Consider the following 57671-nt stretch of genomic DNA (forward strand, 5'->3'; position numbering starts at 1 on the left):
GGGATCACCCGACACCTGTCCGTTTATTTTGGCGAATGAGAGCTTTATAGCATGGCAAAGGCGCGATTTCACTCGTCTCGGGGCGGGTGGCGTATTTGTCATCTGGGGGATAAGGGACTCGATGTCCGTTTTGCCCGGGTAAAGGGACAGGTGTCGGTATATCTCGCCCGGAATTTGGGTTAAAAGGCTGTTAACTTATTGATTTATTGGCTCTTATTCTTGAAAGTGCGCTAAAGTAAAACACCCTCCATGCGATATATCCCCGTTGCGTTTCCGTATCCCCACTATTCGTTAACTTCTTGTTTTCTTTACAAAAAGTGGTTCGGTTGGGGTAACACCCGGTTTTTCAGGGTACCCGTGTCGTTTTTGCTCTGGAGAAGCGTAACGCCCTCGGCGTTGCAAGAGCTACAGGCCGGGCGGCGACCGGCGCCCTGGTGGACTATGCGTCGGAATCTGGATATTCTCTCCCTCTGCTAACTACCGGACGCGCACTGGACTCCCCTTTACCCCCAGCGGGCATTCGTTTTGATCCCAACAACGCATAATAAGGTTGCAGACATGCACACACGTTTTTCTTCCCGATGTATTGAGCTGTTAAAAGCCCGTTTTTTGGGCCGGGCCCACAGTGGCTTGACCGGCCTGGTTCGCCTGACGGGCCTGAGCGCCCTGTTGATTCTGGTTGCTGCTTGTAGCTCGCCAGCGCCTTTGGAAGCCCCGCCGGCCGGTAGCCCGGACGATGGCTCGCAGATGAACAACCCATTCCGCATTAACTATGCTGGGTATTTGCCGCTGCAGGAGAAGGTGGCTGTTTATCTGAGCGAGTCCGATAACCCCATTACCTGGGAGCTGAGAAACGCCAATCACCGGGCTGTGGCCAGCGGCACCTCCGCCGAATACCGGCAAAATGACTATGCCTCGGGTGACAGCTTCTTTCTGATCGACTTTTCCCACTACACCACGCCCGGCGAGGGCTACTACTTGGTGGTAGATAACGAGCGCTCACATTCGTTCGATCTGACCAATGACCCTTACGGGGACCTGAAATACGAGTTTTTTGACTACTTCCGCGATCATCGGCGCGAGGGCGATCACTTCAACCGCGCGGTGCATGACTGGACTGATCACGAAGTAACCCTGAACTTTATAGCCGATGCTGGCGATCAGGGTTACTACCCCGTGAACGCCGCAGAAGCTAAGTGGAGCCTGATCAACCTGTTGGAAACCCACCCGGAGATCAACACTTATTACACGGCTCACCAGGGCGGAGACAACACCGTCTACGACGAGTTGGTGTTTTTCGCCAGCCCCATGTATGAGTTGATCTTCCCCGGTGAGAAGCTGGCCGTGGCCAAGCTGCACACCAACTCCGCAGACTGGGCGCCCTGCACCGGTGCTTCCGGTGAAGGGGCCTCCTGTATCTCCATGCCGGAAACCAAAGCCACCTACTCCGTCGCCCGCAGCCTGGCCGCTATGGCGCGCCTGCACGCTAAGTACGGCACCGAGGAAGAGGTTCAAGCAGCGTATGAGTATGCCCGCACCGCTCTGCACAACGCCGAAACCGAAGATTTTGTGTGCCTGGGGCCTGAATCCTTTGGTGGCGAGGGTGGCTACTACCCCAACAATGATAACTGGAGCCTATGGCGTGAACCGCGCGAGCACCGCGAGCCCTGCGCCTCCGGCCCGGAAGCCGATCCGACAGACGACAACGTCAACGATGACCACTACGCCGCCCTGGTAGAGGTGTATTTGGCCGCGCGCCAGCTAGGCCATGAGGCGGACGCCCGCGCTCTGGAGCCCAAAATCCTGGCGCACAACCATCACAACCGGGTCAACTTGTTTTTCTGGGGCGCAGTGTCCACCGAGGCAACCCTGTCACTGCTGACCCATCGCCCTGAAGGCCTGGACCTGAGCCAGGCTGAAGCCAATCTGTTTGCCTACTCCGATCAGGTTTTGGGCTACCAGCAGGTGGGCTACCCGGGCATTACCTTTGATGTGCAATCCGACCGCTGGAACAGCAACGACCGCGACGAAGTGGATAACAACTTCCGCTGGGGTTCAAACCGCATGCAGTTGAATGAAGCTCGCATTCTGATGGCTGCCGCCGATCTTCAGTTTGAGCGCGAAAACTATGCAGAAGCCGCCAAGTACACCAACGGCGTGTTGAGGGTATTGGATCAAATGTCTGGAACCAACGCGGTTGCCTTGGCCATGTACACTGCTGCCGATTACCCGCACATTCAGCACGCGGTAACGCGTACTCATGACCGGGCGGTGCCTGACACCAAAAGCGGGAAGTTTATTCTGGGGCCGAACAACTGGACCAACTCCAATGACCCCGATATGCCGGATTTTGGATCCAAACCTGGGATGAAAATGTTTGCTCTGACCGGCACTGGCTGGGCCTCCCGTGAGGTGGCCATTGATGCCAATGCGGCTATTCTACCGGTGGTGTACTTCGCTACTGAAGTCGCGCCCACGTATTTGGAGCGGGCACACCAGTAAACCCCTGGGCAACGGACTGGAGGCGCCCGCCTTCATTCCGTTGCCGGGTCTTCCAGCGGGGCACTGTGCTTTATGCGCCCCGCTGGCGGCCTCAGGTCAACCTTCCTTCGCTCAATCCATTGCATCCTTGCTTATTCATCCTTACCTTATAGTGCGGCCACTGCGGCGCTACAACATCCCTGCCCGCTAGTCCTCTAACGGCTGACAATCAAACTCCGCGCTGTTGTTCTCACTCTGATACTCGATCACCAGATCACTGATCAAAACGTCCCCTTCCCGGTCCACCCGCAATTGCAGGAACGACTTGCGCGTGCCCAAATGCTGAGCCACGCCGCTGACCACATCGTCGCCGATCAAGATATCGCCGGGTACATTTACCGTTAGCCGTTGGCCGGGAATCAGTAGGTCGGTATCCAACAGCATCAAACGCGAAGCGTGACTAAAAGGCCTATCAAACAATGCCTCACCGGCGTTGTTATCCGCCCAAACACCCAGGCGACCGTGAGCGCTGGCATCACGCACACAAAAACTCACCCGATAGGGTTCCGTCAAATCCAGTTCGCCCCAACTGGTCAGGTCCGAATGGCTGTGGTGGTAAAGAGTGGAATCCACCTTTGGATTGGGGTTGTTGCTGCTTCGGTACAAGTGTTGGGTTTGGCCCACGGTGAATTGCGCATCGTGAATACGTAGCCCCTGCTCTTCAATTGCCAAACGGCCCTCGTCGACAACGGGCTGGCCAAGGTTGTCGATATCGTCAAAGCAGCACAGCGGGTAATAGAAAGCGGGTAACGGATCGTCCAGTGAGGGTGCAAAGCGGGCGTAGCGAGTGCGCAGCGGCTTGTAAGCGGGGCTGAAAAACTCAGCAGCGTGTTCCGCCTCAAAGGTTTCCACAACGGGCAATGCGGTATTGACGATTTCGGAAAAATTGTTGACCCATAGATACGCAGGCGTAAAAGCACTAAACCCTTGCAGGCGGAAAGTACCGGCCTCTTCTACCGAGTCAATCTCGTACTCCACCTGGTAGCGTTCGTACAGCCCACCCGATGAGCGAGCCAAGCTATCAGCGTAGATACCATCGAGCGTCCGAGCATGCTCGGCGTCAATATCAAACACCTCTTGCGGGCGCGCGGCTCTGGGGTCACTGGTGCCGGTTGCTTCGCTGTTGATCCAGCGGCGGATAGCATCATCGCTAACGCTGGAGCCAAACAGTGCCACCGAGGCCTGGATCCCGAAATCTCTTGAGTCATTGGGAAAGCGAGCCACCAATACCGCGTTTTGCTGGGTAAAGTGGTAGAAATCAATCGTCGCTTGGTAACCGGGTCCATTAATGTCCGGCGTTCTGGATTCCCGCTGTACGCCCTCGCCAAAGCGATCCAGTTGGCGTGTTTCGTCGGAGGAACCACCTGAAGATGATGAGCCACTACAAGCACTGATCAGTAAACTGACCAGAATAACGCCCACAATTCGCATAATACTGCCTCTTTGCCATTTAACATTCGGATGCCGCAAAGATAACAGAAGCGCTAGATCACATCATCCTTAAGGTTCTCATTTCGTTTGTTATTTTTTCCAGTCGGTGCCTGGAAGATCAAACATGTGGTTGCTCCGTTTCGTCTTCTTTAGCTTAGCGCACCGAATAAACGGCACACACTCTGGCCTCCACATGCTGAGGTTGTAAATCGGCGGCCAGTGCAAACGGCTCCGCCGCCTCAGCTAAATTGCGGGCACGACTTTCCGGTGCGGGTGCACCTGCTGAAAATGCCGGAGCCATATCGAACTGAGTGCGTGAAGCGTAACCCGTTTCGGTAGAGGGAGCACCCAGGCAAGGGCCAGCACCTTCCTGAAGCACGAGCAGCGCCCCCAAAACCGAACCGCTGGCTTCGGCGATCAATTTGGCCCGCTCCGCCGCATCGTTCACGGCTTGGGCGTAGGCGGCGCGCTGGTTTTCGGTAGTCGGCTCAAGGAAAAAGCGCATTTGCGTGGAGTTTACCGGCCCGGCGGCTAAGGCTGCGCCCCTCGCTTTGGCCGCGCGCTCCGGGTCAAGTACGGTCACGTTGACGCTCACCGTGGCCACATACCCCAACAACGCATCCGGGTGAATGTTTTCCACCAATCGCTCATCGTGCTCGCCGTAGCGACGCTTCACCTGGCTGTAATAGGGACGCACAGACAAGTTGGAAGTGATTCGGACTTGGTTATCAGAGGCCAAACGAATGGCTTCAGTCGCCGTATTGGCCTGCTTTACGACGGCGGATGATGCCGCTTCACTTTGCTCCGCTTTGTGTTCAAAGTTCACTGTAAAAGCGGCCCGATTGGGTGCCATTTCCACATAAGCGCGCCCCTGAGCTTCAATCACCGATCCGCGCGCCCATATGGGCCTTTCATCCTGTTTTTCTTGTACTGTGCCGCAGCCCAGCAACAGCGTGGCTGCCACTGCTACCACTGAAAATACCCGCATGTGATCCCCCTGGAATTCTCTGGCTATGTGCCGACGCCCAAAGACGCACTCGAGCTGTTATAGCCCAGTTGGCGTGGGAAAGCCAGAGTACCAATCCACCGTTACCGGGAGATCGATTAGAAAAATAACCAATACACAGACAGCGCTAAACCGGCAACGCCCACCAGAGAGCCCAGCAACACGATCAAACCATCGTGGCCCGACAAACCCACCGCGAGCAAGGCGATGGCCAGGGCGGGAATGTAGCCAGCCATGGGAATGATTTCCAACGGTGGCATGGTCAAGGCCATGAGTATGCAGATGCAACCCACTACGCGCGCCGCCCAGGGGGTTACAAAAAAATTCAGGCGCGGTTTGATGAGCACATCCAGCTTTCGGGTTACAGGCTTGACCTTCTCCCTCGCCTTGTTGAATTTGTCGCGTTTGAAGCCTTTGGTGCGCAGCTTTTCGGGCATCCATGGTGTGCGCCGCCCTAGGACCAATTGGCTGGAAAAGAGGATGACAATGATGGCCACCAGTGTGGGCACACCGGGAATGCCCCCCGAGGGCAAGAGTTCAATGAGCGCTGCAGCCAACAGCAAAGGACCAAAGCCCCGGCTGCCGAAGGCGTCCATAATGGCGCCGAGGGTCAGCTTTTCCCCTTCGGCTTTTTCGTCCATGAGGTCCAACACGCCAGTCAGGTTAATGCGCTCCGCCATACGTTTCTCCCTGGTTTTGTCGAGCGCCTGCGAGTAATAAACGCACTCGATCTCGGCTCGCTCTTATTGGACGCATTAGTAAGGACGCAAGTTCTCCCAGAAACAGTATCCGTGGCACCGCACGGCACCTCAAAGGCGCGACGACAGAGAAGCCCGATAATTGAACGCCATAACGGCCAGGGTGAGCGCGGCCCCCGCGCAATCAGACCACAGTCCAGGGTGTAACATCATGGCAATGGCGCCAAGCAGCGCGACCGCTTCCATTGAATGCAGGCGCGTGAACAAACGATTCTCCAGAACAAAAGTAAACGCCATCATCACCAGCAACGCCATTGCCAGTGACAATGCATAAGCACCGGCGCTGGTGCCTTCAACCCAAATCAGATCGCCGTACACCATCAACAACGGCAGAATAAAAAGTCCTTTAGCCAACTTAAAGGCTTCAAAGGCCGCGCTCAGTGGGCGTGCGCCCGCAATACCGGCGGAGGCAAAAGCCGCCAGCGCCACCGGAGGCGTTACGTTTGAGCTTTGGGACAGCCAGAAAATCACCATGTGCGCCACCAGTACCGGTACGCCCAAATCGCCCAGTGCGGGTGCCGCCATAACCGCCAGCAAAATGTACGCCGCCGTTACCGGCAAACCCAAGCCGAGCACCAAAGCCGCCAACGCCACCAGAAGCAAAGCCAACCACAGATGCCCTCCGGCCAGAGAAACCACAAAACCGGTGAATTCCAATCCGATACCGGTTTGCCCCAAAGCGCCGACCACAATTCCGGCGGTGGCGCAGGCGGCGGAAATGGGCAGCATCATCAGCGCACCGTTTTTCAGGCCGGTGAATAAAACCCTTAAAGTTGGCCGCGTATGCGCTCGCAGCAGCGCCGCTACCAAGACCGCAATACAACCCACGACACCGACACGCGCCGGGCTGTAGTTCATCAGCAACAGAGCGGTAATCAGCACCAGTGGGACGATAAAGTGAAAACCAAATACCAAGGTGTCTCGCAGGGGCGGTGTTTTGTCCATGCCTTTGAGGCCCAGCTTGGCGGCCATTAGGTGCACCGACAACAGCACACCGATAAAGTACAAAGCGGCTGGAGCAATCGCCACCGCCACGATGGTGCTGTAGGGCGTGTTGGTGTATTCCGCCATGATAAAGGCACCGGCGCCCATAATCGGCGGCATGATCTGCCCGCCTGTGGAAGCGGCTGCCTCAATGCCGGCGGCTTGCTTGGGTTGGTAGCCCAGGCGTTTCATCATCGGGATGGTAAAAGCCCCTGAAGTGGCAGCGTTGGCAATAGCCGAGCCGGAAATGGACCCCATACCCGCGCTGGCCAGTACCGCCGCCTTGGCGGGCCCACCTCGGTATTTGCCGGCGGCGGCGTAGGCCAAGTCGATAAAAAACCGGCCCGCGCCGGTCACTTCCAAAAAAGCTCCAAACAACACAAACAAAAATACCGTACTGGCCGCAATGCCCAGGGGTGCGCCAAAAATTCCTTCAGTAGTGAAGACCTGGAATCGCAGCACTCTTTCAAAACTAAAACCGCGATTGGCGATCACCTCGGGCAGTAAGTGCCCTGCCAAGCTGTACACCAAAAACACTGTGCCGATCAGGGCCATCTCCCAACCCACGGCCCGGCGCGTGCATTCCAGCACCATAACCAGCAACAAAGCACCGGCAAACTGCTGGCTGGCATTCAAGCCATAGCGCAGATGATCAATGCTGGAATGATCAAACGTGGCCGTTACCCAGCCGGCCCAAAGAATGCCCAATGCCAAAAGCACATCCATTAGGCGCAGAGGTGTGTACAAAGAATGCCCGGCAGGCACAGAGGGGAAGCGCAAAAGAATCAGCACCAGCACCCAAACCAGATGAATCGGTCGTAACTGAGTAGCGGGCAGCGTGGTATCCAGTGCGTACCACAAATGGAACACCGCTAAACCCACGGCCAACCAAGCCATGACGGGCAAGGCGAATTTATCCGGCCAGGTACCTTTCACGGTACCGTTGCTATCACCGTTCATCATGCTCGTCATGGTGCTGGTCAAAGTAGCGTTTGGCTCCCGGGTGCAGATAGTCCCAGGCGTAAGTGCGGGTGTTTTCCTCCGTCGTGTAACGGGCCGGATAAGTAACTCTTTCCAGTTGCTCGCGATGCGTCAGGGCAAGCCGCGTCAATTCGAAGGCTAGGCTTTCGTCCATGTCCTGGCGCACTACGAGAAAATTCCACAGACTCACGGTTTGCACCGGTTGGTTTACACCTCGATACAAACCCACGGGCACATCAAAAGCCGTGTAGGCGGGATAGGCTTCGCTCAAGCGGGCCATGTCTTCGTCGCTAAAGGGAATCAACCGAATGTCGCGGGTAAGCGCCAGCTCCGTAACCACACCCACGCCAATACCGCCCACCACGAAACCGGCATCCAGCGTGCCGTCGCGCAGGCCGGTAGCGGTTTCCGTATAGGTGAGGTAATACGGGCGCAGCTCATTGAGTGGAAGTTCGAGAGTGGCGAGGATGTTTCTTGCCGTTACCAAATTGCCTGAGCCGGGGGCGCCCAAAGAAACTCGTTTACCGATCAGATCCTGAACGCTTTTTATATCCGATCCCGCAGGGACAAGTAGATGCACAAGATTTGGGTACAGTGCCAATAGAGCGCTTACGCGTAGCGGTTCTTTAAACCGCCCATCGCCTTGGCGCGCAGCGACAAAGGCATCCCCCTGGGAAATACCCACTTCACTCTCGCCGCGATGAACTTGCAAAAGATTGGCCACCGAGCCGGTGGTCACTTCCGCTTTCATATTGATCTGTTCGCCGTGCTCGGACCACAGCGATGCCAAGCCACCGCCAAACGGGTAGTAAATGCCACTGGGGCTGCCCGTGGCGATGGAATAGGTTTTACTGACGCTGGGCAAGGCGTTGGCCAAAACAGCCAGGCCAACGGCCGCCACAATGAGCGCGAAGCCCTTCATAACAAACTCTAATCGTTTTTTATCGTTAGGGTGCAACCTCTTCCGGGTCTACACGCATGCGCTCTAGCCGCTCGGCGACCTCCGGTGACATGGATTCCTGAAAGCGAATTCCGTCAATGTGCTCAGCCAGAAATCGCTCCGTCTCAGCCAGTGCGGCCATGTTGTTGTCCGAGACGGCAAAGCCATGACCTTCATCCGGCGCTACGAGATAGGCCACCGGCAAATTGTTTTCATGCAAAGCCGCCACAATTTGATCCGACTCGGCCTGTTTGACTCGCGGGTCATTGGCGCCGTGAATGACCAACAACGGCGCATTGATTTGATCAGCCGAATACAAAGGCGACTGACGTATCAATTGCTGGCGCCCTTCCTCCGTGGTGGGGTCTCCCACGCGCCGGTGTAAGGTGGTTCGGAATGCCTCCCAGTATGGGGGGACGGTTTCAATCAGTGTGATCAAGTTAGACGGCCCCACGAGGGATACGCCTGCGGCATAAACCTCCGGAGTAAAAGCCAGGCCCGCCAGAGTGGCATAGCCGCCGTAGGAGGCGCCCATTATGGCCACCCGATTTGGGTCGGCGATGCCCTGCTCCACCAGATATTTAACGCCCCAAGTGATGTCGTCCTGCATTTCGTCGCCCCAGGCCAGGTTGCCGGCGTCGAGAAACTCCTTGCCGAAACCGGCGGAGCCCCGGAAGTTCGGCTGCAGCACGGCGAAGCCCCGATTGGCAAAAAACTGAGCGTAACTGTTGTACCCCCAGTGATCACGTACCCAAGGGCCACCGTGCGGAACAACAATCAGCGGCAAGGAATCTTGATTGCGCCCCACAGGCAGGGTGAGATAGGCGGGAATGGTCAGGCCATCAGAGGATGCGTATTCAATGGGTTTCATGGACGCTAGCCATTCCCGAGGCAACTCCTCCCTAACCCGGTACTGGAACGCGAGGGTTCGGTCATCCCGATCAAAAAGGTAAATCTCTCCGGGCTCGGTATCGGCGCTGGCGCTCACCAACCAGCGACGCTCATCGCGGGTGCGGGAGTTGATACGGATTTCCCGATTGGGGAATTGCTCTTGCAGCCAGGTAAAGTCGGTCTCCCAACGATCGTTACGCCAGTAGACGCGCTGCTTGTCTTCCACGTAGAAAGTCGCCAGAAGTTCATCGGTCACTGAGGAAAACATTACTCTGGAGAGGTCGACGCTCTGCTCGGGATCTTCTTCTATTAGCGTTTCTTCACCAGACTGCAGATCAAGCAGCGTCAACCGTTGAAAGTTAGCATCGTCGCCACGGTTGGTGACCAGATACGCGTGCTCCCCGTCCGAGTGAAAGTATTGGACGCTACAGCTTTCAAAGATGCCGCACTGGTAAATCAGCGTTAGCTCGTCGCCGTCCACACGTAAGATCTCCGTACTGCCGTCCTGAGGGCTGCGGGTGGCAGTGCGCAGATTACCCTGCGGGTCGAAGCTGACGCCGGTAATACGATCGGTGTTTTCCAACACCAACTCTAGCTCACCGGTGGAGATGGTTAACCGGTAGACGTCGTGCCAGGAAGGGTCGCGATCGTTCAGGCCGATGTAGAGGGTGTCCGGCCGTTCTCTAGGGGCGCCGTAGATGAATGCACGCACACCGGATAGGCCGGTCAGATTGCGCGCTGGCGGTACGGTGGTGTCAGGTGCGGGAGGCTCACTGGGATCGACGGCATACACATTGAAATTTTCGTCACCGCCGTCGTCACGCACGTACAACAGGTAGCGGCCGTCCCAACTCCAAAAGTAACCGGCGATGGGCCGATCCGTTTCAGCGGTCACCGGCCGAGCTTGGTCGAATGAGTCTTCTGCACCCTTGACCCAGATATTGCGCATACCCAGGTATGGCCGAATGAAGGCGATGAACTCGCCATCGGGAGACACTTGAGTGTTGGCAATGTCCGGGTCATCAAACAGCAGCTCCCGGTCCATTAACGGTGGTGGTTCAGCGCCCTGTTCTGTGGTGGCGCAGCCCAGCATACCCAGAATCAACGCGCTGAGGACCGCACCCACTCCCCATCGAATACTCAAGAATGTACGCACTTTCATGCTCATCTCCCTGTAGAGGTCTTGCTGTTAGAATGCTGCGGTTGCAGCGCAGTTTCTGACTTTGTAAGCAGCAATCCGCCGCAAGTTTGGTTCTTTAATTGTTTGCCGCCAACCGGTAACTACCGTGCACCCGAGTCACGCCCTGGGGCTCATGCAATTCACTGATGGAAAACACCAGCCGCGAAGCACCATTCACCACCAGAGCTGACTCCCGGCCGCGCACCTTGACGCCGGCCATGTCCAGCCGACTATGGGCGGCCGAAATTCCCACCTCTCCGGCGAGGGTCCCATTGGTTATTTTGACCGCTGAGCCCGTAGCCTTTAAGGCGACATCCTCAGATTCAACCGTGACATTTAAGAATGTGGCTTCACTGCTGACCAATTCTATTTGTTGGGCGTGGATATCTTCAAGATGGATCCCCCGGCAATTGATCAGCCTAACAGTTCGGTAGTGGCCCCGGTAGCGTACGCCGTTCAAGCCCCGGCAAGTGAGATCCTCCAAAGGTCCCTCGAACGCGGCCGCTTCTTGCCTGGGCAGACGATTGCCCGTCAAAAAATCCATCACATCTTGATTAAATTTAACGCTGCGCGCCATAGGCACATGGCCAGTGCCGTCAAATATGAGCAGTTCCGAATCTGGAATTTGCGCCCTTAACAGCCGGCCGGTGCGCAGCGGTGCCACGGGATCTTCGCTTCCCCATACAATCAATGTCGGTACTGAAATCTGATTTAGGACGCCATTAAAATTTTCATCGATCAGAGCCAGTGCCGCATTGCTGTTGGGGCTATCCTTTAGCACGGCGTTCCAGACGGTGTCGCTCTGCAGCAGCTCACGCGGACCGGGCAACTGATTGGCCAAGTCCAAAACTTTACCGCTTAAACGCCGAAGCCGGTACTCGGCGTGTTGGCGCACGGAGTCCGGCAGAGGCTCGAGATTGAGCGAATTCTCGGATCGATGATGTAAAAAAGCCGAGCGCTCCAAAACCCCCGCCACGCTGACCAATACCAAGTTATCAAGCAGATCGGGAAAACTACTGGCGAAGCGCAGTGCCACAGCGCCGCCCATGGAGTGCCCAATCAAAGAGACTTGTTCACGCCCCGTTTGCTCATACAACCAATGCAGTAACCGCGCGTACTGGGTGGGCGAATAACGTCCGCTGGATTTATCGGAATAACCAAAGCCGGGCAGATCCATGGCAATGACATGGTAGCTCTGAGCCAACACAGGCATGACTTTTTTCCAGTCCTGATAGCCATTCTGCCCCAACCCATGAACCAGGATCACGGTCTGCGAGTGTTCGTGACCGGCCTCGACCACCAACATGCGGCCGTTGAAAACGGGCTCCTTAACATAGCCCGCTTGCCAACCGGAGGGTAGCTCGCCCGAAACAGGGCTGGCCTCCGCCAAAAACAAATCGCTTAATTTGGCCGCAGCAAACCCCGGAAAAACCAGGCTCACCAGAAGGCACAACCACGCTATGTATCTCACACCATTGCTCCACGCCTAACTTCAACCGCAATCGATACTACACCAACTGGCGGCAAAGTGAACGGTTAGGCATGGCTGTTTTGTTTTTTCTTGGCGGTAATCTCAAATCCGGCGTACAGGATAACGGCGATAAAAAGTGGCAAAAGATAGAACACGGCTCGGTACGCAATCAGCGCTGCAAACAGCATGGCGGGAGGAACTTGATCAGCCAGCAAAGCGATAAACACCGCCTCCAGGACGCCCAAGGCGCCAGGAATGTGCGCAATGATGCCGGCTATAGCGCTTACCAGTAGAACGCCCAAAAGCTCAAAGTAGCCAACCTCCGTATGCAAAAAACTGAACATGATGGCGCCCATCAACATCCAGTGCGCACTGGCCACTACTAGCTGTACCGTCGCCAGACGCACCGTCGGCAACACGATGTTCTGCCCCCGGATACTCCATGAACGGGTCTTAGCGAAGTGACAGAGGATAAAGTAGCCAAGGACTACCGCTAAAAATAAACCGCCAAGTAGCCGCAAGAACGCCGTACTGATCACCCAGTTGGCGGGCATAGAAAGGCTTCCGGACGCAAACACCAGGCCCGCCAAAAAGATATACCCCAACCAATTGGTGCTCAACGTAACACCAATAATGCGGGTCACGTCAGTCTTGCTCACGCCGCGCTGAGTGTACATACGATAGCGAAATCCCACGCTGCCGATTAATGCGCCCAGGTTTAAAGTGAACGCGCAGCTCACGAACGCAATCATCATCATGCGGATTTTCGATATCCGGCTTTTGATATAGAGACGACCAAAAAGATCGTATGAGGAGTAAACCAGATAAGTGCTTAAGGCACAGGTGATACCGAGGAATATGGTCCACAAGGAGTAGTTTCTGAGCGTTTCGAATACTTCGCGCCAGTCCACCTCACGTGCATGGTGCACCAACAACCACAAGACCAAGCCAAGAAACCCAATGGCAAACACGTGCTTGAGATACGGCCATACCTTTTTGTAGATCTTGCGCAATTTAGCCAGGGTCTGGTTCTGCATTACGCTGCTCTGTGCCTCCACGGACTAAACTCCATCACCGGTATCACTTTTTGAAGACTGCGCCCTTCTGATCGCTAAACCAACTTTTGATGAAAGTGGTGGAACCCACCCGGTCAGGCCAGGAAAGTGCCGCAGAAAATGATACACCAGGAAACTGGTAAAACCCTTGAGCATGGTCCGTCGGCGAATCCAGGATTGATCGATCTGCCGCACATAACTTTGGTCGATCAGGGCTTGAATTCGTGACTGTATAAGACTGTTAAACGCACGATCCCGTACAAAAACATTGGCTTCTAGGTTTAAGCACAAACTGAGCGGGTCGAGATTACTGGATCCAATGGTTGCCCACTCGTCGTCAAAGGCGGCAATCTTGGCGTGCAACTGCCGCTCCCAGTATTCGTAAACATTCACTTCGGATTCTACGAGAAAGTCGTACAACAGCCTGGCGCCAAACTTGGCCAAAGGCGAACCGGGTTTGCCCTGAATGAGCAGGCAGACCTTCACCCCTCTACGCGCGGCATCACGCAAGCCCTTTAATAACCGATAGCCCGGAAAGAAATAGGGATTTGCCATTATGATGGTGTGTTTGGAGGCCCGAACTCGCTTTAGGTATTCATTTTCGATATTCGTTTTACATTTATTATTGTCCCGGCCCAAAAATCGAATCTTTGCCTCGCCTTTGACTGCCGGTTTTAAATCGTTTCTTAGCTCGGGAAACTGCACGTAACTCTGGCTGTAATGCTGGATCGCCTCGTGGATATAGGCCCTTATAGGAGCGACGCCCGGCCCTATAATTTCGGCAGCATAATCCTGTTTGAAATCCGGCCCAAAATCGGACCTGTGGTTATGCGCGAGGTTTATTCCGCCGATAAACGCCACCGCACCATCGACCACCACCAGCTTTCGGTGCATTCGACGGAATATATTGGTACGAACCCGCAGCCATCGGGGTTGTGGGTGATAAATGTCGAATCGAATGCCCGCATCCCGAAGCTCATCGATAAAGGTTTGTGGCAAATAGTGAGACCCGTAGCCATCAACCAGTACCGACACCCAAACACCGCGCGCCGCGGCCCTCAACAGGGCTTTCTGAACCTCTCTCCCTACAGGATCATCCAGCAGAATAAACGTTTCTAAGAGTACTTCTTTCTGTGAGCTATCAATGGCCTCAATCATTCTCGGAAAGAATTCATCACCATTCTCTAGCAAAGAGATGGTATTCCCTGAAGTCCAACCCGACGTCATAGTATGATCTCCGCTGCCAATGGCGCGTGATCGGATAAGTGCGACCACGGCCTGTTGGGTAGCCGAACGGGGCTAAAGTCCTTTACTCCCCGAACGTAAATTCTATCGAGTCTCAATAGCGGAAACAGCGCAGGAAACGTTTTTGGTGGCGCGCCATAGACGGCAGAAAAAACATCCGTCAATCCGCATTCAGCCATAACTGACTGCGCCTTCCCGAGCCAATCGTTAAAGTCGCCAGCGACGATCACGGGCTCATTTTTCGGAAGCGCCTCGATCAGATTGCATAACAGCGCCAACTGATGCTTTCTATGACCACCTCTCAAGCCTAAATGCACACAAATTGCGTGTAAGGTGATGTCGCTGTCGACGGTATCTAGTTGACAATGCAATAGACCACGTTTTTCCGTGAACTCGACGGAAACATCCACGTTCTGGTGACACACAATGGGAAACTTGGAAATCAAGGCGTTGCCATGATGCCCTTCTGGATAGACGGCGTTACGCCCGTAAGCATAATTGTGCCACATATCGTCGGCGAGAAATTCGTAGTGGGGAGCCTCGGGCCATTTCTTTGAGTGGCGCAAGGCGAATACTTCATGGGCGCCTAGTACTTCCTGAAGAAAAACGACATCCGCACCCACAGTGCGCACAGCTTCACGTAACTCGGGAAGAACAAACTTACGGTTAAAATAGGTAAAACCCTTATGAGTGTTTACCGTTAGAACTCTGAGTTTTAAGGGATTCTCAATCATAAGCACTTCTGTCGGTGTCATCACCTGAATTCAGCATCCTAGCTACGTGCGCCGCCCTGAAAAATGGGGACCGAGAGAGGCCATACTAGCACGAATTATTTCGTCTCTCATAACACCGCGGCAGGGCTGCCTCTAACACGGGTTTCACGGAACGACAATTGCTTATTCAGTAAAGCATGGGTGGACTCATCACACGTTGAGCCTTTAGTATTTAAAAAGGCGCTCATGCGGTTTGCGCCAGACGACAGCCGAGTTCTTTCAAGAACACTGGGAATAGTCCTATGTGCCGACCTCTCTATATTTGGAGAAGTAGCCCATTTTTTGTAGTTTTCATTGTATTGCTATCAGCCTGCGCGCCGGAGGAAGACGCTGATGAGACCCCGGACGCCACACCGGTTCTCTTAGAGCGCGCCCGGCTCGACACAGTGGTAGAAACTGAACGTTCCATCGGTCGTAGCGAGGCCTTCTCCGCACCCATTGTCGCGGCTCAAGTCGATGGCCAAGTCGAAGAGATCTTTCACGACATTGGCGACCAAGTTGAAGCGGGCACTGTACTGGCGAAGCTTGACGAAACCGATCACCAATTAGAACTGGACGCCGCTCAGGCAGAAGCAGACGCCCTGAGTGCGCAACTCCAGCTCGCTGAACGCGAGTTAGAACGCTTGCAGCAGGTCGCCGAGGGAGAACATGTCAGTGAGTCTGAACTCGAAATGGCGCGCACGGAAGTCGCCGCTACGCGAGAACAACTAAAGTCGGCGCAAAGCCGCCGCGATGTGGCGCAAAGACGACTGCGTAAAACGGAAATTCTCGCGCCCATTGATGGACGCATCGACGAGCGTATGATTTCCGAAGGTAATTTTCTCGCAGCGGGGGCCGAAGCCTTTCGTATGGTTCCACAACGCAGCGGACGAGTCCCCCTACCCTTTCCCGAGCGCAACGCCAATCAACTTGAAGTGGGTTTTTCGGCTCGCTTGCGGCGCCTGCACGAGGACGATCGTTGGCTCGATGGGGAAGTGACGCGCCTTAGCCCCTCGGTGGGCGACGGAACTGGAGTCACTGCGGTGATTGAGTTCGATCCACCGGAGCATTGGCCAGCAGGAGCTCTGCTGGAAGGACTGGTAGAAGTTGATCGACGAGAGAACGCTGTTTTGGTGCCCAGCGAAAGCGTGGTGGCCAGGCCAGAGCGGCAAGTGATTTATGTATTTCCCGGCGAATCAGAAACCGGGCCTGTAGAGGAACGTGAAGTCGAGGTCGGTTACCGAACCCAAGAGCTGACCGAAATTTTAGAGGGAGTGAACGCGGATGAGCGCGTGGTCGTCGATGGCGCTCAGTACCTGAGTGATGGAACCGAGGTGCGCGTTCGGGAGGGCGATAGATGACCTTACCGGAGTTTTCCATCCGGCGGCATGTCATGGCCCTGATGATGAGCGCGATTCTGGTTCTGTTCGGCATCATCGGCTACAACGAGATCGGCAATGACCGCCTCCCAGATATAGACTTCCCCATTATTTCCATTCAAACCGCTCTGCCGGGAGCGGACCCCAATACCGTAGAAGCTAGCGTCACCCAGTTTATTGAACGGGCTGTGAACACTGTGCCGGGTATTGATAATGTCACGTCTAATTCATCCCCGGGAATTTCGGTAGTCAATGTCACTTTTGATCTGGATAAGGACATTGACGTCGCCTTTTCCGAAGTACAAACCCGCGTCAGCGAAGAAATTGCCAACCTGCCTGAAGACGCTGAAGCGCCGATTATCAATAAAGTTGAGGCAGACGCGCAGCCGGTAATGTGGCTGTCGGTCCAGGGTGATCGCGACGCCCAACAGCTGACCGATATTGCGCGCAATACCGTGCGACCATTGCTGGAGCAAATCCCCGGCGTCGGTGAAGTACAAGTGGGCGGTGGCCGCGAACGGCGCGTACGCATTGAGCTGGACGCGGACGCTATGAGCCGAGAGCAATTGACGGTTCAGGAGGTCATGGCAGCCGTCGAGAGCGAGCATGTCATTGCACCCGGCGGTTTTCTCGTGGGTGGTCGCCAGGAGCGCATGGTTGATCTGGATCTGGAATACCACGACACGGACGAGCTGAACAATCTGATTGTGCTCGAAATGGATGGTCGGTTGGTGCGCCTGGGGGACGTTAGTGACATTGTCGACGGCTTGGAAGACTTTCGACAGCTGGCGCGCTTTCGCGGTGAGCCGACCGTCGGCCTGGGTGTAGTCAAAATCGCCGGGGCTAACACCGTCGCCATAGTTGAAGAGGTGCGCAATCGGCTGGAGACAGAGATTCGGCCCATGCTACCGGCTGGCGTTGAAGTCAATGTGGCTTCCGATCAGTCGGTGTTCATCAATAACTTGATTGACAACCTTGAGAACACACTGCTGTTGGCCGTACTCCTGGCGGCATTGGTCATGTGGTTGTTCTTAAAAAGTTTGCGTTCCACGTTGATAATCTCCGCCGCCATACCGGTATCGCTCTTGTCCGTCATTGCGGTGATGTTTTTCGCTGGCTACACACTTAACGCCATGACCATGCTGGCCATTCTTCTGCTTATCGGCTTGGTGGTTGATGACGCCATTGTGGTGCTGGAGAACATATGGCGCTATCGGGAAAAAGGCGAAAGCGACCCCTTTCAAGCGGCAGGCGATGGCGCCAACGAAGTATACACGCCGGTAATCGCTTCCTCCCTGTCGCTGATCGCCATTTTTGGTTCAGTGCTGTTTATGGAAGGTATCATTGGCCGATTCTTTGAATCCTTTGCCGTGGTTGTCGTGTTTGGGGTCGCCACCTCAACCTTTGTCGCCCTCACACTCATACCCATGCTCTGCTCGCGCTTTTTGCAACTACCCAAAAAACAGGGCCGTGTATCGCGGTATATAGAAACCGCCTTTCAATGGCTCGACGACCACTACCGGGATCTACTCTCCTGGGTACTGACGCTGCGCGTCAAAGCGCTATTGGCCTGCGGCCTATTGTTTATCGCCAGCTTCTGGTTACTGGGGCAACTGGGCGGCGAATTTGCGCCTGAGGAAGATGAAGGCCAATTTGTCGTCAGCATGCGCGCCCCGCTGGGCGTATCCATTCACTACATGAACGAAAAACTGGCAGAAGTGGAACACATTCTTGGTGAGCAGGAGGAGATAGACACCTATTTTGCGGCCATCGGACTGGGTACAGGCGAGGTTAATGAGGCGATCGCCTTCGTGCGTCTCAAGCCTTGGGGGGATCGAGACGCAACGCAGCGGGAGATCATGACTCGCCTGAATCAAGCGTTCACCGACTTGACGGGCATACGCGTGTTCACCGCGTCTCCTGGACTCGTGGGAGGGCAACGGGGTGAACCACTGCAGTTTCATGTACGCGGCCCTGATCTGGATGAACTGTCGAATGTAGCCGATGAGTTCATGGAAAGGCTGTCCGCTGAAGAAGGTATGGGCGAAATCGATATGGAGCTGCGCTTAGAGCAACCGGATTTGCAATTGATCGTGGACCGGGAGCGAGCCCGACTGATGGGGCTAAACACCAACGATATTGTCCAAGCGGTCAGCGTCTTCATCGGAGGCCTGGATATAGCGCGCTACGACGACGACTTTGGAGACGGCGAACGGGTCAGAATTCGCCTAAAGGGGCGTGAAGACCAATTCAATACCCCAGAAGACATTCAGCGCATCTGGGCGCGCAACGCCGACGGTGAACGCTTGCGCTTGGATTCTGTCGCTCATTTCGAAGAGGGCCACTCGCCCGCCGTCATCACCCGATTTGATTTGCAGTATTCCGCGCCCTTTTTTATCACGCCAGAGATGTCCCTGGCCGATGCCGTGGATTTCGTGCGCGCGCAGGCAAATGAAGTTCTACCCGGCGGTTTTAGTATATCCTTAGTGGGCGAGGCCGAAGAGTTTGAGCGCACGGTGCAAGCGGTTATTTTTGTCTTTGTGGTTTCAACCTTGCTGGTGTACATGGTACTGGCTAGTCAATTCAACTCGTTTTTGCAGCCATTTATTATTATGCTAGCTATGCCGCTGGCGATCATGGGGGCGGTACTCGGCCTTTGGTTGACGGGCAATAACCTCAACATTTTTTCCATGATCGGCATGGTGCTACTGATTGGTGTGGTCACGAAAAATTCAATTTTGTTGATTGATCTGACGAACCAGTATCGACTAAAACAGAACCTGGGAATTAATGAAGCGCTCAAAGCAGCCTGCCCGATACGTTTGCGCCCGGTGTTAATGACGTCGCTTACGTTGATCCTGGCAATGGTGCCCGCCGCCTTGGACACTGGCCCCGGAGGACAGGGCAATACCGCCTTGGGTGTGACCATTATTTTTGGTATGACGATTTCTACGGCGCTGACTCTGTTAATTGTTCCCTGTGCTTATAGCTTGTTGGAGGGTGCAAAGAACAAAATAGCCGTCAAGAAGTCTCAACATCAGCGAGCCTAGGTCGCTTGCTTAGAACGGGCAGCCATCCAGGAGGATACGGCTGCCGTTCGTAAATCGGAACCGCTTTGCCGGCCGATGGAAACCTAATCGTGGCAACGCGGGAAGCCAAACAGGAGGGCTTTCTCATGCGCAGATCCCATGTAATGCTAGTCAGCGTTTGTTTCACTGTTGTGATCGCCTGCGGCGGTAGCACCTCGCAGCAACCCGATCAGCCGGTCAATGACGGCACAATACCAAGGCAGGTTGCCGTTACTGAAGTGACCAACCAATCGGTTACCCTGCGCTGGGACGCCGTTGAAGATGCCGAGGCGTACTACCTTTACTACGCCAGCGAGCCGATCTCAGATATCGAAAACATACACGCTTATCAAAACGGCGATTGGCTCGCCGATGTTAACTCTCCCTATACGGTCACCGGCCTGACCAACAACATCACCTACTACTTTCTGATCACCGCCGTGGTGGATGGCGAAGAATCGTCCCCCGGCTACAGCGTTAACGCCACACCAGTGGACGCACCCCCTACCCCGCAACCTTCAGCGGAAGAGGTGCGTGTCATTGAGCTGATCAATCGCGCCCGCCGGGACCCGGTCGCCGAAGTGGATCGACACCCTCAGGTAAACGATCTCAACAACGGGCTTGAACCAGACACCATTGTCGCCACTCAAAAAGAGCCCCTGGCGTTTAACCCACACTTAATGGTGGCCGCACGGGAACACAGCGAGTGGATGCTGGAAACCAACACCTTCAGTCACACTGGTGCCAATGGAAGTTCGCCGCAACAGCGCATTGCTCAAACCGAGTATGGAACCCCAGACGCCAGTGGCGAAAATATTACCGTTACCGGGCGCACGAACCTAGACACCATTCAGGTAATCGAAACGCATCACGCTCACCTGTTCGCCTCTCCCAGTCACCGCACTACCATGTTTGCCGAAGCCTTCAAAGAAGTGGGCATCGGGCGCGAGCTGGGTGATTACACCTTCGAGGAAGGCACCTTAACGTCGTCCATGTTGACTCAAAAGTACGCCCGGCAGAGGGACCGTCACTTCATTACCGGCGTAATCTTTACTGACGACAACGGCAACGATATTTATGATGTGGGCGAAGGCATGGAGAACGTGGTGATCACCGTAAACGGTACAGCACATCGAGCCTATCAAAGTGGTATCTATGCCGTGCAAGTACCTGGCAATGCCATACACCAAGTCACCATCTCAGGGGGCACTCTGCCAGAACCCGTAGACACAGAAGTCGAAGTAATGAACCGCAATGTAAAACTGGACGTCATTCTCGATGGTAACGACGTACGCCTAGACTCTTGGTAACAAATCAGAGGACCGTAACTGTAGAAACCAATAGTTTTTCCCGCTCCGTGACTTGTTTCACATCCCCGCCACATAGACGCGCGTCGCGCCAATTTGGGTACATTCGCTAAGCGCGCCATTGCGCGCGGCGCCGCTTCGAGATCGTCTTCAAACCCAACAGTACGAAGCACTCCTGCGTATTGCCTTAGCTGTTTGTTTGGCTATATGATGTCAGCCCATTTGCGTCAGCAACTAACCATGACTACTCAACGTTTTGTCGGTGAATCATCAGATCGCCACCTGCTCAAATAGGAACCAGATCAACAATTGCACTCGCCAGTGCCACTAGAATGACAACTGCGAATGACTGCGTAGAATTACTACACAGCAGTACAGAACAAATGGATGATAGACAGGGAGTTTCGTATGCCGTCTTTACACTCAACGCTAATGGCACTCCGTCGAGCAACTCTTATGTTTGTGCTCGGCCTTTGCGCCACAATTGCCAACGCCGACACAGAAACCCTTTCCCAAGGTGTTTACGTCAAAACCCCAGAAGGATTAATCCCGGTGCGGCCTATCGGGGGCATCAACGGCCTGAACTACGATTTTGGTCGTTTTTTAATGCATATGCCGCAAGTTGAGGCGAATAGAACCGTTGAGTTCATCGTCTATCAGTCGGATTTTTCTCCCTATTGGTCCGACGCTGAATTGCGCAGCATAAAGTCCCCGGCCGCTGGACAACGGCTGATGCCCGCCCACATCGACAAGCTGGCCGATGGAAAATACCTTCTACAATACGAAATCTCCAGCCATGCTCACACCTTTGTGGTGCTTGATACCGGCTGCTGCCGAAGCAATGTTTTTGGCGTATCCCTTACCGACACGAAAGCGTCCATTAAAGAGATCTATTCCGACGAATCGCTCAACCCTGTGTCGGCAGAACACACCCTTGCCAGCATTGTTCGCGGTGCGCCTGAAGATGCCGAGCTATCCAGCTTGCACGCTCAATGGCAGAAGCGCATTGTCATCCAAGAGGCCAGGGAGCACTTTGAGCATATCTCCTATCTTTGGCAGCAATACGAAGAAGCCGAGGACCCGGTAACGAAAGTGGAGTCCCTTCAGGCCGTGAAGCAATCGGCGCAACAATACGTCATCCAGTATCCCGACGGTGCAAACGCTGAGGAAGTTACGGAGTTCCTTTCTTCCGCACAGGTCCGGCTGGACATCTGACGTTTCACTCGGCTGCAGGCTCTTTTCAGAGAGCAGCCGAACTTTCAACGCTAACCGATTGAGATGCACCTCGTTTTTTAGAGGAGGCTTGGCTAACACGGGTCCATCCCAATCGTTCATCCGGGGAAGTAGACACTATGGCAACGAAACGCGCTCTTATTGTTGACGATTCGAAAACCGCACAATTCCGTTTAAAAAAGCTACTGCGCGAATACGATCTTACAATTGTCGCCGTGGACTCAGCGGAAGCCGCCTTGAGTTACTTGTCCAGCAACGTGCCTGATGTTGTGTTCTTAGACCATATGATGCCGGGCTTAGACGGATTTCGTGCCCTGCAAATCATTAAATCTCACCCGGTCACTGCCCGTATTCCGGTCATTATGTACACCTCAAAAACCGGCGACGTCTACGCAAGTGAGGCTCGATCGCTGGGCGCCTTGGATATTCTCAACAAAGACAGCATTAACGCTGATGAATTGCGTGCCGTCTTAGCTTCAATCCAGATTTTTCCAGACGAGCGGCCAGAGAGAGAATTGGCGCCAGCGCCGGTTCCCGAACAGGCGCCACCAACGGCTGCAACGCTGAGCAGCGGTGACGATCTACTTTCTGTTGAACTACGTCTGCGGGAACTTGAACGGGCAATCGAAGACAACCGCCGCATGGTTACCTCGCGCCTGGTTCGTGAAATTCAGGCCGTTCGGCATGGCTTGCGCAAGGTATTGGGAGAAGTCGCTGAACTGAAACATCAACGCGTCGCGGCCCCACCGGCGGCCCCTAACCCTCAACCCCGCGCCAAGAAAAGAGCCGGACGCTATTGGTCGGCGATGGCCACTGTTTTATTACTGTCCGCGGTGGGCGCATCCTTGTATTGGGCACCGGAAATTTACCAAAAAGTTGACCGAGTGGCCGCCATGGTTCAAGAAGAAATCAGGCAATATACCGATTCGAGAGACAGCGCTCGGAACGAGCATGCGCTGAGTAGTGAGGCAGGGTTCTCCGCTCGGCCAAGCTCTCAAGCTTTCGTGCAGATGCCCGCCATGGTCGAAGCGGATCGCAGTATGGATTTACTACCGGAGTTATCCTGGGCCTTTAATCAAAGCAGTATTCAGGACTTTCATGCCGAAGGTCTGGACCCGATGCTGACCAAACGACTGGACGAACTGGCATCCCGCTTGGCGCACAGGCACTTTCAGGGAACGATTGAATTGCAAGTCAGCGGTGGCGACTTTTGCGTGGTTACTAACTTAAGTGGTAAGCCTCGACTGCCGCACAGTGGAGCCCAAATGCGTGACTGCATGTTGATGAGTGAGCTGTACGGTGCCAAAGCCACCCAGAGTAAGGCCCAACGATTGCGCTCTGCACTGTCGGAATTGACGGCGGTGGATGAGCGGCGCATTACCGTCACCATTTTGCCCGTGAGTGAAACGTTTGAGGCATACCCCGTAATGGATGCTCGCACACCCGCCAGAGACTGGAACGAAGCGGCCCGCCAGAATAACCGCGTGCTAGTGCATTTAAAGCCGGACACAACCACCCAAACTGCATTGAGACAATAAACCTCAGGTGCAGGGGTGGATGACGGTGTTTGAACTTTACACCGTCATAGATCACACTCATTAGGATGATCAACTCAGCCTCTGCCACGGCGGTAGCCGAAAACCACACAAGCAATACCCGCTGTTACTGGCGGGCATTGCTTGTTGGCGCCAGCCTGGGAATCACGGCCTGTGCTGGCCCAGTGGTTCAAACCCCACCCATTTCCGAACACAACACACCGCTCGCGGCCTGCGAAAGCTTTTACCGACACTTGGATAACGCCGCCCAGGAGGCGCAAGTCATTGACGCCAGGGCGCAACGGGTTTCCGGTGCGCCCTACTTGCGAGTGTCACGCTTTTTGGCCAGCTTTGAACCGGACACATTAAGTCCGGAAGCCTACGCGAGCTGGCTAGGCCACCTCAATGTTTTGGCCAACCAGGGATTAACCAAAGAATGGCACCGGTTGCCAACATCACAACAGGAGGCGCTGCGTGATTATTGGCCAAATCGAAACGACGACATCACGCAAACGCTGACCGACTGTGGCCAACATTTGGTGCAACACCTTACCGAAAGTCCGCGTATCTCAGCGTTGGAAGCACAGGATCATTATCAGACGTGGAAACGTTTTCTGGGGCTCTACCCCGTAGTGGCCTTACCCTTTCGCTGGGGCGTGGTGCGCGAGCACCGGGACATAGCGAACAGCCAAGAGCGCCATCAACAGTTGCTGCAAGACGAAGAAGCCCTGGAAAACTGGCAGCGCTTTGCAGCCCCGGGTGCGGCAAATAACATCCCTCGTGCGCTGGAAGCGCTGCGCAGAAGCGAGTCTGATGCTTTGGGAATCCCTGAGCTCGACGGACCAACCCGCCGGCTGCTACTGGAAGCCTTCGCACCCTCTTTGGCCATTGAGGAGGCGGGACCGGACGGCTTGGCGAGCAACGATCGACCGCTTTTACTCACTGCGTCAACTGAAGGGCAGATCAGCGGCGATCATTCCCGTCCGACTCTTTATACCGAGATCAATCATGGCCGCTATCAAAATGGCGTAACCACCCTTCTGAGCTACAGCGTGTGGTTCTCCGAACGCCGTCCGACACACCGCCTGGATTTACTGGCAGGCCAATTTAACGGCGTGACTTGGCGCGTACATTTGACCGACCAGGGTGAGGTGCTGGGCTACGACAAGATGCATTTGTGCGGTTGCTGGTACCAGTTCTACCCCGCGGCGGGCTTCCAGGCCCTGCCAGATCTGCCTTTTCTCCAAGAGCCTTTTTACCTGGGCACCAGCCTTGAGCCGCACTCGGCACACACCCTGTGGCTTGAGGCGAATACCCATAGCCTGTTGGGAGTCAGTGAACGGTCACCCCAGAGCCGTAGCCGCGCGCTGGCATTGAGGGAGTATAACGAGCTGCGCGCGCTGCCCGACAGCCGTGGCGGCTATCACAGCCCTTTTGATGCGGAGGGGCTGATTCCAGAATCCAGCCGCCCGGAGCGGTACCTGTACTGGCCAATGGGCGTGGCCAATACCGGTGCTCTGCGCATACACGGCACCCACGCCATTGCGTTTGTGGGGCGGCGCCACTTTGACGACCCTTGGTTGCTGGATGAACTGAATCTCACGCGCACAGCTCCAAACGCTGACGAGTGAAAACAATGACAGCGGTTCAATACCCAGGAAGGGGAGGCCTTAAAACGAGTTTGGAAACGCTAGGCATCTTTTCTTCCGATTTACGGGCAAATACCCTATAGTCCTTCGCGTCGACCAGCTCTGCTGAGCTGGGTCCTGAATGCTCACTGTTGGATGTTATGTCTTACGCCGATCTTACTACCCGCGATCAAAACGCCTTTAAACGCTGGCTTCAACGACGCCGCTTTGCCGATGCCCTTAAGGTGTTTCGTAAGCACTCCGAGGCAGCAGCACCCTTAAAGGTTATGGATTATGGCGCGGGCAACGGCGAGCTTATTCGGCAGTTGTCCGAATTGCAGCCGCTTGAGGCGACGGTGTTCGAACCCACCCCGGCGCTAATGAAAGAAGCCAAGAGCCATCTTGCCGATCTAGAAACGGTGAGTTTCGCCCGCTCTTTGAAGAAAGTGCCCACGGATCACTTCGACTACGTATTCTGCCTGGAGGTGTTTGAGCACCTTCCGCCCGAGCAAACTGAGCACGCCATTGCTGAAATACATCGCCTACTCAAACCCGAAGGACTTGCCGTAATCGGCGTCCCTCACGAGCTGTTTCTCCCAGCGCTGCTCAAAGGTGTGTTTCGCATGGGGCGCCGCTACGGCGCTTTCGACGCCCGGCCCGGCAATATACTGTCGGCTTGTCGCGGTAGAGCGCCTAGCGAACGGCCCACCACGGAAATAGCACCGGGCAAACCCTACCACCCGCACCATCTCGGGTTTGATTATCGACGGCTCGAACAACTCCTACAGCAGCGCTTTCAACTCAAGGCGCGCTGGTTCAGCCCCTTCCCGCTACTGGGCGCCAGCCTGAACTCAGAAGTGTACTTCCTCCTGCAAAAAGTGCGACTATAGACCTCTGTCAAAGCGATAGACGCGAAGAGGGAACAATGAACAGTCGACGAGCGTTTTCTTGCGCCCTACTAGTCTCAGCGGCCCCCGCACTGACGCAGGCCGAGCCATTTACCGATCAATTTAGCCTGGAAATAGAGACGGGGCCGGCTTGGTTTAGCCGCAACGACGTGCGCATCCCCAATGAGGGAGGCACTCGCTTTGATCTGCTGGATTTGACTGGTAGTGGGCCCGAGCCTTACGTTCGTTTATATGCACACTACCAGTTTGACGAAAACCACTCCGTGCGCCTTAATCTGGCGCCACTGGAAATCAGCGGTTCCGGCCGTTTTGACCAGGATGTGGTTTTTCAGGACTCCAACTTTTCGGCGGACGCCCACACCGACGGCCTCTACCGTTTCAACACCTACCGCCTGACCTACCGCTGGATGTTTCGTCGTGAGGGCCGGTGGGATTTGGGGCTGGGCGCTGCGCTTCTGGTTCGCGACGCCAAGATCGAACTGCGTCAAGCCGGCTTGAGAGAGCAGGACGATGACCTTGGCTTGGTCCCGCTTTTGCATTTCTATGGCGCCTATCACGTCAACGAACGGACTCAATGGATTATCGATATTGAAGGCGCCGCGGCCTCGCAAGGCCGGGCAATTGATGCCTCGCTTAAAATTCAGTACACCTTACCGGATGACAGCTGGTACCTTTCTGCCGGCTATCGAACCCTCGAAGGTGGGGCGGACAATGATGAACTTTATACTTTCGCTTGGGTGCATTACGCCTCGTTTGGCATCGGATACAATTTCTAAAAAATCCGCCATTCCGGGGCACTTCGAGTGGCCTATGGCATCATAAACAAACGCTTAACGTCGCTCACCACTCCAGGAACCTGCCTTGTGAAGGCCACAAGCCGCGCATAGAATACCGGAATCACAACGTATCGAAGCGGAAGGAAAGAGGACTTTAGCAAGGCATTCTTTCCAGGCTACTCGGTAGCATCACAACAACTGACTCTACGGGGAAAAACATGGCAACTGCATCCACTCTAAAACAAGGACCCGTCAAGCTGGCTGGCATCTGGGTCGCCATAGCCTGCCTGACATTGGTGGCTTGTGGGCAGCAACCGGCTCAGCCTGACGCCCCCGAAGACCCCAAATGGCCTCAATTCGAGGACGAGGATGCGCAAGCGTACATTGATCAGTGCCAAGCGAACTTAGAAGCGGCGCAGTTGCAATTTGCCTCTCTGGAAACGTCCCCCACGCCGATGACCGACGCTGTGCTGCTGGAGCAGATCAATAAGCTGGATATCATGACCAACCGCATTGCCGGCAGCGCGAGCCTGTACCGCAATGTTCACCCCAACCCTCAAGTCCGCGCCGCCGCTGATACCTGCCAGCAAAATCTTGTGCCACTGGGTACGGATATTGGTTTGTCCCGGCCGCTGTACCAACGTGTGAACGAAGTGGATCTGGATGCCCTGGACGCACTAGATCAGCGTTTCGTTGAAGATATGTTGCTCGGTTTCCAACGCGCCGGTGTCGACCGCCCGGAAGTGACCCGGCAGCGCATTCGAGAGTTAAACGGTGAAATCAATAAACTTGGCCAGCAATTTAATGCCCATATCCGCGAGGATGTCCGTAAACTGGAAGTAGAGTCAGCCGACCGGCTCGCCGGCCTCCCTCAGGACTACATTGACGCTCGCGTCCAAGAAGATGGCACCGTAGTAATTACCACCGATTACCCCGACTATTTCCCAGTGATGCAGTACGCGGAAGACGACCAGCTACGTTACGAGCTATACAAGCTGTTTCGCCAGCGGGGCTACCCACAAAACGACAAAGTGTTGCATGAGCTGCTCACCGCCCGCCACGAACTGGCCACCCTGCTCGGCTACCGCCACTACGCTCATTTTGTTACCGAAGATAAAATGATCGAGACGCCGGAACATGCGCAGGTGTTTATCGACCGTATTAGCGCCATCGCCGATTCCAGAGCCCGTTACGATTACGAAATCCTGCTCGCACGTCAGCAGGAGATTGACCCCACCGCGCAGGTCGTGGGTGACTGGCAAAAAACCCACCTGGAAGAGTTAATCAAGCAGGAACTGTTCGATATCGACTCCCGGGAAATCCGCTCTTACTTTCAATACGACCGTGTTCGCCAGGGCATTTTTGACCTGACCGAAACCTTATTCAACGTACGCATCGTTCCCTGGGACACAGAGACCTGGCACGAATCGGTACACGCCTACGAGATGCTGGATGGGGACGAAGTCATCGGCCGTTTTTACCTGGATATGCACCCGCGCGAAGGCAAGTTTAATCACGCCGCCGCTTTCACCATGCAAAGTGGCGTCAAGGGTCACCAGCTGCCCATCGTATCTTTGGTGTGCAACTTTCCGGGCGGTGAAGGCAGCTCCGGCTACATGGAGCATTCGGATGTCAAAACCTTCCTGCATGAGTTCGGCCATTTGCTGCACGCCATTTTTGGTGGTCACCAGCGTTGGTTGAGCATGTCCGGCGTGCGCACCGAGTGGGATTTTGTGGAAGCGCCCGCACAGATGCTTGAGGAGTGGGTGTGGGACGCGGAGACACTCTCCAAGTTTGCGCGCAACGCGCGCGGCGAAACCATCCCCGTGGAATTGGTGGAGAGAATGAACGCCGGGCGCGATTTTGGCCGGGGTCTGTTCGTTCAACACCAAATGTTCTATGCCGCGTTGTCGCTCAACCTCTACAACCGTGACCCGGAAGGCCTGGACTTGACCGAAACCGTTCGTGAGCTGCAGGAACAATACTCGCCCTTCCCCTACGTGGAGGACACCTATTTCCACACCGCTTTCGGTCACCTCTACGGTTACTCGGCGATTTACTACACTTATATGTGGTCCCTGGTGATCGCTCAGGACATGTTCAGTGAGTTTGAAGAGCACGGCATGCTTAACACCGAAGTGGCCCAACGCTATCGGGACAAAGTCCTGGCCCCCGGCGGCAGCCGCGATGCCGCCGATTTGGTGGAAGATTTCCTGGGGCGCCCCTACAGTTTTGACGCCTTCGCTCGAAGACTTGAGGACAAGTAATACATGACATTGCAACGCTACTCCCGCTTTATTCTCGCTCTCGCTGGCGCCTTATTGCTCAGCGCCTGCTCTGACGGCCAGAGAACCGCCGTGGAAATCGGCAACGAGCAGCAGATCCTCCATATGGGCAACGGTGATGAACCTTCCGATGTGGACCCCCACACCACTGTGGGTATTCCCGAACGCCAAATCCAACTGGCACTGTTTGAAGGCCTGGTGAGCAAAAGCTCCGAAACCCTGGAGATTGAGCCGGGCGTAGCCCACTCCTGGGACATTTCCGAAGACGGGTTGGTGTATACGTTTTACTTGAACGAAGAAGCGCGCTGGTCTAATGGTGACCCCATCACCGCCGAACACTTTGTCTGGTCGTGGCGACGCGCGCTCTTGCCCGGCCTAGGCAATCAATACGCCTATTCTCTGTACAGCATCAAAAACGCCGAAGACTTTCATCGGGAACGCATTAGCGATTTCGACGAAGTGGGCGTAACCGCTGTGGACGAGCGCACCCTGCGCATCGAATTGGAAAGCCCCGTGCCCTACTTTTTGGAGCTGCTGGAGCATCACAGCTTCTACCCCGTGCATCCGCCTACCATTGAACAATTCGGGCGACCGGACCAACGGGGCACACGCTGGACCCGGCCGGAAAACTTCGTGGGTAACGGTGCCTTTACTCTGAAATCCTGGGAGCCCAACCGTGTGCTGGTGGTGGAAAAAAACCCTCACTACTGGGATGCGGACCGGGTATTACTCAATGAGATCCACTTCTACCCGGTGCAACAACCCGCCACTGAAGAGCGCATGTTTCGCGCCGGGCAATTGCATATCATCAACCTCCTGGCAGAGGAGCGCGTGCCCCGTTATAAGAGCGAGGAGCACCCCGCCTTGCGCAGCTTCGCCAACTACGCCACCTATTACTACGAATTCAATACCCGGGTAGAACCACTGGGCGATCCGCGTGTGCGCCGAGCCCTGAGTCTGTCCATCAATCGGGAACAGATTACCGATCAAATGTTGCGCGGTGGCCAGCGGCCCGCTGAACACTTCACGCCCCCAGGAGCCGGCTACGAAGCGCGCGCGCGCGTCCCCTACAATCCCGAAAAAGCGCGTGAATTGCTGGCCGAAGCTGGTTACCCAAATGGCCAGGGCTTTCCAACTCTAACCATTTTGTATAACACCCTGGACGTTCACGAGCGCATAGCGGTGGTCATTCAACAAATGTGGCGCCAGGAGTTGAACGTCAACGTCACCCTGCGCAATCAGGACTGGCGCGTCTATCTGGCGAGCAAGCGCGGCGGTGACTATCACATCGCCCGTTCCGGATGGGTAGCCGATTATTATGACCCGAACACCTTTCTGGATATGTTTCTCTCCGACGGCGGCAACAACGATACCGGCTGGTCGAACGAGCGTTACGATGAGTTAATTGGTCGAGCGGCGCGCGCCGAGGATACCGAGCAACGTATGGAATACTTCCAGCAGGCCGAAGCCATACTGCTTGAAGAAGCGCCCATCGCACCCATTTACTTCTATCAGTACAATCACTTGGTATCGCCCTCCGTCCGCGGCTGGCACAGCAATGTTATGAAGCACGTCAACTACAAAGGGGTCTACCTGGAGTCTCAGCCATAAGCCATGTTGCGTTTTTTGTGTAAGCGACTTGCTCTGGCCATACCGGTCATGTTGGTGGTCATCACGATCACCTTTTTCCTGATCCGGCTCGCCCCTGGGGGGCCGTTTGATCAGGAGCGAAACGTGCCGCCGGAAGTCATGGCCAACCTGCACGCCCAGTACAATCTGGACGCGCCAGTGGTACGCCAGTACTTTGACTACCTGGGGGATTTGCTTAGGGGTGACCTCGGTCCCTCTTTCCGCTACACCACCCGCAGCGTGAACGAAATGATCGCCAGGGGCTTTCCGGTCACCATGGAGCTGGGCCTCTACGCCATTTTGTTTGCCTTGCTAGTGGGGATGCCGGCGGGGATTATCGCGGCCATGAGACCGAACAGCCTTCAAGACTATGTGCCCATGTCGGCGGCCATGGTGGGGATCTGCCTGCCCTCTTTTGTTCTGGGGCCGATCCTCATGCTGATCTTTGGGATCTGGTTGGGCTGGTTACCGGTGTCCGGTTGGGGCTCGACGCCCGGAGACAAGATTCTACCCGCCATTACCCTCGGCTCCACCTACGCCGCTTATATCGCCCGAATTACCCGTGGCGGCATGTTGGAAGTGCTATCCCAGGACTATATTCGCACCGCGCGGGCAAAGGGTCTTTCCACCTGGCGAGTCGTGATGGTGCACGCCCTGCGCGGCGGCGTCACACCGGTGGTCTCTTATCTGGGGCCAGCCCTGGCCGGTTTGCTGGCCGGCTCTTTCGTGGTGGAAACCATCTTTCAGATTCCCGGCCTGGGGCGCTTTTATATTCAAGCGGCCTTTAATCGCGATTACACCATGATCATGGGTACCACGGTGTTCCTGGCCGGGTTGATCATTCTGTTTAACCTGATCGCCGACGTTATTTTGGTGTGGCTCAATCCACGGTTGCGTCAGGAGGCGGGTCACTAGCCATGCAGAGAATCACTGAGCAAACCGCGACCGAACCCGTCCTGGAAGAAGGTTCATCCCTGACCCGGGACGCCATGCACCGGCTGTTCAAAAACCGTCTCGCTCTGGTCAGCGCCGGATTTCTGTTGCTGTTAATTCTGGTGGCGCTGCTGACCCCCTGGATCGCCCCTTACGCGTATCAGGATCAGAACCTTTTGCTGGGCGCCAGCTCGCCCTCAGCGCAGCACTGGCTCGGTACCGACACCCTGGGCCGGGATCAGCTCACCCGCATCCTCTACGGCACGCGCGTCTCTTTGATGGTTGGCTTCGTCGCCACCGCGGTGGCCCTGGGCATCGGCGTGCTTTGGGGCGCAACCGCTGGCTATTTGGGCGGGCGCGTCGACAACGCCATGATGCGCATTGTGGATGTGCTCTACGCCCTACCCTTTGCCATTTTCATCATCCTGCTTACGGTCATTTTTGGCTCCAGTATGCTGCTGCTGTTTTTAGCCATCGGTGCAGTGGAATGGCTGACCATGGCGCGCATCGTGCGCGGCCAGGTGCTGACCATCAAACGCCAGGAGTACATTGAAGCGGCCATCGCCATGGGCCTGTCCCGCTGGCGAATCATTCGCCGGCATGTGATCCCCAATGCGGTTGGCCCCATCATCGTGTACACCACCCTGACCATTCCCAGCGTTATTTTGCTGGAATCCTTTTTGAGCTTTTTAGGCCTGGGCATACAGCCGCCGCAAAGTTCTTGGGGATCTCTCATCTCTGACGGCGTGGAGAATATGGAAAACTACCCCTGGATGCTGATCTTTCCAGCTCTGACCCTGTCGGTCACTCTGTTCGCGTTGAACTTCCTGGGCGATGGCTTGCGCGATGCCCTCGATCCACGAGCCTCGAAGGATTAAGCCATGAATGAGGAGCGCAGTCAGGACTTGCTGGCGGTAGACAATCTGCGCGTGTGCTTCCACACCCGCAATGGCACCACCGTGGCGGTGGACGATATGAGCTTCCGCCTCCAGCCCGGTCAAGTTTTGGGTATCGTGGGTGAATCCGGCTCAGGTAAGTCGGTGGCGTGCCACAGCCTGCTGGGCCTGATTCCGTCGCCACCCGGTAAGGTCGAGGCGGGCAGCGCACGCCTGAAAGGAGAAGACTTGCTGCGTATGAGCGAAAAGCAATTGCGCAATGTGCGCGGCAATCGCATCGGCATGATTTTTCAAGACCCCATGACGTCGCTCAATCCCTACATGAAAGTGGGTGCGCAGTTGGTGGAGCCGCTGCGCCGTCACCGGGCCGCTTCAGCGAAAGAAGCGCGCGCCAAGGCCATCGCTGCGCTGGGGGAAGTGGGTATAAAAAATCCGGAACAACGCATCGACGATTACCCGCATCAATTTTCCGGCGGCATGCGCCAGCGCGTGATGATTGCCATGGCGTTAATGACCGAGCCCGAGATTTTAATCGCCGACGAGCCCACCACTGCACTGGACGTTACGGTGCAGGCGCAGATACTGCAATTGATTAAAAAAATTCAGGCCAGCCACGGCATGGCGGTGATTTTTATTACCCATGACTTGGCCGTAGCCGCGGATATGGCAGACCACATGCTGGTAATGGAAAAAGGCGTGGTGGTGGAACAGGGGCCGCCTGAACAAATCTTCAAAGGCCACCAGCACCCGTACACTAAGAAGTTGATTGATGCCATTCCTACCAGTAGCAAGCCCCCCTCGGGCGCACCGCGAAAGCTGGAACAGTTGGTACAAGTAAACCACTTGCGCACGTCCTTTTCTGTTGATCGCCACACCCAAGTGCACGCGGTAAACGATATCACTCTGGACGTACGGCGCGGAGAAATTCTGGGGCTGGTGGGTGAATCCGGCTCGGGGAAATCCACCCTCGGGCGCAGCATTATTCGGCTGATTGAAAGCCAATCCGGGGAAGTGCTGATTGACGGCGTTGATCTGTATCAACTGGGCACCAACAAACTAAAACGGGCCCGCCGAGACTTTCAGATGATTTTTCAAGATCCCTACGCTTCTCTCAATCCGCGTATGACGGTATTCGACACATTGGCCGAGCCGCTGCTGATTCACGGCATCGCCAAGCGCGATACGCTCACCGAACAAATCAATCAACTGATGGACGATGTGGGGCTGGATCGCACCTCAGCGCGCAAATACCCACACGAATTCTCCGGCGGCCAACGCCAACGCATTGCCATTGCCCGTGCTCTGGCGCCGCGACCAAAACTGATTATCGCCGATGAGCCAGTGTCCGCTTTGGACGTCACCATCCAAGCGCAAATTCTCAAGTTGCTGCTGAAACTCACCGAGAAACACGACCTCACCATGCTGTTTATCTCCCACGACCTATCCGTGGTACGTTATATCGCCGATCGGGTCGCGGTAATGCAGCAGGGACAACTGGTAGAGCTGGCCAGCACCGAAACGCTGTTTCAGCAACCTCAACACCCGTACACCCAGGCATTGTTAAGCGCCATCCCGCGCGTCGAACTCTAATTAGACGCGTTCGTTATCATGGAGGAAGCGAATGAAAACCAACTATCCAGGCCCGCCGCCAGCGTGCGCCTACCGAGTGGTGGCCGGTCTCGCCGCTCTGCTGATATTAGCCGCTGCCGCTGTGCCGCCCATTCAACAACCTGCCGATTACAACATCTGGGCCGATCAACGCCAGTTTTTGGGCATCCCCCATATAGGCGACGTTCTCACCAATCTGGCGTTTTTATGGGTAGGCATAGTCGGGCTACGGGCCCTGTGGGAAGGACAATGTCAATGCGCTATTCGGGGCGAACGTCTAGCTTGGCTGCTGTTTTTTACTGGCATCATCCTAACCGGTTTTGGCTCCGCCTATTACCACTGGGAGCCCAATAACTTTCGCCTAGTCTGGGATCGAGTGCCCATGGCACTCGCCTTTATGGCCTTATTCAGTGCCGTGCTGATTGAACGAATTAACCACACACTGGGCTTGCGCTTGCTGCCGGTGTTAATCGCCCTGGCATGGGCAAGCGTCGGTTATTGGTATTGGACTTACCTGCAAGGCCAAGACAACTTGGCACCTTACCTTTTGGTTCAATTGGGGCCAATGATACTCATCCCGATCATCCTACTGCTGTTCCCCGCTCGTTATGACCGAGGTGGCGACTACGTCATCGCCCTGGCAATCTACCTCAGCGCCGTCGCCGCCGAACACTTGGACGAGCCGATTTTCCAACTCACCGGACAATTCATCAGTGGCCACAATCTAAAACATTTACTCGCGGCCTTTGCCGCCTACTGGTTAATGCGCATGCTGCAAAAACGCAAGCCGATAGAGTCAGAAAGCCCCATGCCCGAAAGCGTCGCAACTTCCTGAACTCGCCCTAGCTCGCACTGCCTAATTCCGAACAGGATTCATTCGGAGGAGAAAGGCACATGAAGATTTTGATGGTACTGACATCCCACGATCAGCTCGGCGACACCGGCCGGAAGACCGGCTTCTGGTTGGAGGAATTCGCGGCCCCCTATTACCGATTTATCGACGCCGGCGCCACCGTCACGCTCGCCTCCCCTAAAGGCGGGCAACCACCCCTGGACCCCATGAGCGACAACCCGGAAACTCAAAGTGAAGACACCTCCCGTTTCCGTAAGGACCAACAGGCTCAATCACTGCTGGGCGCCACACGTAAACTCCGGGACCTTGACCCGGATGACTTTGACGCAATCTTCTACCCCGGCGGTCACGGTCCTTTGTGGGATCTGGCGGAAGATCCGGTATCCATAGAAATGATCGAGCACTTCTACCACGAAAACAAACCCATCGGCGCGGTGTGCCACGCCCCTGGCGCCTTGCGCCATGCCAAACAGCCAGACGGCCGCCCCCTGGTCAGCGGCAAGCATGTGACCGGGTTCAGTAACGCCGAGGAAGAGGCCGTGGGATTGACGGAGGTCGTGCCGTTCCTGGTGGAAGAGGAGCTCAAACACCACGGCGGGCAGTACACCAAAGCGGAGGAGTGGGAAGAGCACGTCATCGTCGACAACAAGCTGGTGACCGGTCAAAACCCCGCCTCTTCAGCGGGCGCAGCCGTTGCTCTGCTCGACCTGTTGCGAGGAGCCAGCCCCGGCGCTCGGCCCGGCTCGCTTCGCCCGAGAGAGTCTCCGGGCCTCAGACCCGGCTAAGGGCCATCAGCGCCTGCGCGTCCCGCCGGTAGCGATCCAGAAGATTGTACCTGGCCCGCAGCAGGGTTTTGGTAACGGTGGGGCGACTTTTGTTGAGCCGCTGAGCGATGGCTTTATGCCCATCCGGTTTGAGCAGATGCTCGAAATAGGCCTCTGCCTCGCTGGGTGTCCAATGGCTGAGAATATCGTCGGCGAAGGCCGTCGCCAAAGAGACCGCCAACCGTAAAGGCTCGGGATTGGCATAAAAGGTTAGGTGGCCGCGCTCCAGAGCTTCCAGGCCGTGACTGGCGACGCGGTAAGCGTCTTCCGTCCCCCGACCCGGCTCCGACTCTCCCAAAGCCATGGAGATGCGCGCATCCCAGCGCTCCTTGCGGCTGGGACTCACTGCCAGCAATCCAGCACGGATAAACAGCGCACACTCCAAAGTGGCACGTGGCTGACTCAACGCCACCTGAAAGGCGTCGTCGTCGGAAATTCTCGCTTGCGCACCGTAGCGATTGCCGAGCTCGCCCAGCAACCACTCTAGGCGCTGATGCCGGGCAGCCGCATTGGCCTCAAAATGATCCAATCCGCCATTCAATACCGCAATCTCGGTCATACGCATCCCCAGACAGGAACGACGATGGTTAGCAGGCTATCAGGTAAGACGTTAGCCCATTGGATGGCCCTATACAACAGGGTTTTCGTGCAACAAAGGGTTAAGCGCAAGTGCGTTAAGACTCACGCGCCCGACGCTCTTGTGCAAGCATTAAGCGAGTATGTTAAAGTCCGACCGGCTAATGCAGTACGAAGTCCTTTTCCCTTTAGATTGAGGAAATATCTATGAAACGCCGTGATTTTTTGCGTCTCTCTGCCGTCACCGCTGGCGCCTCTCTGATTCCGGTCAAAACTCTCTCTGCAGAAGAAGAAGTACGACTTGATCCTAGCAACCCTCAGGCTCAAGCGCTTCAATACACCGAGGAAACGCCCATCGAAGATGAGCGTTGCGATAATTGCATCCACGCCACAGGCGATCTGGACGCCGAATGGGTAGGCTGCAACCTGTTCCCCGGCAAAAAGGTCAAAGGGGCTGGTTGGTGTAACGTCTGGGCAGCGCGCCCCTAAACGTCTCTGAGGGCGCCGGGTAACTTTCTGCTCGGCGTCCAGCAGCACAATATTCTCCTGCCCCCCTGTCGTGCCAACACAGTATCTGCGTTAACATAGCGCTCTTTTGCTCATCGATAACAAGAGAAACGCTATGCTCACTCAAGATCCCAATCTTTCCTATCAAGCCAACGCTGACCGCTACACCCGCATGACGTATCCCCGCTGCGGCGCCAGCGGCATACGCCTGCCCGCTCTGTCCTTGGGGTTGTGGCAAAACTTTGGCGGCACGGATTCTTTAGCCAACGCTCGCGCCATGGTTCAATGCGCTTTTGATTTAGGCATCACCCAATTTGATTTGGCCAACAACTATGGCCCTCCTTACGGCTCTGCGGAAACGACGTTTGGAGAAATTTTTAAGCGCGATCTTGCGCCCTACCGCGATGAATTGATAATCACCAGCAAAGCCGGTTACGACATGTGGCCCGGTCCTTATGGTATCGGCGGTTCACGCAAATATCTGGTGGCCAGCTGCGATCAAAGTTTGAAACGCACCGGGCTCGACTACTTCGATATTTTTTATTCTCACTGCATGGATCCGGACACACCTTTGGAAGAAACCATGCAGGCGCTGGATTATATTGTTCGCTCAGGACGTGCGCTTTACGCAGGCATTTCGAACTACGGAGCGGAACAAACCCGTGAAGCCATCGCTATTCTCAAATCACTCGGCACACCGCTGCTGATTCACCAGCCTCGCTACAACATGCTCGACCGCTGGATTGAAGACGGACTCACGGATGTACTCAAAGAGGAAGGCGTGGGCGCAATTGTATTTTCTCCGCTCTCCCAAGGGCTGCTTACGGACAAATACTTGCGCGGTGTACCGGCTAACTCTCGCGCGGCACGGCAAGAACAAATTTACTTCAACGAGAAGGACATCAGGGAAGAGTTGCTGACCAAGGTCAAGGCGCTGCACGACCTGGCCGAAGCCCGGGGGCAGTCCCTGGCCCAGATGGCGCTCGCCTGGGTACTGAATAACGAAGTGGTGTCCAGCGCACTGATCGGCGCTAGCCGGCCAGCGCAGATTGAGGATTCGGTGGCAGCGCTGGACAATCTCGACTTCTCTGCGGAAGAGCTGGCCCGTATAGATGCGATTTTAAAATAATCCTCCGCAACAGGGCTTACGGATGAGACGCAGCGATTATTCGTAAGCCCGCGTCAGGCACTCCCCCAACCAACGGCTAATCACCGGTATTTGTTGCGGGCATACGCCGTGTTCCACTGGGTAGCGCTGATACTGCACGGGGTATTGCCAGGCCCGTAACTGATCGGCCGCTTGCTGCCCCAAAATTTCCGGAACGACGGGATCCTGAACACCGTGTTGAATAAGCACGGGCAATGACTGATTGACCGGATCACGCTCCATCGTATCCGCCGTAGCCAAATAGCTGGACAGCACCAACAGCCCGCCCAAAGGCCGCGTTTGAGTGAGTGCGGCGTGATAAACCACCGCCCCGCCTTGAGAGAAACCAGCCAGTACAATGCGCCGACTATCAATACCGCGCTCAATTTCCCGCTCGATCAGTTTTCCTACCTCATGCGCCGACTGACGCAGTCGATCCGTATCCACCTCTCGCAATGTTGTCATGGCGTAGATGTCGTACCAAGCGGGCATGACGTAGCCACCGTTAACTGTGACCGGTATGCTGGGCGCATGGGGGAGGACAAAGCGCACCGCGAGCTCGGAAGGCAGAGTCAACTGTGGCACCAGGGGCGCGAAATCGTGGCCACTGGCCCCCAGACCGTGCAACCAAATAACAGCGGCATTGGCACTTTCAGAAGGTTCGATTTCGACACAGGGCAAGTAGGACATAATGAAACTCAAGTAGACTGAAGCGGATGGAAAGAAGCGGCCCATTATACCCGCTACCCAAGGCGATAAAAGTCCGTTCGTTTTCGGGCCATAACCGCTACACTTATACTACTGAACAATCGGAAACTGATACCACTGAATAATCGGGAACTGATACCACTGAACGATCAGGAAAGGATCCCCTGCGTTTTGAGACCCTCGGAGGCAGGAAGCCGACGCGGAGCGTACAAGGAGGTATTTAAAGCGTGTCTCAAACCGCAGGGTATCCTTTCCTTTCGCACCGACAAGTATAAACGTGAAAGGTCCATGATTTATGAAGCAAGATTCGTCTCAGGTACCCTCGCAGGTAGCCTCACTGGATAAAGACGCTTACGCCACCACCGACGCCATCATTTCGCCCGTAGGCCAGCTCAAAGTCCTGTCCAAACTCGAAGTGGCGAAACTGCTCGACGCCAGTCAGAGTGGCCTCTACACCCTCTTTCGCAGTTGTGCCCTGGCGGTATTGAATTGCGGCAACTACCTGGATGACGGTAAGGAGCTGCTGGAGCGCTACCAAGATTTTTCCATCAGCATTTTACAGCAGGAAAGAGGCATAAAGCTGGACGTTCGCGGCGCTCCGGCGAGCGCCTTTGTGGACGGAAAGATGATTCGCGGGATCAGTGAACATCTGTTCACCGTACTGCGCGACGTGCTCTACGCGAGTTCCGAAATACAGGGCAACCCGCAGTTCGACATGAATACCACGGAGGGCATCACTGACGCCGTATTCCACATGCTGCGCAACGCGGACCTGTTACGCTCGGGCGTGGAGCCACGCGTCGTAGTGTGCTGGGGTGGTCACTCCATCAGCCGGGAAGAGTACGACTACACCAAAGTGGTGGGCTACCATATGGGCCTGCGTGGCCTGGACATTTGTACCGGCTGCGGCCCTGGCGCCATGAAAGGGCCCATGAAAGGCGCCACCATCGGCCATGCCAAGCAACGCATACCCAACGGCTGGTATCTGGGCATCAGTGAGCCGGGCATTATCGCCGCTGAGGCTCCTAACCCGATCGTGAATCAATTGATCATTATGCCCGACATTGAAAAGCGCCTGGAGGCGTTTGTGCGCACCGGTCACGGCATTGTTGTGTTCCCGGGCGGTGCGGGCACGGCGGAAGAAATTCTGTACATTCTGGGCATATTGCTGCACCCGGACAACCGGGACATCCCCTTCCCCTTGGTTTTCACCGGTCCTGCGAGCAGCGCCGAGTATTTTAACCGCATCAACGAATTTATCGGTCAAACCCTGGGGCTAGAAGCTCAAAGCCGCTATAAGATTATTATTGACGATCCAGCACAGGTCGCGCGAACCATGCTGGACGGCGTCACGCGAGTGCGGGAATTTCGGAAAAACACCAATGATGCCTTCCATTTTAACTGGCAGTTGAAGATCAGCCCGGACTTTCAGCAGCCGTTTATCCCCAGCCACGAGAATATGAGCGCCTTGGAGCTGCATCAGAATCAAGAGCCCCATGTGCTCGCCGCCAACCTGCGACGCGCCTTCTCCGGCATTGTTGCGGGCAACGTGAAAGACGAGGGTATACGCGCCATTGAAGAGCACGGCAACTTTGAAATCCATGGCGACAGGATCATTATGGAGCCCATGGACGAACTGCTGGCGTCCTTTGTCGCCCAACATCGGATGAAATTGCCGGGGCGTGCCTACGTGCCCTGCTACAAAATCGTCCGCTAGCCTAGGGCGCAAGGAGTTGTTCAGAGGTGCCCTGCGACGGTTTTTGTAGTCAATGTCTCACAAAAAGAATGGACAGTCGCCACTAGGCGACTCCCTGGTAGTGGGGGAAAATACTTACCACATGGAGGTGACACAGTGAGTACACTGGCCAGGACGGCCAATGGATGCGCCCTCTCCCGTCGGGTCAGGAAGAGCCATGGATGTGAAGACTGGGGAGCGGTAGTGGTCATGGAGCGGGCAGGACGCCCATGGGACTGCACAAGATTTAATGGATAGATATCTGGGGGCCGGGAAACCGGCTCCCACCCTTCTTTTTTAGCACTTTCCCTTATCGAAACAACTTAACCTCTCCAAAGCACTCACTTTCTCGTGAGCTCTAGAAAGCGCCCTGAAAGGTTAGAAGTTTTCCTGCAAGTACCGTCTTGCTAAGCGGGAGGCATCACTGCCATCGCCAGCCACTTCCTGTAGCAACTCTTGCGCGCGACTGTTATTGCCCATGCGGTGGTAGACGGTGCCCAGCTTGAACTTGGTGTCAGACACTTTGCGATCACGGGGGAAGTCTTTCAACAGCCGACTGAACCACTCCTGAGACTTTTCCAGATCATCCTTCAACAGGAAGATCTCGCCCAGCCAATAGTAACTGTTACCCGCGAAATTGCCTTTGGGGTACCGCTCCAAATAGGCATTGAAAGCCTCAATGGCTTCATCAACGTTGCGGTCCCGCAACAGCTGATAGGCCGCACGATAGGCTTCGGTTTCCGCGTTGCTGCCCGCCGTCGAACCTTGTGAAGGTGCGGAGGAGCCGCTGCGCTGTGCAGAGCCGTTGGCATCGCCCCGGGAGCTGCTTCTGGCACCCTCGGTCAACAGACTTAACCGGCGATCCAAATCCAGATAGTCGTCCATCCGCTGCTGCTGGAGACGATTAATTTCGTGGGACTGTTCTTCCACCATGCCACGCAGCATCTGCACTTCTTCCTGCAGAGCCTGCAGCTGGAAAAACAGCTCCATCTGAATATTTTGCGCGTCGTCAGAAGGGGCGTTGGTATTCGCCACCCCAGTACGGACAAGGGGCCGAGATTCCTCGACCCTGACTTGCGCTTCCAGAACTGGAGCCGCTGCGATTACCGCAGCGGCCAACATGAGTTTATACATAGGGATCAGTACTTAATCTCAACACGACGGTTTTGAGCCCAAGCTGAATCGTTGCTACCACGGGCAGCTGGGCGCTCCTCTCCATAGCTAATCACTTCCAGAATATCCCGGCTCACACCTTGCAGTACCAGGAAATCCCGCACAGCATTGGCGCGACGCTCACCCAAAGCCATGTTGTATTCGCGCGAGCCGCGCTCATCGGTGTGGCCTTCCAGACGTACGCTAACGTTGTTGCCTGGGTTTCTAAGACGCTCAGCATGAGCCAGCAGCAAAGCGCGTGATTCGGGCTGCAGGGTAGCTTGGTCAAAGCCGAAGTAAATCACGTTGTCGAGTGCCTCAGCATCGTCCTCTTCGGAAGCTCTGAGACGGTCCCGATCGGCAGTGCCAGTGGTCACGCCGCGCTCATCGGCGCGATCGGCGGCTGCATCATCGGCATCATCCATAGTGTCAGTTGCGGTACAGCCAGCCAGGAAGGCCAGAACAAAGGCCAGGAAAAAACCCTGCTTAAATACGTTGCTTATCATGTGTTGCTCCAATCAGTAGAGTGATCTGTGCAGATCTGTTTATTAATACGAAATACGGCAAATAGGTCCGAATAGTACTTGAGTTTAGTCGAAAAATGGCGACCAGGCTGGCTCCCGAACATCACCCCTTTCGGAAGGCAAATAATAACGCGTCCCGGCGTCCAGAGATACCACCGCCAAAACTCCGCGTCCGCGGTGACGGGTTGAGTAAATCAGCATTGCGCCATTAGGCGCCACACTGGGCGATTCATCCAACTGGGTTTCGGTAAGTAGACGTAAAGTCCCAGTGTCCAGTTCCTGTAGAGCGATATTAAATGTACCTTCTCGCTGGTGCACCATAACCATGCTCTTGCCATCTGGGGACAACCGACCACGGGCATTGTAGTTACCCTGGAAGGTTAAGCGCTCCACCCGGCCACTGGCAAGGTCCACCTGGTATATCTGCGGGCGACCACCACGGTTGGACGTAAAGATAATGCCCTTTCCATCGTGGGTCCAGCTCGGCTCCGTATCAATGGCAAAGTGGTTGGTAACGCGGGTCAACCGCTTGTTGGCCAACTCCAATGTGTAAATTTCCGGATTGCCATCTTTGGACAACACTACGGCCAACTTGCGACCGTCCGGCGACCAGGCTGGCGCGCCATTCAAGCCCACAAAGTCCGTCACCTGCTCACGCTCACCGGTAGCCAAATTCTGTACAAACACGGCCGGCCGGTTGGTTTCGAAGGACACATAGGCCACTCGGCGGCCATCGGGAGACCAGACCGGAGAGAGAATGGGCTCGCTGGATTCGAGCAACAATACTGGACGCGCGCCATCGGCGTCGGCCCGCATCAAGCGGAAAGTATCGGTTCCGTCGTCATGACGCACCACTTCCACGTAAATAATCTGCGTGTCGAAGGCGCCGCGAATACCGGTAATGGTTTCATAGATGCGGTCGCTGATGTTGTGCGCAATACTGCGCAGCTGACCTTCCGAACCTTCCACCACTTGCCGACGCATAATCCGGCGCTCGCCCAGCACATCGAACAGCTCATAGCTAACACGGTAAATACCAGCGTTTTCCGTCACCTGTCCGATCAACAGATACTCTGTGCCCAACACTCGCCAGTCGCGGAAGTGAATTTCATTCTCCGCACGTGGGAAAGACAACATGTTGTCCCGCGGAATCGCATCAAACAGGCCGCTGCGCTCCAGGTTTGCCATGACGATGCGACTAATATCCTCTGGCAGCGCAACGCCATCGGTGCGCTGTATCGGAACCACGGCAATCTTTGTGGGATCGTCGACCCCTTGAGTGATTTCGATGGTGAGCTGCGCCTGAGCGGTAAAGCTCAGCGCCAAAAGAGCAACAAATACAAAAATGTGTTTCACAATCTCAAATCCCGTGGAATAAAGACCAGACGTAGCTGGCGAAAATGACGTTCAAACACTTCTGGCGGCATATCCTGGACTTCGGTAAAACGTCCAACCCGTTTCACCGCCTGCTCGGCGGAGCGGTCGAAAGCGGCATTACCGCTGCTCTCAACCACGGACACATCAACCACCTGACCGGTGGGAACCAACTGAATCATTAAAACCACCTGCATACCCACGCGGGCTGACGGTGGACGACTCCAGTTTTGCTCAATACGTTGTGCGATCAGAGCGACATAACTTTGCGCTGTGCTTTGAGACTGTGTCTCAGCGATAAACTCTTCTTCCCTGGCCAACGCATCATCCAGGCGCTGCTGACGAACCCGTTCCTGACGCTCTTGTTCACGTCGCTCAGCTTCCCGACGTTCCCGCTCGCGCTGCTGCTCCCGCTCACGTTCCCTCTCTCGCTCTGCCTGAGCCTGCCGTTCGGCCTCCTGACGCTCGCGCTCCCGAGCCTGCCGCTGACGCTCTGCTTCCTGCTGACGCCGCTGCTCGGCCTCACGGCGCGCCCGCTCCTGTTCGCGCTGGCGCATATCAATGACTCGTTGCTCCTCGGCCCGAGCCTCCTCCGCAGCACGAGGATTAAAGTCCACAATCTCTGCCTGAACATGCCTAGGCGTCCGCACTTCCATCGGCGCAGGTGCCGACTGCCAGTTTTGCAGGACCAAGCCCAGCACCAGCCCGTGCAGTAACAGGCTGATAATAAAAGGCAGTGTGTATGAGTTCAGCTTCATCGTGACCTAAATGTTAGCGCGGCGGTTCGGTTACCAGGCCCACCGAAGGCGCTCCGGCACTTTGCAATTCAGTCATCAGGCTGACCACCACCCCATAGCCGACATTGTGATCACCCCAGACCAACACTGAAGTCGAAGGCTTCTCTCGCAGCACTCTGGCAACGGTATCCTGAATCTCGCTCAGGGGCCGGCTCTGCTCAGGGTTGGCGCCCAGATTAATGTAGTAAGTGCCGTCGCGTTTTACGGACACGATCAGGGGCTCAGAATCCTGATCCTCAACAGGCTCGGACGGAGCCTGGGGCAAGTCCACAGCGACGCCCTGCATCAACATAGGTGCCGTCACCATAAAGACCACCAGCAACACCAACATAACGTCGATGTACGGGACCACATTGATCTCGGCCATGGGCTTCTTTTTGATCTTGCGCGGAAATCCGGACATAAATAGTTACCTCTCGCTAAACGCTCTGGACACCGGGTTTACGCAGCGGCCTGCTGTTTGCCGTGGACCTGACGATGCAAAATAGCGGAGAACTCTTCAGCGAAGGTCTGATAGTTGCTCATCATTACCTCAGCTCGAGCGGAGAATCGGTTGTAGGCCAGAACCGCTGGAATAGCGGCGAACAGCCCCATGGCAGTAGCGACCAGGGCTTCCGCAATACCGGGCGCAACCACTGCCAGAGTGGCCTGATGAACATTGGCCAGGCCCCGGAATGAGTTCATGATCCCCCACACGGTACCAAACAGACCGATGTAGGGGCTTACCGATGCAACACTGGCCAGGAAGGGCAAATGGGTTTCCAGCTTTTCCTCTTCCCGAGCGAGCGCGACGCGCATGGCCCGTTGAGAGGCCTCCATGACGGCATCGGGTTCGGCTCCGCTCTGCTGGCGCAGACGCGTGAATTCTTTAAAGCCCGCCCGGAAGATGTTCTCAACCCCTTCGGCGACGCGGCCATTGCCCTGCCTATAAAGGTGATTCAAGTCTATACCCGACCAAAATTGCCGCTCAAACGCGGTCATTGCGGCGTACGCTTTGCGCTGATAAAAGCCGCGCTGAAAAATCATGACCCAGGAAATGATGGAAGCTAATAACAAGATCAGCATCACCGCCTGTACCAGCAAGCTGGCCTCGGCAATCAGACTCCAGATCGACATGGTGTTTTGAGTCGGGGGCATAGTCGAATCAGCTCTCTGTCAGTGTTGAAAGTTTTGAATGAATATCTGCGGGGATTGGCCGAGGTTTAAGTGTGTCGCCTGTTACACACGCGACACGGATTAGACCTTGGCACAGCAATTCGTTCCCACGCCAGACGTTTTGCTTAAAGCGCACTGAAGTGCGCGCCAATGAGGCAATACTGGTGGTAATCGTCAATTTGTCATCCAGGCGGGCGGCACGGCGGTAATTGACTTCGGCAGAGTGCACAACCAATAGGAGTCCGTCATCCAGAACGGCGGGCTTATCATAGCCGAACGAGCGCAAGAATTCTGTTCGGCTTCGCTCCATAAACTTTAAGTAGTTCACATAGTAGACAATACCACCGGCGTCGGTGTCTTCTATATAGACTCGAACGGTAATGCTGAACTCCGGTTGTGTCGACGTACTGGGGTCAAAACCCTCGGGCATAATCTACTCTCAAGCCATTACAGTTCGGTTTCGTCGCGCAGCCGCCCGGGGATATCCACCCCAAAGTGCAGGTAAGCATTGGCGGTTAATACCCGTCCGCGCGGAGTGCGGGCTATAAGACCCTGCTGAATCAAATAAGGTTCGATAACATCTTCAATCGTGCCACGTTCTTCACTGATGGCGGCCGCCAGGCTTTCCACCCCTACGGGTCCGCCACCAAACTTATCCATTAACGCCAACAATAGGCGTCGGTCCATGTGATCAAAGCCGCGCTCGTCCACGTTGAGCATATTCAAGGCCTGATCTGCCACTTCACCGGTCACCACGCCATTGCTGCGCATTTCCGCAAAGTCGCGTACCCGACGCAGTAAGCGGTTGGCGATCCGCGGCGTACCTCGTGCGCGCTTGGCCACCTCTTGAGCGCCGTCGGCCTCGATTTCCACCCCCAGCAACTGCGCGGAACGCTGAACAATGTGCCCCAGATCGGCCACACTGTAAAATTCCAGCCGCTGTACTATACCGAACCGATCGCGCAGTGGCGAGGTCAGCAAACCGGCGCGAGTCGTGGCGCCCACCAGGGTGAAGGGGGGCAAATCCAGTTTAATGGAGCGCGCTGCCGGACCTTCGCCAATCATGATATCCAACTGGAAGTCTTCCATGGCTGGGTAAAGAATCTCTTCTACTACCGGGCTCAGGCGGTGGATCTCGTCGATGAACAGGACATCGCCGGGTTCCAGGTTGGTCATCATGGCCGCCAGATCGCCCGCTTTTTCCAACACTGGGCCAGAGGTGCTTTTTAGCGACACCCCCATTTCTTCGGCAATAATGTTGGCCAAGGTGGTTTTGCCCAGACCAGGAGGGCCAAACACTAGGGTGTGATCCAGGGCTTCAGAACGCTTGCGGGCCGCGCCGATAAAAATTTCCATTTGCTCGCGCACCACCGGCTGACCTCTGTACTCCGCCAGCGTCTTGGGGCGCACGGCACGGTCCAGCACGTCTTCACGCTCGGTGGCGGCAGGGGCAATTAGGCGGTCAGTTTCGATCATGGCGTTATCTCGGGTGGAGGCCTCTATGATGTTGGCCCCGGTTTTCGCGCAGAAAAACGAGTTTATCAGACCTGGCTGATGCTTCTCAGTGCCAACCTGATCAATTCTTGGCTGCTAGCACCGGGGCCCTGACGTGCCGCGCTGGAAACCATGCGCGCCGCTTCGGTGGGTTTGTAGCCCAGGGCAATTAAGGCGCTTTCCGCTTCTTCCTGAGCACCGCCTGTTACGGCGGGAATGGGTGACGCAGGAGTTTCCTCTGGACCCAGGTCCTGCCTGGGCAGCTCCCACGCCTTGAGGCGGTCGCGCAGTTCGATCACCAGCCGCTCGGCGGTTTTCTTGCCGACACCAGGTACTTTGACCAGCGCTGACACTTTGTCTTCGCGCACGCAGCGGGCGATATCATCAGCCTCCATCCCAGACAGAATGGCCACGGCCATTTTCGGCCCCACGCCACTGACTTTGATCAGGGTCCTAAATAGCGTTCGATCGCGCTGGTCGGCAAAGCCAAACAGTTGTTGGGCCGTTTCGCTAACGCTCAGGTGGGTGTAAAGAAGCACTTCCGCGCCCAGCTCCGGCAGCCGATAGAAGGTGGTCATGGGCGCCTGAACTTCGTAGCCAACGCCTTGAACGTCTATTAATAAATGAGGGGGCTGTTTTTCGACTAATACGCCCCGCAGTCGTCCGATCATAAGCTGTTCATCCTAAATGTTTAGACTACCCTGCCCCGGCGAAAACTGCGCGCGCCAGCCATTTTCACCAGTTGTGCTTGGGTGTTGGCATGGCACAGTGCCACGGCAAGCGCATCGGCGGCGTCTTCTTGGGGGGTGGCAGGCAGGCGCAGCAGGACTTTGACCATATGCTGCACTTGTATTTTGTCGGCGCCACCCTGGCCCACGACCGACTGTTTGACTTTGCGCGCTTCGTATTCAAATACCGGCAAACCGGCCACTACGGCGGCGGTTATCGCTGCTCCCCGCGCCTGCCCCAGTTTAAGGGCTGAGCTGGCGTTTTTGGCCATAAAAACCTGTTCGATGGCCAGTTGGTCCGGGGCGTATTGACCGGCCAATTGGGTAATGGAGTCAAAAATGACTTTGAGGCGTTCCGGCAGGGAAACTTCGGGCACCCGAATCACCCCGCTGGTGACGTAGACGGCCCGACTACCTGATATATCAATGAGGCCAAAGCCGGTTTTGCGGGAGCCCGGGTCGATGCCGAGAATTAGGGCCATACTGTGACTCGTCAATGGGGTGGACGCATGACCAGTAGTGTTACATGCCAGCCCAGTAGCCGCAAGCAGCGACTACCGAGCGGGAGAGAGCAGTGTTATTCCATTTGCGCCAGAACGTCGTCGGGAATGTCGCCATTGGTGTAGACGTTTTGCACGTCGTCCAGGTCTTCCAGCATGTCCACCAGAGCGAGCAGTTTCTCGGCGCCTTCTTTATCCACTTCGATGGTGGTGGAAGGCAGCATGACGATGCCACTGTTGGTGGGTTCAAAGCCGGCTTCGATGAGCGCTTCTTTGACGGCGAAGTAGTCTTCAAACTGGGTCATGACGTCTTTGGTGCCGTCGCTGTTGGTGACCACGTCTTCGGCGCCCGCTTCCAGGGCGGCTTCCATCAGGGCGTCTTCGCTCACCTCGGCGTCGTACGTCAGTTGGCCGGTGCGAGTGAACAGGTAGGCGACGGAGCCGTCGGTGCCGAGGTTGCCACCGCGCTTGCTGAAGGCGTGGCGCACTTCGGCAACAGTGCGGTTTTTGTTGTCGGTCATGCACTCGACGAGTACGGCGATGCCGTTGGCGCCGTAACCTTCGTAGGTGACTTCTTCGTAACTATCACCTTCGGCATTGCCGGCGCCACGAGCGACGGCTTTGTCGATGGTGTCTTTTTTCATGTTGACGCCCAGGGCTTTGTCGATGGCAGCTCTGAGGCGGGGGTTGTCTTCGGGGTAAGGACCGCCTTTGGCGGCGACGGTCAGCTCGCGGATAATTTTGGTGAAGACTTTACCGCGCTTGGCGTCTTGTGCGGCTTTGCGGTGTTTGATGTTTGCCCATTTGCTGTGGCCAGCCATGAGGTTTCTCCAGTTACTGTCGTTATGTCTGGTAGTTCCGGTAAAGCGGTGGTTTCGGCGCCGGTCCGCTTTGGGTGGGACCGAATCGAGGAGTCCCGCCGGCGACGGTCTTGGAAGGCCAAATCCCAAATCGGGCCTACCTTTCGAGCAAAACCGCGAACAGCGCTTCAGTTACATCAAGTCTCGGAGCTCATAGGCTGCCGTATAGCACCGAGCCGTGCGGGCGGCCCCCTTTGCGGGACCGTCGGAGGCAGGGATGCCGACGCCGAGCTTGCAAGGATGCATTCACAGCGTGTCCCGCAAAGGGGGCCGCCCGCTCGGCGCCCACAATTAAACCCCGAAACTTGAGTATTACGATTCGCTAGCGGGCTTTTCCTTTTTACGCAGACGAATATTCAACTCTTTCAATTGCTGCTCATCCACGCCACCCGGCGCGTCGGTCATAACACAAGCCGCGCTCTGGGTTTTCGGGAACGCAATCACGTCGCGGATTGAGCTGGCGCCGACCATAAGCATAATCAGGCGATCGAGGCCGAAGGCCAAGCCGCCGTGGGGCGGTGCGCCGTATTTGAGGGCGTCCAGCAGGAAGCCGAATTTTTCCCGCTGCTCGTCTTCCTCAATACCCAACACGCGGAATACCGCTTGTTGCATAGCCTGGTTGTGGATACGGATGGAACCGCCGCCCAATTCGGTGCCGTTGAGCACCATGTCGTAGGCGCGGGACAGAGCCTGCCCGGGGTCGGCTTCCAGTTCTTCCACGGTGCAAGAAGGCGCGGTGAATGGGTGGTGCAGGGAATTCCACTCGCCGTCGGAATCCTCTTCGAACATGGGGAAGTCCACGACCCAGAGGGGTGCCCACTCTTGGGTGTACAGGTCCAGGTCCGCGCCCAGTTTGCAGCGCAGGGCGCCCAGGGCTTCGGTGACGACTTTGGCTTTGTCGGCGCCGAAGAAGATCAGGTCGCCGTTTTCCGCTTGCAGGCGTTCCAGCAAGGCGGCGCGTACGTCGTTGGGCAGGAATTTCACGATGGGCGATTGCAGCCCCTCTTCCAAGTCGGACTTGTCGTTGACCTTGATGTAAGCCAGACCCTTGGCGCCGTAGATGCCGACGAATTTGGTGTAGTCGTCGATCTGCTTGCGAGTCAGCTTGTCGTTGCCGCCGGGCACTTTCAGTGCGGTGACGCGGCCTTTGGGGTCTTTAGCGGGGCCGGAGAAGACTTTGAAGTCCACTTCGGTCATCAGGTCTTTGACGTCCACCAGGGTCAGGGGAATGCGCAGGTCAGGCTTGTCGGAGCCGTACTGGGCAATGGCGTCGGCGTAGGTCATGCGCGGGAATTCACCCAGGTTGACGTCCTTCGCTTGTTTGAACACTTGGCGAATCATGTCTTCGGTCACGCCCATGATCTGTTCCTCGCTCATAAACGAGGCTTCGATGTCGATCTGGGTAAACTCGGGCTGACGATCCGCACGCAAATCTTCGTCACGGAAGCATTTGGCGATTTGATAATAGCGATCAAAGCCAGACACCATCAGCAACTGTTTGAACAGCTGGGGCGACTGGGGCAAGGCGAAGAATTTGTTCTCGTGGGTACGTGAGGGCACCAGGTAGTCCCGTGCACCCTCTGGAGTAGCGCGGGTCAAAATGGGGGTTTCAATATCCAGGAAGCCCTGACCATCCAAATAGTTGCGCACGGCGCTGGTCACTTTGGAGCGAAAACGCAGGCCGGCTTGCATGTCGTGGCGGCGCAGGTCCAGATAGCGGTACTTCAGACGCACGTCTTCGCCCACGGAGGCGTGAGAATCCAGGGGGAAGGGGGTGGTTTCCGCTTCGTTGAGGATCAGCAGCGCGGTGCCGTAGACTTCCACTTCACCGGTGGCCATATTGGGGTTAACGGTGGCGGCATCCCGAGCCCGCACCTTGCCGGTGACTTGCAGCACGTATTCGCCCCGCACCCGATCGGCCAGATGAAAGTGATCGCCCGCATCCGGGTCAAATACCACCTGAACAATGCCCTCGCGATCGCGCAGGTCGATGAAAATCACACCGCCGTGGTCACGGCGACGGTCAACCCAGCCGCAAAGAGTTACTTCCTGATCAATGTGCTCGGCTCTCAGCGTGCCGCAATAGTCACTGCGCATAATGCGTTTCCCGTTAGTATTTCGTGGTCTCGGCGGCCCAATCAGGCCGCCGTACTGCCTTTGCTGGCGGGTTGGCTATCCGATTTTTTGCTTTCGGACTTTTTACTGTCTCCACCATCGCCCGCCAGGTTCTTACGATTGGAGGATTTGAAGTCGGTCTCGTACCAACCACTGCCCTTGAGCCGGAAACCGGCGGCGGAGATTTTCTTAATCAGCGCTGGCTGGGCACAGGCGGGACAATCCACCAATGGCGCCTCACTCAGCTTCTGCAATGCTTCGAACTCGTGTTGACAGGACTCACATTGATATTCGTATATCGGCATCTCGTTGTACCTTGAAAGTAAGTAGTACCTTGGTAATAAACGGAGGAAAACCTGCCGGCTAAGACAACTCTGGAGAGAGCCGCCGTCAGACCCCGAGGCTGGCGCATGACCCAAGGGCCGAAAAACGCGCGATTATACCCCATGAGGCCGCCAGCGAGAACCGGACAGAGCGACTTCCCTGCGTGCGAGACGCGAGGAGTCAGCTTTGGCTATTTAATGGCAAATGACGAAATTTAAAGGGGGACTAAACGTCAACACCCACAGTATTACCCTCGTAGACCAGCGGCAGGGACTGTAAGGGCCCAACGCATTCGGCGGCGGGCCCCAGCGCCCGGCCGGTAAGGAGGTCAAACTCAATGCCGTGCACCGGGCAGCGCAAAATACCGGCGCGCACGCTCGCCTTATGCAAAGGGGCATCCATATGGGGGCACCGGTTGGCGAGCAGGTAAACCTTGCCCTCCTCCTGCACCAGAAGCAGATCCCGGCCGCCCAGGCGGATGCGGTTCAGGTATCCGTCGTACAACTGGTGCAACTTCTCTAAAGCCTGATAAGCCATAGCGGTGTCCCCCATAAAACCCAAAAATAACAGATTTTTACCTTCGCCGGGTCACAGACGCGCCAGGAAACTATAAACTAGCGCCGACGCTTTCCTGCTCCCGGAGTCCCATGAACGACAGTCAGGCTTATCTCGTACGCCTTAAGAACTTGTCCACGCAGTTGGTGGCGCTGCAGAAGCCCATCCGTATCCTGGATGCCATTAAGTGGCCGAGCTCCCTGGAAGCCAGCTTTCGCGCCAGCGGTGGCCGAGAATTGCCGGCCGTGGATGCCGAATTTTACCAACGTCAGAAGTTGGGTTTCGACCCCGACCGGGTGTACACCGACCTCAAGGACTTGAAAAGCGATGTACGCCGACAGCTGGGCCGAGGCGACGCCCTAGGCCGCATTCTGACCGCTACTATTGAGCAATACCAGGTGGTGATCGAACTGCTGCGCCACCGGGGTCAACCCGAGTTTGGGGATTTTAGCCGAGAACTGTACGGCTCCGCTCACGACAAGATCCGTGGCGACCGCAAGACTCTGCGCCAGTTAGGCGAGCGCTTGTGTGAGGTGTTTTCTCTGCCCGCCGTAACGCACTTAAACCGCCCCTATCAAAGCGACATCAATGGTGAGCAGGCGGTGGCCATTTTGCGCCAACGCATGGACCGCTACTTTACCCCTGGCGAGGTCCGGGTGGAGCTGAGCGATGACATTGTGTCCGACGCCTCCGCCGGTGGCGATTGCATTAAGGTCAACCGACGCGCGCATTTTTCCGAGCTAGACTTACAGGTTCTGGAAGTCCACGAAGGCTGGGTCCATATTGGTACAACGTTGAATGGGCGTCAGCAGCCCTGGGCGACTTGGCTGAGTGTCGGTTCACCTCGCATTACCGCGATTCAAGAAGGTATGGCGGTATTAATGGAAACCCTGACTTTCAGCTCCTTTCCGCAACGGGCTCGGCGCGTCAGTGACCGGGTGGTGGCGGTGGACCTGGCTGAACAGGGTGCGGATTTTTGTGAGGTTTACCGGCATTTTATTGAGCGCGGCGTCAGCGAGCACGACAGTTACCGGGTAACTCAGCGGGTGTTTCGCGGCGGCATGGTCGAAGGCCGCGCCGGCGGGTCGGTATTTACCAAAGACATTTCGTACATTAAAGGCTTTGTGGAAAATGTGAATTTTATTCGCAGCGCCATTCAGTCCGGCGTGCCGGAAATCATTCCCATGCTTTTTGTGGGGAAAGTAACGCTGGATGATTTGCCGCTACTCTATGAGCGCTATTTGGAAGGTGTAATCGCTGGCCCCCGCTACCTGCCGCCCATGTTTAAAGATCTCAATGGCCTTTATGTCTGGTTCGGCTTTTCCAGCGGCATGTCACTGATGAACATAAGTCGGATACAGCAGCACTTTAGTAAACTATTCCAGCAACTACCGGCCACCGAACCGCTGTACTCCAACAACAAGACCGATATAGAACTGAATTAACCAACATGATGCATTACAAAATTATCCTAAGCGGTAAAGATATCTTCGTAGAGAACTACGGCAGCGCCGACCCCATCACCGGTTTCGTTGCCTGTCGCATCATTAAAGCGGAAACCGAACGCCTGGCCATAGCCATCGCTAAGCGCGACATTCTGGTGAATTGGAATCAAAGTTTTAACGCCGACCGAAAAGTTGGCTTGCCCAACCTTAAAGTGGAAAGGGTTACGCAGGTGAATGGATTTCTTGCGCGCGAACCCAAGAACGATTATTTCTTTTATACCGACAGTCAAACCCGGGATGAGCATCTGGAGAACTTGATCAACCCGCGCCGGTGGTTTAAGCGCAAGCCCAAGCAATCGCCGCCCGCTTAACCGGGGATATCAGGCAGGCACCAATTGATCGGCTCCTGCCCTCTTTGACGCAAATATTCATTCGCTTTGGAAAAGTGCCCGCAGCCCAGAAACCCCCGGTACGCAGACAGCGGCGATGGGTGCGAAGACTTAAGAATTAAATGCCGCGCCGGGTCCAGCAAAGCGGCTTTTTTCTGGGCGTAGCTGCCCCATAACATAAACACTACGCCTTCCCGCTCCTGACTCAGCGTTTGAATCGCCCGGTCCGTAAAAGTCTCCCAGCCCTGCTTCTGGTGAGACCCAGCCCGACCGTGTTCCACCGTTAAGGTGGCGTTCAACAGCAAGACGCCCTGCTCCGCCCAGGATTGTAAATAACCGTGCCGGGGAATCTCACAGCCGAGATCCCGCTTTAGCTCTTTGTATATATTTTGCAAAGACGGCGGCACCTGCACGCCGGGTTGAACGGAAAAACACAACCCGTGAGCCTGACCGGGACCGTGGTACGGGTCCTGGCCCAGGATCACCACTTTCACTTGGTCCAGCGGTGCACTGTTAAAGGCATTAAAGATATTTTTGGAGGCGGGATAGATCACTTTGCCAGCTTGTTTTTCATTCAACAAGAAGGCTTTAAGCTCGCGCATGTATGGCTGGTTGAATTCCGGCTCCAGCTGGGCCAGCCAGCTGGCGTGGAGGTCAATTTTGCTGGCTTTTAAATTCATAATCGGTTCAAACCAAAGCGAAATTAGCACAACAGCCGCTGTCACCTGTGCTACTCGCCGCACAGAAATACATTCTCGTGGCCGGAATCGACGGCTCCGCATGGCAATCATAGACAAAGCACCCTCCCTGACGCAATTTTAGGCTATACAATCCAAATGTAACCGGTTACAGTTTGCGTGTAATAATAACAACAGGTGGCTACAAATGGCGCTCTCTTCTCCCCTTCGAATCCTGGTTCTGGTGGTATCCCTGACTTTAACAGGCGCGGTGAATGCCCAGATTGGCGGCTCTATCACCGTCTACGTCAATCGAGCGGACCTGCAGGAAAACGGCAGCTTTCGCCGCTGGGCGAGGGAGTTTGAAGCGCTCCACCCTGGAGCAAAGGTCACCGTAGTCGCCGTTCCCAACTACGAAGTGGCCATGGTTTCGCGCTTCGAAGCCCGGGATTATGGGGATGTCATGATGGTCCCGCGGGATATGCCGCGTGCCACCTACCCTAACTTCTTTCTCCCCCTGAATGACCTCGGCCTGGCCGACGATCTCTATTTTGCAGACACATGGTCTCACGGCGAACACCATTACGCTTATAGCCAGGGGGTGAGTCCCGAAGGATTGGTGTACAACAAGGCCGTGTTTAAGACGTTGGGCCTGGAGCCACCGCAAACACTCGATGAGCTACTGAGTGCAGCGGAAACGATAAAGGCCTCGGGTCGAATTCCACTGGCGCTCAATGTCGGCGCTGGCTGGCCACTGCAACAGTGGGATAAGGCAGTCATGATCTTCGCTGACGATGGCCGTTATTACGACAGCATGACCACAGACCTGGCGCCCTTTGCCAGAGGCAAGCCCTACCGACAATCCCTTGCGGTGGCGAAGCACTTGTTCGAGCAGGGTTACAGCGAGCCAGATTTTATTCTCGATTCCTGGGAACAGTCCAAACAGGCGTTCGCACAAGGGCGCATCGCCATGTACTTCCTGGGCAGCTGGGTCATCCCTCAACTGGTAAGCGAGGGCATTCCCTCAGCCGACATAGGATTTATTCCTTTCCCCTTGACCAATTCGAACGAGGCGGTAGGCATTCTAAATTACGACTGGGGAATTGCCGTTGCGAGAAATTCCCGCAACCCGGCGACCGCAAAGGCTTGGGTACGCTTTCTGTTAACCCGTTCGGATTTTGCTGATGTTGCCGGATTTATGTCCACCGTCAAAACGCGCACCTCTTCCACCCCCCAACTGACCGAATACATGAGCACTCAGCCGCGTATGATTCAGGCGCAGCCCCAAAGCACGGAGTTTATTCGGCTCGCCAACAAGGCAGGGTTGGACTTTATGTCCGGCAGCTACATTCGGGACATCCTGATCAGTCCGGATTTTGAAGGCAGTATGGACTACTGGAATCGCCGCTGGCGGCAGGCACAAGAAAAATAAGGAGCTACCATGAAACTCAACCTTACCCTTGTGCAGCAAGTCATCGCAGGCTTTACCATCGTTTTGGGCTTGCAGCTTCTGGTGGCATCCCTGAGTCTAAGCGGGCAACAGCGATTGGCGAACCGCGTTGAAATGGCTTCTCAAACAATCACTCCGCTCATGCAGGAAACCGCCGCCTTGACGCGAGAAGCGCAACAGGCTGCCCAATTGGCAACGCAACATGCCGCCGAAACCGAGCTCCGGCGCCTGGCTCCCATGCAGGGAGCTTTTCTATCCGCCACCCAGGCGTACAACGAATCAATGAAACGTACACAACGATTGTTGGACAGACTGGGAGACGGTCAAGGTGCAATCCAGCGTGTGGATACCAGCATTAAAGGGGCTTTCACCCTGGCGGAACAACATCTGGAAATTCATGAGCAACAATTGCGTGCCACAGAAGCAGAATACCGGGCGTTGCATGACTTTGAGGACACTTGGCAATACTTCTCACCCGAGATGAACGACGCACGCTTCGGCATGACAGAAGAGGAACTGCCGGCACGCTGGCTCCTGGCATCACTGGAGCAGGATGCGAATCACGCGGCGGCGCTGCTGTCACGGGTGCCTTCCATGCGCTCAGAGGAAAGCCTTGCCGAGGTGGCCGATCAGTTGACCTACTTTCTCGGCAACATCGAAGCCAAAAACGCCATTATGCTAGAACGCTTTCCGATGCTCGCGGACAGACTTTCCATGTACGTTAACCTTCTGGTCCGGCATATCCGAATGGATAATGGCGTACTGGAGTTACAGCGACGGCGCTTGGCACTCGGAGAACAGAGCCGAGTCATGCTGCAGGATCTGGTCTTGAGCTTGCAAACAGGCCTCACGGATCTCGCCAGCTTTAACGAACAACTGAAAGACCAACTTGACCGAACCACTTTGGAAACAAGACAAAGTCTCAACAACTCAAGAAGCACAATCGTCATAGCCTTCATCGTAGCGCTAATCGTCGGCGTGGCCATCGCATACCGCGTGGTAAGGGGCGTACGGGTGCCACTGCGGCAATTGGTTAAGAGACTGGAGCGCTTGGCCAAGCAAGACTTAAGGGACAATGAGGCACATTGCACAGAAGGTGAGTTCGGAACCATTTCAAGATCACTCGACACACTCGTAGGCAGCCTACGACATGTCATTGGCCAATTGAAAAAACAAAGTGACGACCTGTCGGAATTGTCTACGGAAACCAGCCGCATCAGCACCGACTCCCGGCGGGATATCGATAACCAGAAAGCACAGACAGAAACGGTGGCGTCCGCCGCAACTGAAATGGAGTACACGGCCAAGGATGTTGCCAACAATGCGCGAGAAACCAATCAGGTGGTGGCACAGATTGACTCA

General features: G+C 55.7%; 50 protein-coding genes (1 of these 50 running past the window's edge). 23 read left to right on the top strand and 27 right to left on the bottom strand.

Features of this window, described 5'->3' with window-relative positions; genetic code table 11:
- Positions 1-558 precede the first annotated feature (558 nt).
- Entirely contained in the window at positions 559-2502 is a 1944-nt protein-coding gene (locus tag RBH33_RS14210) for a cellulase N-terminal Ig-like domain-containing protein (RefSeq protein WP_306732875.1), read from the top strand.
- Positions 2503-2688: 186 nt separating this feature from the next.
- Here RBH33_RS14210 and RBH33_RS14215 read toward each other — a convergent pair whose 3' ends face one another.
- The 10 genes from RBH33_RS14215 to RBH33_RS14260 form a co-directional block, all read right to left on the bottom strand.
- Positions 2689-3972, bottom strand: coding sequence for a hypothetical protein (locus RBH33_RS14215; RefSeq protein ID WP_306732876.1), 1284 nt, complete (start codon positions 3970-3972; stop codon positions 2689-2691).
- Positions 3973-4126: 154 nt separating this feature from the next.
- The gene (locus RBH33_RS14220; RefSeq protein ID WP_306732877.1) at positions 4127-4960 is read right to left on the bottom strand and encodes an SIMPL domain-containing protein; all 834 of its coding nucleotides are present in this window, start codon (positions 4958-4960) and stop codon (positions 4127-4129) included.
- A gap of 116 nt (positions 4961-5076) precedes the next feature.
- On the bottom strand, positions 5077-5658 hold the full coding sequence (locus RBH33_RS14225) for an exopolysaccharide biosynthesis protein (protein WP_306732878.1): 582 nt from the start codon (positions 5656-5658) through the stop codon (positions 5077-5079).
- Between the two features lie 129 nt (positions 5659-5787).
- Positions 5788-7692, bottom strand: coding sequence for a TRAP transporter permease (locus RBH33_RS14230; RefSeq protein WP_306732879.1), 1905 nt, complete (start codon positions 7690-7692; stop codon positions 5788-5790).
- Positions 7670-8623, bottom strand: coding sequence for a TAXI family TRAP transporter solute-binding subunit (locus RBH33_RS14235; RefSeq protein WP_306732880.1), 954 nt, complete (start codon positions 8621-8623; stop codon positions 7670-7672). Before RBH33_RS14235 ends, RBH33_RS14230 begins: the two co-directional genes overlap by 23 nt.
- Positions 8624-8648: 25 nt before the next feature.
- Positions 8649-10694, bottom strand: coding sequence for a S9 family peptidase (locus tag RBH33_RS14240; protein ID WP_306732881.1), 2046 nt, complete (start codon positions 10692-10694; stop codon positions 8649-8651).
- A 94-nt stretch (positions 10695-10788) separates the two neighbouring features.
- Positions 10789-12183: an alpha/beta fold hydrolase gene (locus RBH33_RS14245; protein ID WP_306732882.1), complete on the bottom strand. Its 1395-nt coding sequence runs from the start codon at positions 12181-12183 to the stop codon at positions 10789-10791.
- 65 nt (positions 12184-12248) lie between these two features.
- On the bottom strand, positions 12249-13220 hold the full coding sequence (locus RBH33_RS14250; protein ID WP_306732883.1) for a lysylphosphatidylglycerol synthase transmembrane domain-containing protein: 972 nt from the start codon (positions 13218-13220) through the stop codon (positions 12249-12251).
- A 24-nt stretch (positions 13221-13244) separates the two neighbouring features.
- Positions 13245-14465: a cardiolipin synthase ClsB gene (clsB, locus tag RBH33_RS14255; protein WP_306732884.1), complete on the bottom strand. Its 1221-nt coding sequence runs from the start codon at positions 14463-14465 to the stop codon at positions 13245-13247.
- Positions 14462-15217, bottom strand: coding sequence for an endonuclease/exonuclease/phosphatase family protein (locus tag RBH33_RS14260; RefSeq protein WP_306732885.1), 756 nt, complete (start codon positions 15215-15217; stop codon positions 14462-14464). The genes clsB and RBH33_RS14260 overlap by 4 nt, the downstream gene beginning before the upstream one ends.
- 281 nt (positions 15218-15498) lie before the next feature.
- On the opposite strand from RBH33_RS14260, the gene RBH33_RS14265 reads away from it, so the two are divergent.
- The 15 genes from RBH33_RS14265 to RBH33_RS14335 all read left to right on the top strand — a co-directional run bounded on the left by RBH33_RS14265 (position 15499) and on the right by RBH33_RS14335 (position 36058).
- Positions 15499-16596 (top strand): efflux RND transporter periplasmic adaptor subunit, encoded by a 1098-nt coding sequence (locus tag RBH33_RS14265; RefSeq protein ID WP_306732886.1) that lies wholly within the window; start codon positions 15499-15501, stop codon positions 16594-16596.
- On the top strand, positions 16593-19664 hold the full coding sequence (locus RBH33_RS14270) for an efflux RND transporter permease subunit (RefSeq protein ID WP_306732887.1): 3072 nt from the start codon (positions 16593-16595) through the stop codon (positions 19662-19664). The genes RBH33_RS14265 and RBH33_RS14270 overlap by 4 nt, the downstream gene beginning before the upstream one ends.
- A gap of 125 nt (positions 19665-19789) precedes the next feature.
- Entirely contained in the window at positions 19790-20992 is a 1203-nt protein-coding gene (locus RBH33_RS14275) for a CAP domain-containing protein (protein ID WP_306732888.1), read from the top strand.
- A 405-nt stretch (positions 20993-21397) separates the two neighbouring features.
- On the top strand, positions 21398-22204 hold the full coding sequence (locus RBH33_RS14280) for a hypothetical protein (protein ID WP_306732889.1): 807 nt from the start codon (positions 21398-21400) through the stop codon (positions 22202-22204).
- Positions 22205-22341: 137 nt separating this feature from the next.
- Entirely contained in the window at positions 22342-23760 is a 1419-nt protein-coding gene (locus tag RBH33_RS14285) for a response regulator (RefSeq protein ID WP_306732890.1), read from the top strand.
- A gap of 65 nt (positions 23761-23825) precedes the next feature.
- Positions 23826-25388, top strand: a complete 1563-nt coding sequence (locus RBH33_RS14290; protein ID WP_306732891.1) for a hypothetical protein — start codon at positions 23826-23828, stop codon at positions 25386-25388.
- A 158-nt stretch (positions 25389-25546) separates the two neighbouring features.
- Positions 25547-26275, top strand: a complete 729-nt coding sequence (locus RBH33_RS14295; protein ID WP_306732892.1) for a class I SAM-dependent methyltransferase — start codon at positions 25547-25549, stop codon at positions 26273-26275.
- Between the two features lie 35 nt (positions 26276-26310).
- Positions 26311-27069 (top strand): hypothetical protein, encoded by a 759-nt coding sequence (locus tag RBH33_RS14300; RefSeq protein WP_306732893.1) that lies wholly within the window; start codon positions 26311-26313, stop codon positions 27067-27069.
- 218 nt (positions 27070-27287) lie between these two features.
- Positions 27288-29336 carry a M3 family metallopeptidase gene (locus RBH33_RS14305; RefSeq protein WP_306732894.1) on the top strand — a complete coding sequence of 683 codons (2049 nt, stop codon included), beginning with the start codon at positions 27288-27290 and terminating at the stop codon, positions 29334-29336.
- 3 nt (positions 29337-29339) lie between these two features.
- Positions 29340-30965: a peptide ABC transporter substrate-binding protein gene (locus RBH33_RS14310; protein WP_306732895.1), complete on the top strand. Its 1626-nt coding sequence runs from the start codon at positions 29340-29342 to the stop codon at positions 30963-30965.
- A 3-nt stretch (positions 30966-30968) separates the two neighbouring features.
- A complete protein-coding gene (locus tag RBH33_RS14315) occupies positions 30969-31898 on the top strand; it encodes an ABC transporter permease (RefSeq protein WP_306732896.1) in 930 nt (309 codons plus the stop codon).
- A 2-nt stretch (positions 31899-31900) separates the two neighbouring features.
- Positions 31901-32794, top strand: coding sequence for an ABC transporter permease (locus RBH33_RS14320; protein WP_306732897.1), 894 nt, complete (start codon positions 31901-31903; stop codon positions 32792-32794).
- A 3-nt stretch (positions 32795-32797) separates the two neighbouring features.
- Positions 32798-34402: an ABC transporter ATP-binding protein gene (locus RBH33_RS14325; RefSeq protein ID WP_306732898.1), complete on the top strand. Its 1605-nt coding sequence runs from the start codon at positions 32798-32800 to the stop codon at positions 34400-34402.
- Positions 34403-34433: 31 nt separating this feature from the next.
- A complete protein-coding gene (locus tag RBH33_RS14330) occupies positions 34434-35255 on the top strand; it encodes a hypothetical protein (protein WP_306732899.1) in 822 nt (273 codons plus the stop codon).
- A 59-nt stretch (positions 35256-35314) separates the two neighbouring features.
- Positions 35315-36058: a type 1 glutamine amidotransferase domain-containing protein gene (locus RBH33_RS14335; protein ID WP_306732900.1), complete on the top strand. Its 744-nt coding sequence runs from the start codon at positions 35315-35317 to the stop codon at positions 36056-36058.
- Here RBH33_RS14335 and RBH33_RS14340 read toward each other — a convergent pair.
- A complete protein-coding gene (locus tag RBH33_RS14340; protein WP_306732901.1) occupies positions 36045-36656 on the bottom strand; it encodes a hypothetical protein in 612 nt (203 codons plus the stop codon). The genes RBH33_RS14335 and RBH33_RS14340 overlap by 14 nt on opposite strands.
- 224 nt (positions 36657-36880) lie before the next feature.
- Here RBH33_RS14340 and RBH33_RS14345 point away from each other — a divergent pair, with 224 nt between their 5' ends.
- Together RBH33_RS14345 and mgrA are read left to right on the top strand one after the other, a co-directional pair.
- Positions 36881-37162, top strand: coding sequence for a high-potential iron-sulfur protein (locus RBH33_RS14345; protein ID WP_306732902.1), 282 nt, complete (start codon positions 36881-36883; stop codon positions 37160-37162).
- 133 nt (positions 37163-37295) lie between these two features.
- The gene (gene mgrA / locus RBH33_RS14350) at positions 37296-38309 is read left to right on the top strand and encodes an L-glyceraldehyde 3-phosphate reductase (RefSeq protein WP_306732903.1); all 1014 of its coding nucleotides are present in this window, start codon (positions 37296-37298) and stop codon (positions 38307-38309) included.
- Between the two features lie 36 nt (positions 38310-38345).
- Here mgrA and RBH33_RS14355 read toward each other — a convergent pair whose 3' ends face one another.
- The gene (locus RBH33_RS14355; protein ID WP_306732904.1) at positions 38346-39017 is read right to left on the bottom strand and encodes an alpha/beta hydrolase; all 672 of its coding nucleotides are present in this window, start codon (positions 39015-39017) and stop codon (positions 38346-38348) included.
- Positions 39018-39330: 313 nt separating this feature from the next.
- Between RBH33_RS14355 and ppnN the strand changes: the two genes are divergently transcribed.
- Positions 39331-40752, top strand: coding sequence for a nucleotide 5'-monophosphate nucleosidase PpnN (gene ppnN / locus RBH33_RS14360; protein WP_306732905.1), 1422 nt, complete (start codon positions 39331-39333; stop codon positions 40750-40752).
- A gap of 396 nt (positions 40753-41148) precedes the next feature.
- On the opposite strand, the gene RBH33_RS14365 is transcribed toward ppnN, so the two are convergent.
- The 14 genes from RBH33_RS14365 to RBH33_RS14430 all read right to left on the bottom strand — a co-directional run bounded on the left by RBH33_RS14365 (position 41149) and on the right by RBH33_RS14430 (position 52330).
- Complete coding sequence (locus tag RBH33_RS14365) at positions 41149-41904, bottom strand: YbgF trimerization domain-containing protein (protein WP_306732906.1); 756 nt, start codon at positions 41902-41904, stop codon at positions 41149-41151.
- A gap of 5 nt (positions 41905-41909) precedes the next feature.
- Positions 41910-42428 carry a peptidoglycan-associated lipoprotein Pal gene (pal, locus tag RBH33_RS14370; RefSeq protein WP_306732907.1) on the bottom strand — a complete coding sequence of 173 codons (519 nt, stop codon included), beginning with the start codon at positions 42426-42428 and terminating at the stop codon, positions 41910-41912.
- Between the two features lie 84 nt (positions 42429-42512).
- Positions 42513-43805, bottom strand: a complete 1293-nt coding sequence (tolB, locus tag RBH33_RS14375) for a Tol-Pal system beta propeller repeat protein TolB (protein WP_373568274.1) — start codon at positions 43803-43805, stop codon at positions 42513-42515.
- The gene (gene tolA / locus RBH33_RS14380; protein ID WP_306732909.1) at positions 43799-44578 is read right to left on the bottom strand and encodes a cell envelope integrity protein TolA; all 780 of its coding nucleotides are present in this window, start codon (positions 44576-44578) and stop codon (positions 43799-43801) included. The genes tolB and tolA overlap by 7 nt, the downstream gene beginning before the upstream one ends.
- A 13-nt stretch (positions 44579-44591) precedes the next feature.
- Entirely contained in the window at positions 44592-45020 is a 429-nt protein-coding gene (tolR, locus tag RBH33_RS14385) for a protein TolR (RefSeq protein WP_306732910.1), read from the bottom strand.
- A gap of 38 nt (positions 45021-45058) precedes the next feature.
- Positions 45059-45754: a protein TolQ gene (gene tolQ / locus RBH33_RS14390; RefSeq protein ID WP_306732911.1), complete on the bottom strand. Its 696-nt coding sequence runs from the start codon at positions 45752-45754 to the stop codon at positions 45059-45061.
- Positions 45755-45761: 7 nt separating this feature from the next.
- Positions 45762-46202, bottom strand: coding sequence for a tol-pal system-associated acyl-CoA thioesterase (ybgC, locus tag RBH33_RS14395; protein WP_306732912.1), 441 nt, complete (start codon positions 46200-46202; stop codon positions 45762-45764).
- Between the two features lie 17 nt (positions 46203-46219).
- Positions 46220-47248 (bottom strand): Holliday junction branch migration DNA helicase RuvB, encoded by a 1029-nt coding sequence (gene ruvB / locus RBH33_RS14400; protein WP_306732913.1) that lies wholly within the window; start codon positions 47246-47248, stop codon positions 46220-46222.
- Positions 47249-47313: 65 nt separating this feature from the next.
- Positions 47314-47937, bottom strand: a complete 624-nt coding sequence (ruvA, locus tag RBH33_RS14405) for a Holliday junction branch migration protein RuvA (RefSeq protein ID WP_306732914.1) — start codon at positions 47935-47937, stop codon at positions 47314-47316.
- A gap of 20 nt (positions 47938-47957) precedes the next feature.
- Positions 47958-48476: a crossover junction endodeoxyribonuclease RuvC gene (gene ruvC / locus RBH33_RS14410; RefSeq protein ID WP_306732915.1), complete on the bottom strand. Its 519-nt coding sequence runs from the start codon at positions 48474-48476 to the stop codon at positions 47958-47960.
- A gap of 95 nt (positions 48477-48571) precedes the next feature.
- Positions 48572-49315, bottom strand: coding sequence for a YebC/PmpR family DNA-binding transcriptional regulator (locus tag RBH33_RS14415; protein ID WP_306732916.1), 744 nt, complete (start codon positions 49313-49315; stop codon positions 48572-48574).
- Between the two features lie 351 nt (positions 49316-49666).
- Positions 49667-51451 carry an aspartate--tRNA ligase gene (aspS, locus tag RBH33_RS14420; RefSeq protein ID WP_306732917.1) on the bottom strand — a complete coding sequence of 595 codons (1785 nt, stop codon included), beginning with the start codon at positions 51449-51451 and terminating at the stop codon, positions 49667-49669.
- 41 nt (positions 51452-51492) lie between these two features.
- Complete coding sequence (locus tag RBH33_RS14425) at positions 51493-51774, bottom strand: FmdB family zinc ribbon protein (protein WP_306732918.1); 282 nt, start codon at positions 51772-51774, stop codon at positions 51493-51495.
- A gap of 244 nt (positions 51775-52018) precedes the next feature.
- On the bottom strand, positions 52019-52330 hold the full coding sequence (locus RBH33_RS14430) for a Rieske (2Fe-2S) protein (protein WP_306732919.1): 312 nt from the start codon (positions 52328-52330) through the stop codon (positions 52019-52021).
- Positions 52331-52440: 110 nt separating this feature from the next.
- Between RBH33_RS14430 and RBH33_RS14435 the strand changes: the two genes are divergently transcribed.
- On the top strand, positions 52441-53793 hold the full coding sequence (locus RBH33_RS14435; protein ID WP_306732920.1) for a flavohemoglobin expression-modulating QEGLA motif protein: 1353 nt from the start codon (positions 52441-52443) through the stop codon (positions 53791-53793).
- 5 nt (positions 53794-53798) lie between these two features.
- Positions 53799-54164, top strand: coding sequence for a hypothetical protein (locus RBH33_RS14440; RefSeq protein ID WP_306732921.1), 366 nt, complete (start codon positions 53799-53801; stop codon positions 54162-54164).
- Here the strand turns inward: RBH33_RS14440 and ung are convergent.
- On the bottom strand, positions 54161-54862 hold the full coding sequence (ung, locus tag RBH33_RS14445; RefSeq protein ID WP_306732922.1) for a uracil-DNA glycosylase: 702 nt from the start codon (positions 54860-54862) through the stop codon (positions 54161-54163). The two genes, RBH33_RS14440 and ung, sit on opposite strands and share 4 nt — an antisense overlap.
- A 205-nt stretch (positions 54863-55067) precedes the next feature.
- Here ung and RBH33_RS14450 point away from each other — a divergent pair, with 205 nt between their 5' ends.
- Together RBH33_RS14450 and RBH33_RS14455 are read left to right on the top strand one after the other, a co-directional pair.
- A complete protein-coding gene (locus tag RBH33_RS14450; protein ID WP_306732923.1) occupies positions 55068-56291 on the top strand; it encodes an ABC transporter substrate-binding protein in 1224 nt (407 codons plus the stop codon).
- A gap of 9 nt (positions 56292-56300) precedes the next feature.
- Positions 56301-57671, top strand: the 5' portion of a protein-coding gene (locus RBH33_RS14455) for a methyl-accepting chemotaxis protein (protein WP_306732924.1). It continues 633 nt past the right edge of the window; 1371 of the gene's 2004 nt are visible here — the first part of the coding sequence; the start codon lies at positions 56301-56303; the stop codon falls past the right edge of the window.

It is taken from the genome of Marinimicrobium hydrolyticum, assembly GCF_030848505.1.
Lineage (GTDB): Bacteria > Pseudomonadota > Gammaproteobacteria > Pseudomonadales > Cellvibrionaceae > JAVDDU01.

Bases quoted from the DNA above. Each gene is read 5' to 3' on its own strand.
- RBH33_RS14210 (WP_306732875.1), top strand. From the start codon at position 559: ATGCACACACGTTTTTCTTCCCGATGTATTGAGCTGTTAAAAGCCCGT.
- RBH33_RS14215 (WP_306732876.1), bottom strand. From the start codon at position 3,972: ATGCGAATTGTGGGCGTTATTCTGGTCAGTTTACTGATCAGTGCTTGT.
- RBH33_RS14220 (WP_306732877.1), bottom strand. From the start codon at position 4,960: ATGCGGGTATTTTCAGTGGTAGCAGTGGCAGCCACGCTGTTGCTGGGC.
- RBH33_RS14225 (WP_306732878.1), bottom strand. From the start codon at position 5,658: ATGGCGGAGCGCATTAACCTGACTGGCGTGTTGGACCTCATGGACGAA.
- RBH33_RS14230 (WP_306732879.1), bottom strand. From the start codon at position 7,692: ATGACGAGCATGATGAACGGTGATAGCAACGGTACCGTGAAAGGTACC.
- RBH33_RS14235 (WP_306732880.1), bottom strand. From the start codon at position 8,623: ATGAAGGGCTTCGCGCTCATTGTGGCGGCCGTTGGCCTGGCTGTTTTG.
- RBH33_RS14240 (WP_306732881.1), bottom strand. From the start codon at position 10,694: ATGAAAGTGCGTACATTCTTGAGTATTCGATGGGGAGTGGGTGCGGTC.
- RBH33_RS14250 (WP_306732883.1), bottom strand. From the start codon at position 13,220: ATGCAGAACCAGACCCTGGCTAAATTGCGCAAGATCTACAAAAAGGTA.
- clsB (WP_306732884.1), bottom strand. From the start codon at position 14,465: ATGACGTCGGGTTGGACTTCAGGGAATACCATCTCTTTGCTAGAGAAT.
- RBH33_RS14260 (WP_306732885.1), bottom strand. From the start codon at position 15,217: ATGATTGAGAATCCCTTAAAACTCAGAGTTCTAACGGTAAACACTCAT.
- RBH33_RS14265 (WP_306732886.1), top strand. From the start codon at position 15,499: ATGTGCCGACCTCTCTATATTTGGAGAAGTAGCCCATTTTTTGTAGTT.
- RBH33_RS14270 (WP_306732887.1), top strand. From the start codon at position 16,593: ATGACCTTACCGGAGTTTTCCATCCGGCGGCATGTCATGGCCCTGATG.
- RBH33_RS14275 (WP_306732888.1), top strand. From the start codon at position 19,790: ATGCGCAGATCCCATGTAATGCTAGTCAGCGTTTGTTTCACTGTTGTG.
- RBH33_RS14280 (WP_306732889.1), top strand. From the start codon at position 21,398: ATGCCGTCTTTACACTCAACGCTAATGGCACTCCGTCGAGCAACTCTT.
- RBH33_RS14285 (WP_306732890.1), top strand. From the start codon at position 22,342: ATGGCAACGAAACGCGCTCTTATTGTTGACGATTCGAAAACCGCACAA.
- RBH33_RS14290 (WP_306732891.1), top strand. From the start codon at position 23,826: ATGATCAACTCAGCCTCTGCCACGGCGGTAGCCGAAAACCACACAAGC.
- RBH33_RS14295 (WP_306732892.1), top strand. From the start codon at position 25,547: ATGTCTTACGCCGATCTTACTACCCGCGATCAAAACGCCTTTAAACGC.
- RBH33_RS14300 (WP_306732893.1), top strand. From the start codon at position 26,311: ATGAACAGTCGACGAGCGTTTTCTTGCGCCCTACTAGTCTCAGCGGCC.
- RBH33_RS14305 (WP_306732894.1), top strand. From the start codon at position 27,288: ATGGCAACTGCATCCACTCTAAAACAAGGACCCGTCAAGCTGGCTGGC.
- RBH33_RS14310 (WP_306732895.1), top strand. From the start codon at position 29,340: ATGACATTGCAACGCTACTCCCGCTTTATTCTCGCTCTCGCTGGCGCC.
- RBH33_RS14315 (WP_306732896.1), top strand. From the start codon at position 30,969: ATGTTGCGTTTTTTGTGTAAGCGACTTGCTCTGGCCATACCGGTCATG.
- RBH33_RS14320 (WP_306732897.1), top strand. From the start codon at position 31,901: ATGCAGAGAATCACTGAGCAAACCGCGACCGAACCCGTCCTGGAAGAA.
- RBH33_RS14325 (WP_306732898.1), top strand. From the start codon at position 32,798: ATGAATGAGGAGCGCAGTCAGGACTTGCTGGCGGTAGACAATCTGCGC.
- RBH33_RS14330 (WP_306732899.1), top strand. From the start codon at position 34,434: ATGAAAACCAACTATCCAGGCCCGCCGCCAGCGTGCGCCTACCGAGTG.
- RBH33_RS14335 (WP_306732900.1), top strand. From the start codon at position 35,315: ATGAAGATTTTGATGGTACTGACATCCCACGATCAGCTCGGCGACACC.
- RBH33_RS14340 (WP_306732901.1), bottom strand. From the start codon at position 36,656: ATGACCGAGATTGCGGTATTGAATGGCGGATTGGATCATTTTGAGGCC.
- RBH33_RS14345 (WP_306732902.1), top strand. From the start codon at position 36,881: ATGAAACGCCGTGATTTTTTGCGTCTCTCTGCCGTCACCGCTGGCGCC.
- mgrA (WP_306732903.1), top strand. From the start codon at position 37,296: ATGCTCACTCAAGATCCCAATCTTTCCTATCAAGCCAACGCTGACCGC.
- RBH33_RS14355 (WP_306732904.1), bottom strand. From the start codon at position 39,017: ATGTCCTACTTGCCCTGTGTCGAAATCGAACCTTCTGAAAGTGCCAAT.
- ppnN (WP_306732905.1), top strand. From the start codon at position 39,331: ATGAAGCAAGATTCGTCTCAGGTACCCTCGCAGGTAGCCTCACTGGAT.
- RBH33_RS14365 (WP_306732906.1), bottom strand. From the start codon at position 41,904: ATGTATAAACTCATGTTGGCCGCTGCGGTAATCGCAGCGGCTCCAGTT.
- pal (WP_306732907.1), bottom strand. From the start codon at position 42,428: ATGATAAGCAACGTATTTAAGCAGGGTTTTTTCCTGGCCTTTGTTCTG.
- tolA (WP_306732909.1), bottom strand. From the start codon at position 44,578: ATGAAGCTGAACTCATACACACTGCCTTTTATTATCAGCCTGTTACTG.
- tolR (WP_306732910.1), bottom strand. From the start codon at position 45,020: ATGTCCGGATTTCCGCGCAAGATCAAAAAGAAGCCCATGGCCGAGATC.
- tolQ (WP_306732911.1), bottom strand. From the start codon at position 45,754: ATGCCCCCGACTCAAAACACCATGTCGATCTGGAGTCTGATTGCCGAG.
- ybgC (WP_306732912.1), bottom strand. From the start codon at position 46,202: ATGCCCGAGGGTTTTGACCCCAGTACGTCGACACAACCGGAGTTCAGC.
- ruvB (WP_306732913.1), bottom strand. From the start codon at position 47,248: ATGATCGAAACTGACCGCCTAATTGCCCCTGCCGCCACCGAGCGTGAA.
- ruvA (WP_306732914.1), bottom strand. From the start codon at position 47,937: ATGATCGGACGACTGCGGGGCGTATTAGTCGAAAAACAGCCCCCTCAT.
- ruvC (WP_306732915.1), bottom strand. From the start codon at position 48,476: ATGGCCCTAATTCTCGGCATCGACCCGGGCTCCCGCAAAACCGGCTTT.
- RBH33_RS14415 (WP_306732916.1), bottom strand. From the start codon at position 49,315: ATGGCTGGCCACAGCAAATGGGCAAACATCAAACACCGCAAAGCCGCA.
- aspS (WP_306732917.1), bottom strand. From the start codon at position 51,451: ATGCGCAGTGACTATTGCGGCACGCTGAGAGCCGAGCACATTGATCAG.
- RBH33_RS14425 (WP_306732918.1), bottom strand. From the start codon at position 51,774: ATGCCGATATACGAATATCAATGTGAGTCCTGTCAACACGAGTTCGAA.
- RBH33_RS14430 (WP_306732919.1), bottom strand. From the start codon at position 52,330: ATGGCTTATCAGGCTTTAGAGAAGTTGCACCAGTTGTACGACGGATAC.
- RBH33_RS14435 (WP_306732920.1), top strand. From the start codon at position 52,441: ATGAACGACAGTCAGGCTTATCTCGTACGCCTTAAGAACTTGTCCACG.
- RBH33_RS14440 (WP_306732921.1), top strand. From the start codon at position 53,799: ATGATGCATTACAAAATTATCCTAAGCGGTAAAGATATCTTCGTAGAG.
- ung (WP_306732922.1), bottom strand. From the start codon at position 54,862: ATGAATTTAAAAGCCAGCAAAATTGACCTCCACGCCAGCTGGCTGGCC.
- RBH33_RS14450 (WP_306732923.1), top strand. From the start codon at position 55,068: ATGGCGCTCTCTTCTCCCCTTCGAATCCTGGTTCTGGTGGTATCCCTG.